General features: G+C 39.7%; 51 protein-coding genes and 1 other RNA gene (1 of these 52 running past the window's edge). 29 read left to right on the forward strand and 23 right to left on the reverse strand.

Features of this window, described 5'->3' with window-relative positions:
- From AC1M89_RS12680 to rimI, 3 genes are all read left to right on the forward strand, one after another.
- The coding region (locus AC1M89_RS12680; protein WP_019509660.1) for an EF-Tu C-terminal domain-related protein at positions 1 to 91 on the forward strand (91 nt) is incomplete at its 5' end.
- A 208-nt stretch (positions 92 to 299) separates the two neighbouring features.
- Complete coding sequence (locus tag AC1M89_RS12685) at positions 300 to 1,181, forward strand: metal-dependent hydrolase (RefSeq protein ID WP_035267371.1); 882 nt, start codon at positions 300 to 302, stop codon at positions 1,179 to 1,181.
- Positions 1,182 to 1,285: 104 nt separating this feature from the next.
- Positions 1,286 to 1,744 (forward strand): ribosomal protein S18-alanine N-acetyltransferase, encoded by a 459-nt coding sequence (gene rimI, locus AC1M89_RS12690; protein WP_481591951.1) that lies wholly within the window; start codon positions 1,286 to 1,288, stop codon positions 1,742 to 1,744.
- A 14-nt stretch (positions 1,745 to 1,758) separates the two neighbouring features.
- Here rimI and AC1M89_RS12695 read toward each other — a convergent pair whose 3' ends face one another.
- The 3 genes from AC1M89_RS12695 to trxB form a co-directional block, all read right to left on the reverse strand.
- Positions 1,759 to 2,574, reverse strand: coding sequence for an arginyltransferase (locus AC1M89_RS12695; protein ID WP_481614282.1), 816 nt, complete (start codon positions 2,572 to 2,574; stop codon positions 1,759 to 1,761).
- A 17-nt stretch (positions 2,575 to 2,591) separates the two neighbouring features.
- Positions 2,592 to 3,323 carry a leucyl/phenylalanyl-tRNA--protein transferase gene (aat, locus tag AC1M89_RS12700; RefSeq protein ID WP_481587889.1) on the reverse strand — a complete coding sequence of 244 codons (732 nt, stop codon included), beginning with the start codon at positions 3,321 to 3,323 and terminating at the stop codon, positions 2,592 to 2,594.
- Positions 3,324 to 3,438: 115 nt separating this feature from the next.
- Positions 3,439 to 4,386 carry a thioredoxin-disulfide reductase gene (trxB, locus tag AC1M89_RS12705; protein WP_035267378.1) on the reverse strand — a complete coding sequence of 316 codons (948 nt, stop codon included), beginning with the start codon at positions 4,384 to 4,386 and terminating at the stop codon, positions 3,439 to 3,441.
- A gap of 261 nt (positions 4,387 to 4,647) precedes the next feature.
- Between trxB and AC1M89_RS12710 the strand changes: the two genes are divergently transcribed.
- Positions 4,648 to 7,800 (forward strand): DNA translocase FtsK 4TM domain-containing protein, encoded by a 3,153-nt coding sequence (locus AC1M89_RS12710; RefSeq protein WP_481614283.1) that lies wholly within the window; start codon positions 4,648 to 4,650, stop codon positions 7,798 to 7,800.
- A 45-nt stretch (positions 7,801 to 7,845) separates the two neighbouring features.
- On the opposite strand, the gene AC1M89_RS12715 is transcribed toward AC1M89_RS12710, so the two are convergent.
- Positions 7,846 to 8,943 (reverse strand): helix-turn-helix transcriptional regulator, encoded by a 1,098-nt coding sequence (locus AC1M89_RS12715; protein ID WP_481587885.1) that lies wholly within the window; start codon positions 8,941 to 8,943, stop codon positions 7,846 to 7,848.
- A gap of 239 nt (positions 8,944 to 9,182) precedes the next feature.
- On the opposite strand from AC1M89_RS12715, the gene AC1M89_RS12720 reads away from it, so the two are divergent.
- Positions 9,183 to 11,630, forward strand: coding sequence for a YadA-like family protein (locus tag AC1M89_RS12720; protein WP_481614284.1), 2,448 nt, complete (start codon positions 9,183 to 9,185; stop codon positions 11,628 to 11,630).
- Positions 11,631 to 11,741: 111 nt separating this feature from the next.
- On the opposite strand, the gene AC1M89_RS12725 is transcribed toward AC1M89_RS12720, so the two are convergent.
- The 6 genes from AC1M89_RS12725 to AC1M89_RS12750 all read right to left on the reverse strand — a co-directional run bounded on the left by AC1M89_RS12725 (position 11,742) and on the right by AC1M89_RS12750 (position 16,199).
- Complete coding sequence (locus tag AC1M89_RS12725) at positions 11,742 to 12,029, reverse strand: PA4642 family protein (RefSeq protein WP_481614285.1); 288 nt, start codon at positions 12,027 to 12,029, stop codon at positions 11,742 to 11,744.
- Between the two features lie 188 nt (positions 12,030 to 12,217).
- Entirely contained in the window at positions 12,218 to 12,490 is a 273-nt protein-coding gene (gene minE / locus AC1M89_RS12730) for a cell division topological specificity factor MinE (RefSeq protein WP_035267388.1), read from the reverse strand.
- 2 nt (positions 12,491 to 12,492) lie between these two features.
- Positions 12,493 to 13,305, reverse strand: a complete 813-nt coding sequence (minD, locus tag AC1M89_RS12735) for a septum site-determining protein MinD (protein WP_035267390.1) — start codon at positions 13,303 to 13,305, stop codon at positions 12,493 to 12,495.
- 61 nt (positions 13,306 to 13,366) lie between these two features.
- Positions 13,367 to 14,080 (reverse strand): septum site-determining protein MinC, encoded by a 714-nt coding sequence (gene minC / locus AC1M89_RS12740; protein ID WP_481587882.1) that lies wholly within the window; start codon positions 14,078 to 14,080, stop codon positions 13,367 to 13,369.
- A gap of 116 nt (positions 14,081 to 14,196) precedes the next feature.
- The gene (locus AC1M89_RS12745) at positions 14,197 to 15,234 is read right to left on the reverse strand and encodes a preprotein translocase subunit SecA (RefSeq protein WP_481614286.1); all 1,038 of its coding nucleotides are present in this window, start codon (positions 15,232 to 15,234) and stop codon (positions 14,197 to 14,199) included.
- Between the two features lie 35 nt (positions 15,235 to 15,269).
- Positions 15,270 to 16,199, reverse strand: coding sequence for an acyltransferase (locus AC1M89_RS12750; RefSeq protein WP_481591899.1), 930 nt, complete (start codon positions 16,197 to 16,199; stop codon positions 15,270 to 15,272).
- Positions 16,200 to 16,443: 244 nt separating this feature from the next.
- Here AC1M89_RS12750 and AC1M89_RS12755 point away from each other — a divergent pair, with 244 nt between their 5' ends.
- The 8 genes from AC1M89_RS12755 (at position 16,444) to AC1M89_RS12790 (ending at position 24,834) form a co-directional block, all read left to right on the forward strand.
- Complete coding sequence (locus AC1M89_RS12755; protein WP_092768184.1) at positions 16,444 to 17,097, forward strand: YiaD family glycine zipper/OmpA-like lipoprotein; 654 nt, start codon at positions 16,444 to 16,446, stop codon at positions 17,095 to 17,097.
- A 139-nt stretch (positions 17,098 to 17,236) separates the two neighbouring features.
- Positions 17,237 to 19,276: a UvrD-helicase domain-containing protein gene (locus AC1M89_RS12760; protein WP_035267404.1), complete on the forward strand. Its 2,040-nt coding sequence runs from the start codon at positions 17,237 to 17,239 to the stop codon at positions 19,274 to 19,276.
- A gap of 24 nt (positions 19,277 to 19,300) precedes the next feature.
- Positions 19,301 to 19,753 (forward strand): dUTP diphosphatase, encoded by a 453-nt coding sequence (gene dut / locus AC1M89_RS12765; RefSeq protein ID WP_035267418.1) that lies wholly within the window; start codon positions 19,301 to 19,303, stop codon positions 19,751 to 19,753.
- 195 nt (positions 19,754 to 19,948) lie between these two features.
- Positions 19,949 to 21,373: a phosphomannomutase/phosphoglucomutase gene (locus tag AC1M89_RS12770; protein ID WP_481612159.1), complete on the forward strand. Its 1,425-nt coding sequence runs from the start codon at positions 19,949 to 19,951 to the stop codon at positions 21,371 to 21,373.
- A gap of 22 nt (positions 21,374 to 21,395) precedes the next feature.
- On the forward strand, positions 21,396 to 22,301 hold the full coding sequence (gene argB / locus AC1M89_RS12775) for an acetylglutamate kinase (protein WP_481587878.1): 906 nt from the start codon (positions 21,396 to 21,398) through the stop codon (positions 22,299 to 22,301).
- 172 nt (positions 22,302 to 22,473) lie between these two features.
- Positions 22,474 to 23,322, forward strand: coding sequence for a class II glutamine amidotransferase (locus tag AC1M89_RS12780; RefSeq protein WP_481614287.1), 849 nt, complete (start codon positions 22,474 to 22,476; stop codon positions 23,320 to 23,322).
- 109 nt (positions 23,323 to 23,431) lie between these two features.
- The gene (locus AC1M89_RS12785; RefSeq protein WP_481596562.1) at positions 23,432 to 24,514 is read left to right on the forward strand and encodes a hypothetical protein; all 1,083 of its coding nucleotides are present in this window, start codon (positions 23,432 to 23,434) and stop codon (positions 24,512 to 24,514) included.
- Complete coding sequence (locus AC1M89_RS12790; protein WP_092768198.1) at positions 24,511 to 24,834, forward strand: RnfH family protein; 324 nt, start codon at positions 24,511 to 24,513, stop codon at positions 24,832 to 24,834. Before AC1M89_RS12785 ends, AC1M89_RS12790 begins: the two co-directional genes overlap by 4 nt.
- Before the next feature lie 45 nt (positions 24,835 to 24,879).
- Here the strand turns inward: AC1M89_RS12790 and AC1M89_RS12795 are convergent, their stop codons facing one another.
- Positions 24,880 to 25,278 carry an outer membrane protein assembly factor BamE gene (locus tag AC1M89_RS12795; protein WP_092768200.1) on the reverse strand — a complete coding sequence of 133 codons (399 nt, stop codon included), beginning with the start codon at positions 25,276 to 25,278 and terminating at the stop codon, positions 24,880 to 24,882.
- Between the two features lie 112 nt (positions 25,279 to 25,390).
- Between AC1M89_RS12795 and fur the strand changes: the two genes are divergently transcribed.
- Complete coding sequence (gene fur, locus AC1M89_RS12800; protein ID WP_035267453.1) at positions 25,391 to 25,828, forward strand: ferric iron uptake transcriptional regulator; 438 nt, start codon at positions 25,391 to 25,393, stop codon at positions 25,826 to 25,828.
- A gap of 55 nt (positions 25,829 to 25,883) precedes the next feature.
- Here the strand turns inward: fur and AC1M89_RS12805 are convergent, their stop codons facing one another.
- Together AC1M89_RS12805 and AC1M89_RS12810 are read right to left on the reverse strand one after the other, a co-directional pair.
- Positions 25,884 to 27,008: a PilT/PilU family type 4a pilus ATPase gene (locus AC1M89_RS12805; protein WP_481614288.1), complete on the reverse strand. Its 1,125-nt coding sequence runs from the start codon at positions 27,006 to 27,008 to the stop codon at positions 25,884 to 25,886.
- 34 nt (positions 27,009 to 27,042) lie between these two features.
- On the reverse strand, positions 27,043 to 28,080 hold the full coding sequence (locus AC1M89_RS12810) for a type IV pilus twitching motility protein PilT (protein WP_092768204.1): 1,038 nt from the start codon (positions 28,078 to 28,080) through the stop codon (positions 27,043 to 27,045).
- A gap of 122 nt (positions 28,081 to 28,202) precedes the next feature.
- Between AC1M89_RS12810 and AC1M89_RS12815 the strand changes: the two genes are divergently transcribed.
- On the forward strand, positions 28,203 to 28,889 hold the full coding sequence (locus tag AC1M89_RS12815; protein ID WP_035267462.1) for a YggS family pyridoxal phosphate-dependent enzyme: 687 nt from the start codon (positions 28,203 to 28,205) through the stop codon (positions 28,887 to 28,889).
- Positions 28,890 to 29,005: 116 nt separating this feature from the next.
- Positions 29,006 to 29,803 (forward strand): thioesterase family protein, encoded by a 798-nt coding sequence (locus tag AC1M89_RS12820; protein WP_180028750.1) that lies wholly within the window; start codon positions 29,006 to 29,008, stop codon positions 29,801 to 29,803.
- A gap of 44 nt (positions 29,804 to 29,847) precedes the next feature.
- Here the strand turns inward: AC1M89_RS12820 and AC1M89_RS12825 are convergent, their stop codons facing one another.
- From AC1M89_RS12825 to AC1M89_RS12835, 3 genes are all read right to left on the reverse strand, one after another.
- Positions 29,848 to 33,447 carry an AAA family ATPase gene (locus AC1M89_RS12825; RefSeq protein ID WP_481614289.1) on the reverse strand — a complete coding sequence of 1,200 codons (3,600 nt, stop codon included), beginning with the start codon at positions 33,445 to 33,447 and terminating at the stop codon, positions 29,848 to 29,850.
- A 9-nt stretch (positions 33,448 to 33,456) separates the two neighbouring features.
- Positions 33,457 to 34,704, reverse strand: a complete 1,248-nt coding sequence (locus AC1M89_RS12830) for an exonuclease SbcCD subunit D (RefSeq protein WP_481614290.1) — start codon at positions 34,702 to 34,704, stop codon at positions 33,457 to 33,459.
- A gap of 95 nt (positions 34,705 to 34,799) precedes the next feature.
- Positions 34,800 to 35,933, reverse strand: coding sequence for a hypothetical protein (locus AC1M89_RS12835; RefSeq protein WP_481609234.1), 1,134 nt, complete (start codon positions 35,931 to 35,933; stop codon positions 34,800 to 34,802).
- A gap of 365 nt (positions 35,934 to 36,298) precedes the next feature.
- Between AC1M89_RS12835 and AC1M89_RS12840 the strand changes: the two genes are divergently transcribed.
- Both AC1M89_RS12840 and AC1M89_RS12845 read left to right on the forward strand, forming a co-directional pair.
- Positions 36,299 to 36,751, forward strand: coding sequence for an ABZJ_00895 family protein (locus AC1M89_RS12840; RefSeq protein ID WP_035266293.1), 453 nt, complete (start codon positions 36,299 to 36,301; stop codon positions 36,749 to 36,751).
- A gap of 64 nt (positions 36,752 to 36,815) precedes the next feature.
- Entirely contained in the window at positions 36,816 to 37,727 is a 912-nt protein-coding gene (locus tag AC1M89_RS12845; protein ID WP_481614291.1) for a TIGR01777 family oxidoreductase, read from the forward strand.
- On the opposite strand, the gene thiO is transcribed toward AC1M89_RS12845, so the two are convergent.
- Entirely contained in the window at positions 37,724 to 38,830 is a 1,107-nt protein-coding gene (gene thiO / locus AC1M89_RS12850; RefSeq protein WP_481609236.1) for a glycine oxidase ThiO, read from the reverse strand. The two genes, AC1M89_RS12845 and thiO, sit on opposite strands and share 4 nt — an antisense overlap.
- A gap of 200 nt (positions 38,831 to 39,030) precedes the next feature.
- Positions 39,031 to 40,041: a porphobilinogen synthase gene (gene hemB, locus AC1M89_RS12855; protein WP_092768220.1), complete on the reverse strand. Its 1,011-nt coding sequence runs from the start codon at positions 40,039 to 40,041 to the stop codon at positions 39,031 to 39,033.
- A 108-nt stretch (positions 40,042 to 40,149) separates the two neighbouring features.
- On the opposite strand from hemB, the gene AC1M89_RS12860 reads away from it, so the two are divergent.
- Positions 40,150 to 40,647: a thioesterase family protein gene (locus AC1M89_RS12860; protein WP_180028745.1), complete on the forward strand. Its 498-nt coding sequence runs from the start codon at positions 40,150 to 40,152 to the stop codon at positions 40,645 to 40,647.
- Between the two features lie 52 nt (positions 40,648 to 40,699).
- Here the strand turns inward: AC1M89_RS12860 and glpK are convergent, their stop codons facing one another.
- Complete coding sequence (gene glpK / locus AC1M89_RS12865) at positions 40,700 to 42,184, reverse strand: glycerol kinase GlpK (protein WP_481614292.1); 1,485 nt, start codon at positions 42,182 to 42,184, stop codon at positions 40,700 to 40,702.
- Between the two features lie 132 nt (positions 42,185 to 42,316).
- Here glpK and ssrA point away from each other — a divergent pair.
- From ssrA to AC1M89_RS12905, 8 genes are all read left to right on the forward strand, one after another.
- Positions 42,317 to 42,677, forward strand: a transfer-messenger RNA (tmRNA) gene (gene ssrA, locus AC1M89_RS12870).
- A 116-nt stretch (positions 42,678 to 42,793) separates the two neighbouring features.
- On the forward strand, positions 42,794 to 43,726 hold the full coding sequence (locus tag AC1M89_RS12875; protein WP_481596554.1) for a LysR family transcriptional regulator: 933 nt from the start codon (positions 42,794 to 42,796) through the stop codon (positions 43,724 to 43,726).
- 99 nt (positions 43,727 to 43,825) lie between these two features.
- Positions 43,826 to 45,220 (forward strand): FAD-dependent tricarballylate dehydrogenase TcuA, encoded by a 1,395-nt coding sequence (gene tcuA / locus AC1M89_RS12880; RefSeq protein ID WP_481614293.1) that lies wholly within the window; start codon positions 43,826 to 43,828, stop codon positions 45,218 to 45,220.
- A gap of 2 nt (positions 45,221 to 45,222) precedes the next feature.
- The gene (gene tcuB / locus AC1M89_RS12885) at positions 45,223 to 46,368 is read left to right on the forward strand and encodes a tricarballylate utilization 4Fe-4S protein TcuB (RefSeq protein ID WP_481609239.1); all 1,146 of its coding nucleotides are present in this window, start codon (positions 45,223 to 45,225) and stop codon (positions 46,366 to 46,368) included.
- 93 nt (positions 46,369 to 46,461) lie between these two features.
- Positions 46,462 to 47,454, forward strand: coding sequence for a Bug family tripartite tricarboxylate transporter substrate binding protein (locus AC1M89_RS12890; RefSeq protein WP_481609240.1), 993 nt, complete (start codon positions 46,462 to 46,464; stop codon positions 47,452 to 47,454).
- A gap of 53 nt (positions 47,455 to 47,507) precedes the next feature.
- Positions 47,508 to 47,954 (forward strand): tripartite tricarboxylate transporter TctB family protein, encoded by a 447-nt coding sequence (locus AC1M89_RS12895; RefSeq protein WP_481609253.1) that lies wholly within the window; start codon positions 47,508 to 47,510, stop codon positions 47,952 to 47,954.
- 13 nt (positions 47,955 to 47,967) lie between these two features.
- Entirely contained in the window at positions 47,968 to 49,470 is a 1,503-nt protein-coding gene (locus tag AC1M89_RS12900; protein WP_481609241.1) for a tripartite tricarboxylate transporter permease, read from the forward strand.
- Positions 49,471 to 49,516: 46 nt separating this feature from the next.
- Entirely contained in the window at positions 49,517 to 50,548 is a 1,032-nt protein-coding gene (locus AC1M89_RS12905) for an AbrB family transcriptional regulator (RefSeq protein ID WP_481609242.1), read from the forward strand.
- A 609-nt stretch (positions 50,549 to 51,157) separates the two neighbouring features.
- Here AC1M89_RS12905 and AC1M89_RS12910 read toward each other — a convergent pair.
- From AC1M89_RS12910 to AC1M89_RS12925, 4 genes are all read right to left on the reverse strand, one after another.
- A complete protein-coding gene (locus AC1M89_RS12910) occupies positions 51,158 to 51,877 on the reverse strand; it encodes a PqiC family protein (RefSeq protein WP_481609243.1) in 720 nt (239 codons plus the stop codon).
- The gene (locus tag AC1M89_RS12915) at positions 51,864 to 53,513 is read right to left on the reverse strand and encodes a PqiB family protein (RefSeq protein ID WP_481609244.1); all 1,650 of its coding nucleotides are present in this window, start codon (positions 53,511 to 53,513) and stop codon (positions 51,864 to 51,866) included. Before AC1M89_RS12915 ends, AC1M89_RS12910 begins: the two co-directional genes overlap by 14 nt.
- Positions 53,514 to 53,606: 93 nt before the next feature.
- On the reverse strand, positions 53,607 to 54,341 hold the full coding sequence (locus AC1M89_RS12920; RefSeq protein WP_180000502.1) for a paraquat-inducible protein A: 735 nt from the start codon (positions 54,339 to 54,341) through the stop codon (positions 53,607 to 53,609).
- A gap of 35 nt (positions 54,342 to 54,376) precedes the next feature.
- Entirely contained in the window at positions 54,377 to 55,009 is a 633-nt protein-coding gene (locus tag AC1M89_RS12925; protein WP_228143131.1) for a paraquat-inducible protein A, read from the reverse strand.
- Positions 55,010 to 55,432: 423 nt separating this feature from the next.
- Between AC1M89_RS12925 and AC1M89_RS12930 the strand changes: the two genes are divergently transcribed.
- Positions 55,433 to 56,407 (forward strand): acyl-CoA desaturase, encoded by a 975-nt coding sequence (locus AC1M89_RS12930; protein ID WP_481609245.1) that lies wholly within the window; start codon positions 55,433 to 55,435, stop codon positions 56,405 to 56,407.
- Positions 56,404 to 57,671: the 5' portion of an NAD(P)/FAD-dependent oxidoreductase gene (locus AC1M89_RS12935; protein WP_481609246.1), read on the forward strand. It continues 19 nt past the right edge of the window; the window shows 1,268 of its 1,287 coding nt (coding positions 1-1,268); it begins with the start codon at positions 56,404 to 56,406; the stop codon falls past the right edge of the window. Before AC1M89_RS12930 ends, AC1M89_RS12935 begins: the two co-directional genes overlap by 4 nt.

Below are 57,671 nucleotides of genomic sequence, written 5' to 3' on the forward strand. Positions count from 1 at the left end.
CCCAATCGCAATGGACCCAGGTCTACGTTTTGCGATCCGTGAAGGTGGTCGTACAGTTGGTGCTGGTGTTGTTGCTAAAGTAACTGCATAAGTATTGATTGTGTGAAAGAAACGCCCCTTTGGGGCGTTTTTTTTTTGGAATCTATAAAATTGTTAGACAATAAGAGTTGTAAGCTGTCCTTAACTGATAATGATGTGACCTATAAGGCATTTATCATAAAAATAATAAATCACTAAGATGAAGTAATGAAAAGAATCATAAAACTAGATTTGGATAGATCCCGAATAGGAGTCCAGCAATGAATGCTAAAGTAAATATTACAAATCGTGCCGGTGCATCATTTCCAGTACGTCGTATGCAATTTGATTTTGATCACGTACCAGAATATTGGATGAATGGTTCAGCAGGATTAACTCATTTCATGACAGCGTTATCTGCATTATTTCCTGCAGGTGAAAAATTCTTTATCGATTCAGTGCGTGCAGTTCGCCAACATCCAGCCATTAAAGATAATGAAGATCTCCAAAAAGAGATTTCAGCATTTATTGGTCAGGAAGCAATGCATACACATGAGCATGCTGGCTTTAATGCATCAGCACAAAAATTTGGTCATGATGTTGCTGCACTTGAAAAAGCCACAGATACGGTCATTCAAACTTTTCGTAAGTCAGCTAGCACCGTTATGAAACCATTTGGTATTTCACAAGAAATGATCGATCTGATGGGAACGACTGCGCTAGAACATTTTACAGCAACCATTGCCTCAGAATTATTGCGTAACGAACATATTCAAGCATTAATGACTGATGAAACAATGGCGACGATGTGGGCTTGGCATGCCATTGAAGAAAATGAGCATAAGGCTGTCGCATATGATGTATTTGAAGGTGTGTTCGGTAAAGGAATCAAATCTTATCTTGCTCGAACATCTTCTTTAGTGGCAGCAATGGTTGTGCTATTCATGGTGCAGACTTATTTTGTAGCGCGTTTATTGAAAGACGATAAACAGTTAAATATTGCATCTTTGAAAGATATCTATACCTATGGATATAGTCCATCTAAAGGCATTATTTCTGGTATGGGTAAGGAAATGTTGGCTTATTTTAAACCAGGCTTCCATCCGAATGATTTGGATACCGTGGGTTTATTGGCAACATGGAAAGCAAAACTCGGTTTTTAAGTATTTACTTTTGTGCATTCGGGCAGCGTAAGCTGCCTTTTTTTATTTCATTTATTTTCGAACTTTCTATAATGTACTAACTTAAAAAATGCAATGTAATGATTATGATTCGACCGATGCTGACATCAGATGTTGAGGTGGTATATGAAATTGAAAGTTTGGGGCAGACGCATCCTTGGACAAAAAAACAATTTTCAGAAGCGGTTGATTCATATCAATCCACAGTGATTGAATACCAGAATCGTGTTGTTGGTTTCTGTATTTTACAGCCTGTATTGGATGAAGCAAATTTGCTGTTGATGGCAGTTCATCCGAAAATGCGTGGAAAAGGGTTGGGATATCAATTGCTTGAAGCTTCAATGGCTCAACTCAATAATGATCCCGTACAAATCTTTTTAGAGGTCCGAGAAAGTAATAAGGCTGCGATTGCACTATATGAGAAATCCGGATTTCATCAAATTGATATGCGTAAAAACTATTATCCAACATTAGATGGTGGAAAAGAGCATGCCATCATTATGGTAAAGGCATGCAGTGATAATTTTGCAGATTTATTCAAGTGACAAAATTCAATACCCTACTTTACAATAAAGTTATTCCATTCAGAGGGAAGTGTCGTCATCAGCATATGACCTAATTGATCGATTTCTTCGTTGCTGAGCATTTTATTAACACGTCGCCATTGACCATCCAGTAATAATTCAAAAGGCGCATATTGGGACTTATAGTTCATTTTGAATGAATGGGGTACCCAATATCCTAAATATACAAACTCTTGATTGTGCTGCTTTACATATTCAATTTGCTTAAGGACTGCAAAAACACCTAAAGAACGTTTGGATTCATCTGGATCAAAAAATGTATAGACGGCGGATACTCCATCATCTAATACATCGCAGGTTGAGACACAAATGAGTCGATTATCTTTCCAAAGTTCTATAAAGAAACTATTGCTACAACTGTGAATCAAAAACTTCTCGAATTGATCATAGCTAGGGGGGAACATATCTCCATCTGAATGACGCTCATTGATGTAACGTTCATAGAGTTGATAGTGTATATCAGTAGCATCTTGAGTTTGGGTTATTCTAACTTCTAAGTCTTGATTACGTTTCCAAGCTTTCTTTTGTTGACTGTTCATTTTAAAAGCATCAACAGGTACACGACATGAAAGGCATTGTCGACACAAATGACATTCAGGTCGATAGACAAAATCTCCGCTTCTTCGAAATCCTACACGAGACAATTCTGATAAAGTTACAACGTCGATTTTATGAGCAGGATCTAAAAAGACCATCCGTGCTGATTTCTCGGGAAGATAACTGCAGTCATGCGGTGGTGTAATGTAATACTGCAATTCATTTAATAGGGACTGGGGTTGATAAGAATTCATATTGTCCCTCCTATTTCTCAATCCATGAGTCGTTGATCAAATGCTATTGTTTTACTTGAAAATACACCGTCTTTATACTTTTGCCAATCAATCTGAGGCTGTTTTATCACATCTTGTAACGAATTAAGGTAGTCTTGGCGAGAAATTGTGCAAGCACCTAAGCTCATGAGATGATCATTCACCAATTGACAGTCAACCCAGGGTGCCTGGTTTTCAAGGCTGATCAACATGAGGGTATAAAAAGCCATTTTTGAAACATCAGTCTCTCGACTAAACATGGATTCACCAAAAATACCCTGACCTATAGAGACACCATACAGCCCGCCGACAATCGAATTTTCTCTGCGTACTTCGACACTATATGCATAGCCTGACTCAAATAATGAACAGTAACCCTGAATGATATCTTCATTAATCCATGTTTCATTGGCATAACTTCGTGGTAATGAGCAAGAACGTATCACATGTTCAAAATCACGGTTAATGGTAATCGTATAATCATGTTTTTTCATGTTACGAATGAGTGATTTACTTGGATGGTATGACGAAGGGTAGATAATGCAGCGAGGTTCTGGACTCCACCAGCAGATCGGCTCACCTTCGGAAAACCAAGGAAATAAACCATGTGTATAAGCTTCAAATAATGTAGAAGGGGAGAGGTCAGCACCTATACAGATTAGTCCTTGCCCTTCGGGATCGGATTCAATTGGATTAGGGAAAATAAATTCAGAAGGAGGGAGCATAGGGATTAAGTTCTAAAAATAATAATGAAAAACCGAAGATAAAAATGTTTAAAATGATTATGCCAAGTTGAAAGAATAAAAAAACCACCCGAAGGTGGTTTTTTGGGTTTTTAAATAAATATTAGTTGTCTAAATATTTCTCAGCGTCTAAAGCAGCCATACAACCTGAACCTGCTGATGTAATTGCTTGGCGGTAGATATTGTCTGCAACATCACCTGCAGCAAATACGCCTTCAACAGAAGTCGCAGTTGCATTACCACGTGTACCACTTTGAACTTGGATATAACCATCACGTAGTTCAAGCTGACCTTCAAACATTGCAGTATTAGGTTTGTGGCCTATAGCGACGAACAATCCAGTCACTTCAACGTTTTGAGTTGTAGTATCAGTTGTAGATTTCAAACGAACACTAGTAACGCCATCTTGAGGGTTACCAAGTACTTCTTCAACTTCATGGTTCCAGATGATGCTGATTTTCCCTTCTTTCTCTTTTGCAAAAAGATGATCTTGAAGGATTTTTTCAGAACGTAATTTATCGCGACGATGTACAAGTGTTACATGTGAAGCAATGTTTGATAAATAAAGCGCTTCTTCAACCGCAGTGTTACCACCACCGACAACCATGACTTTTTGATTTTTATAGAAGAAACCATCACAAGTTGCACATGCACTCACACCTTGACCCATATAAGCAGCTTCGGATTCTAATCCTAAGTATTGAGCCGTAGCGCCTGTTGCAATGATCAAAGCATCACACGTGTATTCTTCCATATCACCTTTTAAAACGAATGGACGTACATTTAAGTCAACTTCGTTAATGTGATCGTAAACCAATTCAGTACCAAAACGTTCTGCGTGAGCTTGCATACGCTCCATTAAAGCAGGACCTGTTAAGCCTTCAGGATCACCTGGCCAGTTATCAACTTCTGTAGTTGTGGTGAGCTGACCACCCAATTGCATACCTGCGATTAAAGTTGGTTTTAAATTTGCTCGTGCAGCATATACAGCTGCGCTATAACCCGCAGGACCAGAACCTAAAATAATCAATCTTGAGTGACGAGCGCTCATGTATAAGCATCCTTTTAATTTGATATATCGACTTGCTGAAAATTATACGTGAAACTTCACCACAGTTGTGTGGAATGAATGTGGATTATATTGATCAACTAAATCGAATTGAGCTATATAGTTAAAAGTGTTAACAAGGAAACCTTAGAAAGCTGCACCTTTTTTTAATGAACAGGTGCATAATAGTAAGTTTTCTATAATGAAGAAATTGTTCCATTTCAACATTAGAACATTAATGAATAATCGTTTACAGGACAGTATATGACTGCGGTGTCGAGTGTATATGCACAGCGCTTAGTTTTAACATTCTTCTTAATATCATTTGGTATTTATCTGTTTTTAGCAACAGTGACTTATACGCCATTTGATCCGGGTTGGATGCATATTTCGAGTGATACTCAACAAGTTTCAAATGCAAGTGGTGTCGCAGGTGCTTGGATTGCAGATCTCTTATTTGGATTTCTGGGCTGGGCAAGTTTACTGATCCCAATTTATTTATTCATTGAAGCGATTCAAGTGTGGTGGCCAAGAAGTTTTTTGAGTCGTCCATTTCGTTTTGCTGCTCAATTTTTCATTCTACTTACCGTCGCGAGTTTGTTTTATTTACTTTGGTCAGTGCCTGCAGATACGCTTGCTAACGCTTCAGGTGGAATCATTGGTTACGAATTGGGTGAGAGTTTAAAACAGCTTTTGACGATTTATGGCGCCGTTTTTTTTCTGATCGTACTCAGCATCGTTCTAATCACACTGGCTTTTGGTATTCAGTGGAACAAGACATGGTCTACTTTGAAGGCGACACCCGCTTATTTGCAAGATTTATTCTATAAAAATGTACCTGAGACTGAATCAGCTTATGATTTGACGACTCAGCCAAAAGCGAAAAAAGAAATTGAACCTCCTGTAAAAGATTCAGCTCCAGTCCCTCATCAAGCTGAGCTCAATGATGTCAGTCATTTAGAAGAAAAAGATCAATTACAAGCGCGTCATGAACGTACTGCTGAAAAACTATTTGAAGATATGCGTTTCCAAGAGTCTCAACAAAATCATCGTTTTGATGAAGATGATGAGGCTGAGCTCGAGCGTACCATCGCGAAAGCGCATGAGTTAGAGCGTGAGAGTCAACGTATTGTTCCAACGGGTGAAGTTTGGAAAGCCTTGCATAGCGATGAAGATCATAAAAGAGAAATTGATGAGCTTTTGCGCGCAGCAGAGGAGGATCAGCTTGATCAACGTACTTCAGAAATTAATGAATTAAGTAAAAACGTTCGAGTAGAGCAGCGCTCAACTGTTCAAGATACTGCTTTGGACTGGAATGATGATCAAATCTTTGATGAATTACTTGAAGTTGTTCCACAAGGACAGCACGCCAAAGATATTCATACTCCTTTTCATCATCAAACAAATCCTTCAGGTCAATCTGCTGATGATCAAAATACAGCATCCCTAATCCAAAATACCTCAGCTATTGGTGCAAGTGCTGTATACGCAAGTCAATCGAGCGCAGCGGCGGAAGCGATCACTAAAGCAGATCTGTTAGCTTCTGAGCTTGATGGTCTTGCATCACTTGCGGATGAAGCAGAAGCTTTGTCTAATCCAGAGGTCAAGCGTCCAAATTTGGTGACGCCAAATATTAAATTTATGACTTCACCTAAGTCAGATACAGTCGCAGAATATGAATCAGAGCAAGACACTATTGCCCCATCACCACAAAACATTGTTGAGCAAGAGGGATCATCAATTCCTGTTACTAAAGTGAGTGATGAGGAAAAACAACGTATATCTTCAGATAAAGATGCTTTTAGAGAAGCTTGGCAAGAAACGGTAGGTAAGCCTGAAGTTGAAGAGGATGAGTTTGATTTCGATGCGCCATTAACAGATGCTGCTGGTCGTCCAATGTCTCGTGCAATGCAAGTTGCTGAGCGCCGTAAAGATTTATCACCACTTCCTGGTTTGGATTTACTTGATGAAGTAGACCCAAACAAAAAAGTAAACTTCACTGCAGAACAATTATCAAGATTATCAGAACTGTTAGAAATTAAATTACAAGAATTTAATGTCAAAGCGAAAGTGATTGAAGCTCAACCGGGTCCAGTCGTGACCAGATTTGAACTGGATCTTGCGCCTGGTGTGAAAGCCTCGAAAGTAACTAATATTTCTCGTGACTTAGCACGATCAATGTCGATGGCATCAGTACGTGTTGTTGAGGTGATCCCTGGAAAACCTTACATTGGCATTGAAGTTCCGAATAGTACACGTGAGATGGTGCGCCTGATTGAATTGGTACAAATTCCAAAATTTAAGGATCCAGATGGAATCTTATCCATGGCCATGGGTAAAGATATTTCTGGCAACCCAGTCATTACTGAGTTGGGCAAGGCACCACATATGTTGGTTGCGGGTACCACAGGTTCAGGTAAATCTGTTGCTGTAAACTCGATGATTCTATCGATGCTTTTAAAATATACGCCAGATCAATTGCGCCTTATTTTGATTGATCCTAAACAACTTGAATTGGCGAACTATAACGATATTCCGCATTTACTCACGCCTGTTGTGACTGACATGAAAGATGCAGTCAGTGCTTTAAATTGGTGTGTGAATGAGATGGAGCGTCGTTATAAGCTGATGTCGTTCTTAAAAATACGTAAATTGAGTGACTATAACCGTAAAGTTGAAGAAGCAATTGCCAATGGTGAAGATCTATTTGATCCAACTTGGAAAGCCAGTGAGTCAGTTGCTGGAGAACGTGCACCTAGACTTACACCATTGCCTTCGATTGTGATTGTTGCAGATGAATTCGCAGATATGATCATGCAGGTGGGTAAGAAAGCGGAAGAGATGATCACTCGTCTAGCTCAAAAATCACGTGCTGCAGGCATTCATTTATTACTTGCGACACAGCGTCCATCCGTCGATGTAATTACTGGCTTAATTAAGGCGAATATACCGACGCGTGTTGCACTTCGTGTAAACTCTAAAATTGACTCGCGTACGATTTTGGATGCGGGTGGTGCAGAAGATTTGCTTGGACATGGTGATATGCTGTTCTTAGGACCAGGTAAAATTGAGCCTGAGCGTGTGCATGGTGCATTTATTGCCGATGACGAGGTGAACCGTATTTGTGATGCATGGCGTGAGCGTGGTGCACCAAACTACGTGGATGAAATTCTCACCCCATTTGATGAAGAACCAGCATCACGTGGCTTTGAAGATGGGGATGGTGCTTCAGACCGTGACGCACTTTATGATCAATGTGTTGCTTTTGTTTTGGAAACCCGTAAAGCATCCACATCATCTTTACAGCGTAAGTTTAGTCTTGGTTATAATCGTGCCGCACGTATTATTGACCAAATGGAAGAAAACGGTATCGTGAGTGCAATGGGCGCAAATGGTAAACGTGAAATTTTAGTATAACGAAGACTGACTCAGAAAAAGCAACCATAGGTTGCTTTTTTTTATTTAACTCAAAAAAGTGTTGTTTTTGGGGGTAGTCCATTGGCTGGCAAATGTGATCAGTTCACTCACAGAGTGAACATTCAAGCTTTGATAAACTGACTTGACACAATCTTTAAATACCGCAGGGCTAATGGATAATTTTTGTAAAATTTCACTTTTATTCATGCCTGTAATTAACGAAAAAGCCACTTGGCATTCTCGGGGGGATAAATCAAGTGCTTCTAGTTTTTTTAAAATAATGAGGGAGCGTGGTAATGAGCGCTTTAAGTATAAGGCGATATTTGTATCGGTTGTATTTTGACTACTTAACCATTCAGCACGAAGGGTTAATATTCCATTAGGAATGGTCAAACTAAGCTTGGGGATTTGTTGCCCATATTTAAGCTCATTGATGACTTGATAGCATGATTTTGGCAACGCTTTATATGGTTCCCAAAATTCATAATGTATCGGGAATAGATTCAGTAAATCCTTTGCAGCATCAGTCATCATGACTAAATCATTTTGAGAATTCACGATTAACAACGCTTGATCTGATTCAATTACATCGTCGCCATCCTCCATTTGATTGTTAAGCGCATATTCGATATAGACACCAGCTTGTTCTAATAAATGATGATCTTGTAATTGGAAGGGGTGTGACATACGCCTATAGAGGGTAATACCTCCTGCAGGAATATGATTGCGTTCTAATCTTAGATCTAGTGTATGGTGAAGACCGCTTTGGCGCACAATCATCTGGTAGGTTAAGCTATGAAAATACGGATCATCTGGGCGTAAAAGATTTCCGACTTTGGGTAACATAGGGCAGTTGAGCCAGCGGATATGGCTTTCGGTTTTTAAGTTTAAGAATAATTCAGTATTTTCTTGGACATACCTCATCGACTGAGGGTTAAGATTTTTGTAATACAGTATATAAGGTTCACCATTTGGATAGGTCAGTGCCATACCGTAGGCATCATGTGGAATCAAAAAATTCAAATAGTCAAAAATACTGGGCGCAATGGTAAGGAGCGGAAGTTGAGTACAGCAAAGATTTCTCAGGCGATGGAGGGTGCCGAGCCTTGTTCGATCACTTTTACGAAAACTTATTGAATTCATCTTCGATTGAACTGTTTTGATTATAACAAATTCAAATTATAGATTTTTTTAAAAAAATTGAGATAAAAAAGTAAATATTAATCATTTTTTCACAAAAATATTTTTTTCATCCCCCCTTAAAGGGGGGCTTCTAGATTATCAGCTTTATGGTTTGATTTTCCTCATTATAAAAGGTCTTTCTTGCAAACTATGGAAAACCTGCAAGTGACATGACCATGTCAAAAACTAAGGGGAATTACATGAACCATATATACCGAGTTATCCGTAATCGTAATGGAAAATTAGTCGTAACAGGGGAACTTGGACGTACACGTTTTACACAATCTTTAAAAAATATTGGAATGACGACAGGTTATCTGATTTTAATTGGGGCATTAACCGCAATGACGAGTCAGGTGCAAGCTGATGAATGTGAGGGTTCAACAGGCACAGCGACGAATTCAGACACTACATCTTTCATCTGTGGTGAAAATAACTCAGTGGTTGCACCGAACAGTGTGGTTATGGGACAAAGCAATAACGTCAATATTGGGATGAATCATACTGTTTTTGGTTTGAATAATACGGTGACACCAAACGCTGTAACGACAACGCAAAATAATGTGGTCATTGGAAATCAAAACACTACGCATCATACAAGTAATATTGCCATTGGTAATAATCAAGTGGTTAAGGGGGAAGGGAGTATTGCGATCGGTAGTTCAAATACTGCTGAAGGGGGTATCTCTATAGGTATTTCAAATTTAAACTCGTCTGTAAAATCTGTTGTTGTTGGTATGAATAATATTCACGACGTCAACACTAATGGCTCGATGATTTTTGGTGGATTTAATGAGGTTGGTGCGACGAGTTCTCATATATTTGCCTCCAACAGTAATGTGCAAGGTCACACTAATGTGGCTGTCGGTGGTTCTATTATTATTCGACCAGGACCAAATTATACATCCGTAAGAGAGTCAGTCGCGATTGGTGAGCTGAGTCAGGTTTATGCGAGCAACTCTGTTGCTTTAGGTAGTGCATCGGTTGCAGATCGAGAGAATGTTATTTCAGTCGGTAGTGATCAATTAAAACGCCGAATCATGAACTTAGCATGGGGATTAGATACTCATGATGCTATTAATGTTGATCAATTGACAGCCAGTTTACAAAGAATTCTGGGTACTGGGGTGACTATGTTTCAGGGGAGTGTGATGCCCCTTTCATTTGAAATGCAAGGCTCTACATACCAAAACGTAAATCAAACAATTAGAGGGATTGATATTGAATTTACAGCGTTAAAAGACCGAGTGTCTGCACTCGAAAATAATGGTGTTGGTGGTGAAACAGGTACAGGTACCACTGGACCAGCTGGACCAAGTGCGTACGAGGTTGCTGTGAGTAATGGATTTGAGGGCTCTGAAACAGATTGGCTTACATCATTAAAAGGTGAAAAAGGCGATAAGGGAGATAAAGGTGATCAAGGTCCACAAGGGTTGAAAGGTGACAAAGGGGATCAAGGTATACCAGGTGCAAGCGGTGGACCTGGTGGCGGTGTAGGACCACAAGGTGATAGTGCTTACCAAGTGGCGGTGAATAATGGATTTGTAGGAACAGAGCAAGATTGGCTGACGTCACTCAAAGGAGATAAAGGTAACCAAGGTCCTCAAGGATTGAAAGGTGATAAGGGAGATCAAGGTGATCAAGGACTTCAAGGCTTAAAAGGCGACAAGGGCGATAAAGGTGATCAAGGACTTCAAGGCTTAAAAGGTGACAAAGGTGACAAAGGTGACAAAGGTGATCAAGGACTTCAAGGCTTAAAAGGTGACAAAGGTGATCAAGGTTTTAGTGCTTTTGAGATTGCTGTACAAAATGGCTTTAATGGCACCGAACAACAGTGGCTAACGTCTTTGGCTAGTGGTGGAACTGTCGCAATATCTGTTGGAACAAATCCTAGTGAAAATGCAATATTACCAAATGCAACAGGTGAAGATGCTCTTGCAATCGGAAGTTCATCAGTAGCATCGGGTCGTGAGAGTATTGTAATTGGGGCTGAATCACAAGTCGCTGGTGAACATGCAACAGCTTTAGGAAATCACAATACGGTTACGGGTGAAAATACGCATTCAGTTGGTAATTTCAACAATATTTCAGGAAATAGTACTGTAGCTCTTGGGAATAATATAACGTCTGACGCAAATAATGCTGTTCTTTTAGGAAATGCTTCGTCTACCGATCGGGACAATACGGTTTCAGTGGGTACCTCTACGCAACAGCGCCAAATTGTTAATGTGGCAGCAGGTACAGCGGATACAGACGCAGTCAATGTAAAACAAATGCGTCAAGCAGATCAGCAAGTTTTGAGCGATGCACAGGAATATACGAATATACGAACCAATGAAATATTGAATCAGGCCAATGAGTATACTAGTCGACGTGTAAATGCTTTAGAACAGAGTTTTGCCGATGAACGACGTGACACTCGAGCAGCTATTGCAGCGTCTTTGGCTGTCGCTTCATTACCCCAGCCAACTTATGCTGGTGCAAGTATGTTCAGTGCAGCTGCTGGTACATGGGATGGTGAGCAAGGTATTGCCATTGGATTTAGTGGGGTTTCTGAAACGAATCGCTTTGTCTATAAAGCATCTGGAACCGCAAGTTCACAAGGTGATGTTGGTGGTGCTATTGCATTGGGTTGGCAATGGAAATAATCTAAGTTTCACCCAAACGTATAAGTAACCTTAATACGAAACTATTTTTTAACAGGTATAAGATAGATTTAAATCAAAAAAGCCTGCTCAAGCAGGCTTTTTTATCTGTTTTTAGGCAAATTTTGCTAAAACAGCAAGGAATTCTGCACTTTGGCGTGGGAATTCTGCGATCACATCATGAATACGTTTGCCTTCAGGATTTTGAGCGTTAAGATCTCGACCATCTGCTATAAATTTAGTGAGTAAACGCTCATAGTCATTAGCACGCATATGTTTAAAAGCATGATAGAGAACATGAAAATCAGAGTTTACACCTTCAGGAGGTAACTGATTTAAATAGGCAAAAACACGCTCGTCTGACCATTCTTCATTGAACGTGGCTGGCTGTGATAATGCCATCACAATCTCCTTGGTATTTTTAATCAATAAAAAAGGGCAAAATATGAGACTAGATGAGCGAAGCACTGCTTTGTCTAGTCGCAAGACTTGAAGCTCTGCTTCAAGTGGGCGGAATATAGCTAATAGCCTATTTCTGCCACTCTCATATTTTGCCCTGATTCAATTTGCTTGACTAATCAAAAATCAGATTAACGTTCTTCAGGCAAATTGATATTCATTTCTAGCATTTCGATATTTGCTTCTGAGCGAACCGACATTTGTATATGCTGTTCATCTACACCACGCACATAACGATTCACAACTTGCATGATTTCTTTTTTCATTAAATCAATTTTATCTTGGCTTAAACGCTTACCTAGACCATTTTCAGATGCCACGATAACTTTTAAGCGATCTTTAGCTGTTTGTGCACTTGATGGTTTGTCATCACTACTAAAAAGTTTACTCCAGAATCCTGCCATCTTTATGCTCCAAATAAACGTGCTAACCAGCCTTTCGGCTTCACAGAGATGTGACGATATGGACGTTCTTCACCAAGGAAGCGTGCAACAAGATCGTCATAAGCTTGTCCAGCTGCTTCTTCAGTATAAAGAATAACAGGCTTACCTTCATTCGAAGCTTGTAACACGCTTTTACATTCAGGAATTACACCGAGCGTTGGCACGCGAAGGATATCTTTAGAAATATCATCGACTGTTAACATTTCTTGCTTATCAGCACGTTCAGGGTTGAAGCGTGTGATACAAAGATGCTTACGAATACGACCTTCGTTATTTTCTACTTTCTTCGTTTTACTGTCCAACATACCAATAATACGGTCGGAATCTCGGACAGATGAAATTTCAGGGTTCGTTACAATGATTGCTTCATCAGCATGGTACATTGCTAAAATCGCACCACGTTCAATACCTGCAGGAGAGTCACAAATGATGTAGTCAAACTCTTGAGAAAGTTCGTCCATAACACGTGCAACACCTTCATCGGTTAACGCATCTTTATCACGGGTTTGTGATGCAGGTAAAATATATAGATTTTCGATTTCTTTATCGCGAATAAGTGCTTGTTGTAATCTCGCTTCGTTATTTAATACATTCACAAAATCATAAACAACACGACGCTCACAACCCATGATAAGGTCGAGGTTACGTAAACCTACGTCAAAATCGATTACAACAGTTTTGTGGCCACGAAGGGCTAAACCTGTTGCAAAAGATGCACTGGTAGTTGTTTTACCTACGCCACCTTTACCTGATGTTACGACAACAATTTTCGCCACCGAATCCACTCCTGTTATGTTTATCCCCAATACTATAGGGGTTCTCATGTTTAGTTATACATTAAAATTCGAGTGCTTCAAAGACAAGCTCTTGAGCATCATTTAAATAGATATGTACTGACTTTTTTAGCATATGTGGTGGAATATCATCTGCAACACAATATGTTCCTGCGATAGATACTAATTCAGCTTCTAAAACATGACAGAAAATTCGTGCTGCTGTATTGCCACCGGCGCCGGCGATGACTCTACCACGAGCAGAGCCATAAATATGTATATTTCCTGAAGCGATGATTTCAGAGCCACTATTAATTCCAGCAGTTAAAATAATATCGCCGTGATCTTGTACCAGACATTGTCCTGTTCTAAGCACTTCATTGTGATACGAAGTTTTATGTGTGGTTGCAGGAGCTATGTGTGTTGGAGCCTTCTCAGCTTCAGGGGTATTTGCTGGAGCTTCTACCACTTGTTCTTTTGTTGCTTTGATGCGCTGCAAAGGACGATCAGCCGCAAGAACTGGGAATTGGATCGCACGTGCTTCATCACCCATTAAACCATCAACGACAGCCATTGGCTGTAACCCTAAACTGATGACCAATTGAATGAGTCCAATGAGTTCTTGTTCAACGGTTGTGTCTAGAATGACAAGCGCACCTTCATAAGAGGTTTCACTCATCATGGCACTTAATTGTTGGCGGATAACATTATGATCATTGGTGTCAAAGGTAATTCGGGTAAAATTCACCATTCTACCGGTAATCCGAATATCTGCCATATTCATTCCTTGCTTGCTTCGCGCTTTATAATCGAAGTAAAAATTGTTAATTGTGCAAATGCTAGTTCAATTCTCAAGAATTCTCTAGCGGATATATTAAATTAATAGAGAAATGATCATTCCTTGACTTGATTGTTTTTTGATAACTCTATTTGCCATTGTTTTACTGCCACCTGTTTTCTTAAAGACTCAAGACTTTCATAAACGACAGATTCAACGAGTTGTTCTAATGCATGATTATCAATATTGAGCTGGCTAATTTTTTCAGCAATGAGTTGATAATGCGCATTCGGTTTATCAATGGTTCCAGAAATAAAAGGTTCAACTAAACCGTCGGTAATATTTTCACCTAATCGTTGACCAATGTTGTGGATTTGCTGTTCTATACGACCACCCACCAATGGAATCAGCTTTAAGAGCTGTGTTAGCTCTGGTGTGTCTTCAATTGCTTTAATGACAATGTGACCAACGCCTTGCGAGATATTATCTTTTTGAAGTTTTAATTCGGTTGCTAAAGATTCTTGTAAGACTTGCGCTAATGTCGTGGCAAACATGTCTCGATGGTGATTCACCAGATCATGAATGATTTTTTTATGGGTTGAGCTAGTGTCTAACTCTTTTTTTACACTATCAATGACAGTAATCACCACACGATCAGAGAGCTCTTCCATGATCACGTTATAGTAAAAATTAAGACGTCTGAACCATTTATTAGGTATGACTTTATAGCCTAGCTCATACAGTCTATAGGCAATCACTCCGACGCGAATTAAACGTAAAAAGCGAAGGTAAGGGATAATAGCTAATATTTCATACCAATGAATGAAGGGAAAGAAAAACCAACGCTGATGATGTTTATTGACGATTGCAATCAGCCATCTTACAGCGAGTTCAACAATTAAAAATGTGATAAACCAACTTTCAGTAATGATGACCCATGGGTGAAGCTCGGATTTATAAAACTCCAGAATTTGAGGTAATTGAACCGTGTCAAATACCCATGAGCCAAAATTACTCATTAAAAATGCATTGGCACATAGACAAAACAAATTGACTAAAATAATGAGCATCATAAAGATGTCATAAATCAGGAACATCTTCCAAAATAACGTATCGTGACGCTGTGGACGGAAAGTTTTTCGAGAATTAGTCATGCGTTCTGTCATATGCAATACATTCTGAGGACAGCTTAATTTACAGATTCAGTTTGAAGCTGTTGTTTTAACTGTGTAATTAACTGATCTTTTTCTGTCCAAAGCTCATCAACCCATTTTTGGAAACGAGCGCGATAGTCGGCATCATCCTCATAATTGCCGCCATGCACCCAAGCAGGAATTTCAATTTTTCTTAAATTCACGGCGATTTGAGAAACTTCTCCTAACCAAAAATCTCCATAACCTGGCACACCATCTGGATAGACAATGGTCATATCGACTAGCGCATCAATTTCACTTCCTAGAATATTTAGGGCAAGTGCTAAACCACCTGCTTTGGGCCTAAGTAAATTTTTATACGGAGATTTTTGTTGGGCGTGTTTTTCAGGGGTATAGCGTGTACCTTCTAAATAATTTAATAATGTAAAAGGTTGGCTGAGCAGTTGTTCACACGATTTACGCGCTTCTTCCATATCACGATATTTCAGCGCAGGATTTTTTTCGATTTGCGCTTTGGTATGACGTTTCATCATAGGAAAACCAAGGATCTTGAATGCTTGCCCAACAAAAGGAATAAAAATGAGTTCCCATTTCGTAAAAAAACGTGTGAGCGGCATACGTTTAAGACCAAAATATTGAGTAACAGTTGTATCCACCCAGCTTTGGTGATTACAGGTCATGATGTAACGACCTTGTAGATTGAGATCTAGATCTTCATCAATCGTGATGTGCCATTTAAGCTCAGGGAGAACTTTTTCAATGAGCCAGTTATTCGTACCAATCCAACCATTGGCGATATTGATATTGGTTTCATCGATTTTTGATGATTTTTTTACGAGTTTAGTCAAACCTAATGCAAGAATAGGTGGGCCACGAAAAAATGTACTTCCTGTGATCACAGAACCTACGGTTAAACCCTTAGAAATTTTTTTTAAAATAGGTTGTTTCTGCTTCTCTGCTGCCATTGCACAGTCCTAAAAAGTGATTGCATGTGATTGAAATTTTTAAAACACTATAAATCGAGTCGCTCAAATCACAAAGCCCGTTTTCTTAACTATGTATAAAATATGATGAAGCATTAACGAAAGATGCTACAAAAGATTACATATTGTTAATAAACTGTTTATTATTAACAAAATAGTAATGGTTAAATTGTTTCTAACAAATCATTATTCATCACATACAAAAACATATAAAAGGAGTCATCCCATGCGTGCATTAGCTATTTCAGCTGCAGTGGTTGGGGCAATGGTACTTTCTGGTTGTCAAACAACTGGTAACAATATTGGTGGCGTCGAGTATGACAAAACTGCATTGGGTGCTTTAATTGGTGCAGCAGCTGGTTACGGTGTTTCTAAAGGTAATGCGAACACTAGCCGTCAAAATAACCGTGCAGCAGCGATTGGTGCTGTATTAGGTGGTGCTGCAGGCGTATATCTCGACAATAAAGAGAAAAAATTACGCCAAGCAACTGCTGGTACAGGTATTGATGTAAACCGTAATCCAGATGGCTCTATTAACTTAGTAATGCCAGGTGCTATCACGTTTGATACAAATAAATCAAATATCAAGCCAAACTTCTATGACACTTTAAACCGTGTTGCACAAGTTTTAACTGAAGACAACAAGAGCGGTATCCTTGTAACTGGTTATACTGATAGTTCAGGTAATGATGCGATTAACATCCCATTGTCACAAGCACGTGCTCAATCTGTCGCTAGCTATTTAGCATCTAAGGGTGTTTCTACAGCACGTATTAATGCTCAAGGTTTAGGTTCTTCAAACCCAATTGCTGATAACACAACTGCAGCAGGTAAAGAACAAAACCGTCGTGTAGAGATTGCTGTTTACGCAGTTCAATAATACATGATCTGAAAAAAGCCACCTTCGGGTGGTTTTTTTATGTCTGAAATTTATTCAAATATACCTTCATTAAATTTAACGTTAGTCATATTCGAAGCAGATGACTATAATCGAGCGCTGAAGGAAAAGAGGAAAGAATATGTCATCAGCCAGTCATTTGAACGACAAGCAACTTGAAGCCATGAAATACACTCAAGGACCCTTGTTAGTACTTGCTGGGGCAGGCTCAGGTAAGACCTCTGTAATCACACAGAAAATTGCATATTTAGTCAAAAAATGCGGTATACCAGCACATCGTATTACTGCGATGACTTTTACCAACAAAGCTGCACGAGAGATGAAAGAGCGTGTCGGTAAATTGCTTGGTAAAGAGGATGGAAAGGGTTTATCTGTTTCTACCTTTCACACCTTTGGTTTGAATTTATTAAGACTAGAATTAAAACATACGCCACTTAAAGCAAACTTTTCCATTTTAGATGCTGATGACTGTAAGCGTATTTTAATGGATTTAATGCACCGAGATAATTTGTCTGGTGCAGAAAGTAAAGAGCTGATCGCAAAAGCGATGAAGATGATCTCAGATTGGAAAAACGATCTAATTTTGCCTGAGCAAGCACATACGACTTGTGAAACGGCTGAAGATGTTCAATTTGCGCATCTCTATCAACTTTATGAGCGTAATTTACGTGCCTATAATGCGGTCGATTTTGACGATTTAATCGTAATGCCGACACGCCTTCTTCAAGAAAATGCTGAAGTCCGTGATAAATGGCAAAACCGTGTACGTTATTTATTGGTTGATGAATATCAAGATACCAATACCGCCCAATATATCTTGGTCAAACTGCTTGTTGGTGTCATGGGACAATTTACGGCTGTAGGGGATGATGACCAATCAATTTATGCTTGGCGGGGGGCAAAGCCAGAAAATATGGCCTTATTGAAGGAAGATTTCCCCAATTTAAAAGTCATTAAGCTTGAGCAAAACTATCGTTCAACCAGTCGTATTTTAAAAGCTGCAAACCATGTGATTGAGAATAACCCACATATTTTTGATAAAAAATTGTGGAGTGATAAAGGTCATGGTGAGGTGATCCGCATTATTACTTGTCGTAATGATGATGATGAAGCGGAACGCGTTGTTAAAGATTTGCTGACTCATAAATTGATGAATGGTAAAAATTGGAAAGATTACGCCGTGTTATACCGTGGAAACTTCCAAGCACGTGTTTTAGAAACACAACTTCGTCAGATGCAGATTCCCTACAAACTTTCTGGTGGTCAGTCGTTCTTTGGTCGTGCTGAAATCAAGGATATTATGAGCTATCTACGTCTCATTATTAACCCTGAAGATGACAGTGCTTTCTTACGGATTATCAACACACCTAAACGCGCCATAGGACCTGTGACTTTAGAAAAACTAGGTTTATTTGCGCAAGAGAATAATCTTTCTCTACTAGGTGCCGCGAATGATCAGCGCCTAAGTATGGTATTACCGAAGAAGGCGACATCTCAATTGGCTGAGTTTGCTGATTTTATCGAAGGTTTTACGCGTGAACTGTTAGATGATGATGAACCTGTGCCTAAAGTCCGCCAAATGATGGTTGAGGCAGGATATATCGACTACATCAAAGAAACGGCAGCGACGCCAGCACAAGAAAAAACTAAAATTGACAATATTGAAGTGCTTTATAGCAGTATTCAAAGTTTGATCAATCGTGCTGAAGATGTCGATGAAAAAAATATCGAAAGTGTCATTCGTAAGATGGTGTTGCTGGATATGTTGGAGCAACAGCAAGAAGATGAAGATATCGATAAAGTAAACTTACTGACTTTGCATGCTTCTAAAGGCCTGGAATTCCCATTTGTTTATATTATGGGGCTTGAGGAAGAGTTGCTTCCGCACAAGAATTCAATTGTGGCTGATACCATCGAAGAAGAACGTCGACTGATGTACGTTGGTATTACCCGTGCCAAACAAGGTCTGACTTTGACGCTTGCAGAACAGCGTAAAAATGGCGGTCAGATGAAACAAATGACACCAAGTCGCTTCTTGGATGAATTGCCACAAGATGAAGTCGATTGGCTAGGTCGAAAAAAGAAATTGGCTGAAAATATCGATCCAAAATTACAGGCACAGCATTATCTGCAAAATCTGAAAGCTTTACTCAAACGTTAATTACATTTTAAAACAGGATTGAATATGAAAGTTCAAGTGAAAGTACTCGACCAACGACTTGGTCAAGAATGGCCATTACCTACTTATGCAACAACAGGATCGGCAGGTTTGGATTTACGTGCATGTGTAGATGAAGCGATCACTATTGAGCCTGGTCAGACTGTTTTAGTTAAAACAGGTATGGCAATTTATATCGAAGACCCAAGTTATGCGGGTTTGATTTTGCCTCGTTCTGGCTTAGGTCATAAACACGGGATTGTATTAGGAAATCTCGTCGGTCTAATTGATTCAGATTATCAAGGTGAATTAATGGTTTCAGTTTGGAACCGCAGTCAAAATGCATTTACATTAGAGCCGGGTGAGCGATTGGCTCAATACGTATTGGTTCCTGTTTTACAAGCTGAATTTGATTTAGTTGACGAATTCAAGGCAAGTGAGCGAGGAGCTGGTGGATTCGGACACACTGGGAAACAATAGTATTTTGGATAAAAGCCTGTAAAATCAGGCTTTTATTTATATGTTGCAAAATATTAACAAAGATTATATAAATTGAAATTGGTACACGTTATATAAAGAATAACGATATTTTCTATTACTCAATATATTCAAAATTTATTTGGATCAACTCTCATCACGCTGTTCTGACTCAGCAGTCAACGGTGTTAATTAAGAATGAATACCCAACCACTTATTTTTCCAAGACAAATTTTCCGCGCTTATGATATTCGCGGAAAAGTCAGTCAATTGGATACAAGAACAATTTATGCGATTGCGCATGGGCTCGCTGCTCAGTATCAATCACGTGGCCAGAAAAGTATTGTGCTAGGTTACGATGCTCGATTGACTGGGCCTACTTTTGCTTGGATTATTGAATCAGTCTTCAAAAACCAAGGGATGAATGTCGAAAACATTGGATGTTGTTCAACCCCACAAATGTATTTTGCTGCTCGACATAAAAATGGCAATGGCATCATGGTGACCGCGAGTCATAACCCTAAACATGATAATGGGATTAAATGGATTATTGAATACGAACCACCTTGTCCAGACATGATTCAAAATGTTGGGGAGTATGCAGAAGGTTTCTATTTTCAACATGATCACTTTCCAACGCCACCTCAACTTACACATCAGATTAAATCAGAGTATTGCTTGGCTTATCAGCATGCTTTGCTCAAGGATATTCAATTAAAGCGTCCACTCAAGGTTGTATTAGATGGTATGCATGGTGCCGCTGGGCGTTGTGCTGATTTAGTACTACAAAAAATGGGATGTGAAGTCATTTCAATACGTTGTCGTGAAAATGGAGAGTTTCCTGATCATCCTCCAGACCCTTCACAAGCGAAGCATTTGACGCAGCTAAAAGAAAAAATTTTGTTGCATCAGGCGGATTTGGGGATTGCTCTTGATGGTGATGGTGATCGTGCCGTCATTTTGGATGAGAATGCTCACATTGTGTCTGCTGATCGCTTGTTAGCATTATTCGCATCATTGTGTTTAACTCAGCATCCGCATCATGAAATTGTTTATGACGTAAAATGTTCAACGATGGTGTCAAAAACCATTGAACAATTACAAGGCATCGCAAAAATGATTCGTACTGGCAGCAGTTTCATGCGCCGTTATATTTCCCAATCCAAAGGTCGAGCTGTTTTTGGGGGAGAATATGCGGGTCATTATGTCTTCAATGATGGTCGTGGTTTTGGTTACGATGATGGTATCTATGCAGCATTACGGGTCATGGAGGCATTGAGTCAACTTAATATCACGCTATCTGAATATCTCGCTCAATTCCCAGATCGCTTTGGTACTGAAGATACCTATATTGAAACGCAAGATGCAAATCCGCAAGACGTCCTAGCCTTGATAGAGCAGAATTGTAAAAGTACTGGGGCTAAAATGAGTAAAATCGATGGTATTCGCCTTGATTTTGACTACGGATTTGGCATTATGCGAGCATCAAATACTGGTGAATACTTCACGGTACGGTTTGATGCAGATAGCCCATCGAAACTTTATGAAATTCGCCAGCATTTTGTAAAAATTTTAAATGAAAAATATCCTGTGCTTGCTCAAAGTATTTTGAATGCACACTAATGTAGGAATGAAGGAGAGGCGAATGCCACACCAACAAACTGGCATCGACAAAGCTCAAATTTTGACAGAAGCTTTGCCATACATCCAAAGATTTACAGGTAAAACACTTGTAGTGAAATATGGCGGCAATGCAATGACTGATCCTGCATTAGAAAGTTCGTTTGCCCGTGATATCGTGCTTCTGAAAACAGTTGGTCTTAATCCGGTTGTGGTTCATGGTGGTGGTCCTCAAGTCGATTCATTTTTGAAACAACTTGGGCGTGAATCAGACCGTATTGATGGAATGCGTGTAACTGATCCTGCAACTATGGAAGTTGTAGAAATGGTGTTGGGCGGAAGTGTAAATAAGTCTATTGTGAATTTGATCAATCAACATGGTGGTCGTGCAATTGGATTAACGGGTAAAGACGGTAACTTAATTCGTGCTCAAAAGTTGTTGATGGAAAAAACCCAAGAGGATGGATCTGTTCAACAAATTGATCTTGGGTTAGTGGGTGAAGTGGTCGGTGTAAAAACTGACGTTCTGGAAATGTTCACTCAAAGTGATTTTATTCCAGTGATTGCGCCACTTGGTGTTGATGAGGAAGGCAATACTTACAATATCAATGCAGATTTAGTTGCTGGTAAAGTTGCTGAAGCTTTGGGTGCAGAAAAGTTAATTCTTCTTACGAATATCAGTGGTGTATTGGATGAGAATAAAAACCTACTCACTGGACTAACAACACAAGAAGTCGATCGCTTGATAGATACAGGTGTGATCTACGGCGGTATGATTCCGAAAGTGGGATGTGCGCTTGATGCGGTGAAAGGGGGTGTAGTGAGCGCGCATATTGTGGATGGTCGTGTTCCACATGCGACTTTGTTGGAAATTTTTACGGATCACGGTGTTGGAACATTGATTACCAATCGTTCTAAGTCGGCGCACTAATTCATAATCACATAATAAAAAGTCACTTCGGTGGCTTTTTTTGTTTGATAAGAATAATCGTTTTATGTCCCATATATCCAGCATAAAACATATTCAATTGCTATATTCATATTTGCAAGATCTATAAGGCTGATGCACAATAAAACTGATAATTAAAGCAAAATGAAAGATTATGTGCCAACTACTTGGAATGAATTGTGCCACCCCTACGGATATTACGTTTTCTTTTCGTGGTTTTTCTCAGCGCGCTGGAATAACGTCAGATCACTCAGATGGTTTTGGCATCGCTTTCTTTGAGGATAAGGCATGTCGCTTATTTGTTGATAACCAATCTGCAGTCGAGTCTCCAATTGCAGAATTCGTTCGTAATTACCCGATTAAATCGCGTAATGTCATTGCCCATATTCGTAAAGCAACACAGGGAAAAATTACTTTAGAAAATTCTCATCCATTTATTCGTGAATTGTGGGGGAGACAATGGATTTTCGCGCATAATGGTGATCTGCATAATTTTCATCCAAGGTTGTCGGGACAGTTCACACCAGTAGGTAATACAGATAGTGAGCTTGCATTTTGCTATTTATTAGAACATCTCGTACAAAAGTTTGGTTATGTAGAGCCAAGTGTCCACGATGTATTTCGTGCATTAGAAGAAATTTCACCAACAATAGCAGAGCATGGGACATTCAATTTTTGTTTATCAAATGGACAGGCTTTGTATAGTTATGCGACCACAAAATTACACTGGATTGTTCGCGAATATCCATTTCAACCTGCACGATTAATTGATATTGATGTTGAAGTCGATTTTAGTCAGGTCACGACACCTGAAGATCGTGTGGCTGTAATTACGACAGAACCATTAACAGATAATGAAGCTTGGTTTGCATATACGCCCGGCGAAATGATTTTATTTCAGGATGGTAAGCCAACATTACGTACAATAACTCACGTTGAGCGATTGGTCAGAGAAGCCCGTGACCCAAGCTTGAAGCGTGTTACTCGCGCGGATCAATATTAAAAATTTAATTTGAAGTGGCTAAGATCTACACTTACTTTTTTAACGCCAGACTTTGATTTTAATGATTGAGCTAGGCAAAATAGCGTAAAACTTTTTAATGGAATACCTCATGCAGGACACCGCTATGTCACGATGGTTATCGCCGCTGATGGCATTTTGTTTGTCATTTATCATTATTGTGGGTCTAGCACCAAGCTTAGGCTTGCAAATTGATCGACAACTCGATTTTTGGTTACTTTGGTTTGCAACGATGTTGTTTTTAGCGTTGCCAATTATTTATTTAGAAATTGGATTGGCGAAACGAGCTCAAACTTCAGCGCTGAACGCATTATCAAAATTGACCCGTGAAGCCGATGCAAACCAACGTTGGAGAGTAGTGGGCTGGCTTGCTGTTATTTTTATTCCATTCTTAGCAGGCGGTATATTACTTAATACTTCTAATGCTGTAGCACAACAAAATGATTTTGGTATTGGTTCAAATATTTTGATGGGTATCGCAGCATTCATTGCATTTGGTTTATCATTTCTTCAACGTTCTGTATTGGTTGTACTTACTGCGATTGCAACGATTGCAAGTTTAATCGCGGCTCAGGTTTTTGGTGTCCAAGTCAATGATTGGCAGCTGACTCCTGTTGAGTTTAAAGAGTGGGGTAATGCAACTATTCTCGCTTTAGTAGCTTCAGGTCTCGGGCTTGGATTATATTGGCAGACAAATCTCAATCAAGAGAAACAAGATGCTGCAACGCCAAAAACTTTACCGATTTGGCTAGCGCAACTGGTGGCTGTGGCTGGATTTGGATATTTTGCAATTAGTGCTGCAATTCCAGCATATATCGTTTTAATCGCGACAATATTTGCAGTAGCTTTACTCCTGCAACTTGGGAAGGAACAACTCGCACATCGTGGATTAGCACAAGCGGTGCAATATTTTTTATTGCTTGCACCACTTTTAATTTGGGTATTCCCTGCAGCCGATCTATTTTTAACTCCGATTTTAATGCTTTGGGGATTAAGCATTTGTTTAATCTATGCAATTTTCGTGGGTTGGATCATGAAAATTAGTCATTTACGTAAAGCGCTGAATTTTAGTAATGAAGCTTTTTATAATATCTGGCGTGTGGCTGTACGTATTGTGACACCTTTAGCAATTGTGGCTGCAATGATTTCTTACTTAGGTCAATTGTTACCATGATCCAAAATGCAAAAGTTTGGGTTGCTTATGCTGCTGTAGACCAGCAGTTTCACATTGAACTTGAATTTGTGGAAGGCATGTCTGTTGCGGATGCTATTACACAAAGTGGTATCGCGTCGTGTACGCAGTTGCCAGACGAGTATGCTGTTGGAATTTTTGGGACGAAAGTACAAGATCAATCGCATGTTTTGCAAGCAGGTGATCGGGTGGAAATCTATCGGGCATTAACGATTAATCCAAAAGATATACGCCGTAAGCGAGCGGCAGCGAATCCAGTTGGGCGCTATTGTCGTGGCAATCGCTTTAAACAATTGAAATGATATGAAAAACCCCTCTTTGAGGGGTTTTCTTTTATGTCTAATTCTTTATAGTGGTGGCGCGTTCAAAATCGCATCTTTCGAACCTGGTAAACCAGGTTGAGTTTCTGGGATAGTTTCTAAACCTTCGATTTTATTCACGACGCCAGAACCATCGAAATATACTTTTAGATGCTGACCTTGAGTTGCAGGAATATTTGCTTTTTTAGCATATGTACCTGGGGTATAATTGTAGATGTAATCCCAACGTAAAGGATTCAAAGGATCTGAAATGGTTGGGCTACCAAGTAAAAAACGAACTTGTTGGTAAGTCATCCCGACTTGAATTTTTGAAGCTTGCGCTTGGGTTAATGGTGTTCCTTGAGGAATATCAACTTTGTATACACCAAAGACAGAACAACCACCCAGTAAAGAAGCGACGAATAACGTCAGCATGATTTTTTGCATTTTGCTACACTATCCCAAATTAATTATGATGCAATTGATCCAAGGATAGATCATACTGCATCTCAACTCTGTTGCATATTCCAACTTAAAATTTGTTGAGAGACCTTTTTATATGCCTATTTCAAATCAAGATTTACGCAAAGCTGGACTTAAAGTTACCCTTCCACGAATCAAGATTTTGGAATTATTAGAAAATTCAAGACAGCATCATTTGAGCGCGGAAGATATCTATAAGACCTTACTTGAGCAAGGCGAAGATGTCGGTCTAGCAACTGTATATCGTGTGTTAACTCAGTTTGAAGCTGCTGGTATTATCCAACGTCATCATTTCGAGAATAATCACTCTGTATTCGAAATCATGCAAGATGATCACCACGATCATATGGTCTGCCAGAACTGCAACAAAGTTGTTGAATTCCACAATGATTTGATTGAACAAGAACAACATAATGTTGCTGAACAACTTGGTTTTGTTTTAACAGGTCACTCTTTGAATTTATATGGTTATTGCGATGCGCCTGAATGCCAAGAAGCATACCGTAAAAAATAAATCTTGATTAAAGTAAAAAAGGAGCAATGATTGCTCCTTTTTTATTCACTATTGATTAATCATCTTGACCATCAAAAGTGAGGCGGGGGCCAGAATTCAACAGATAGTGTGGATCTTCTTCAGAGAGTTTGATTTGTAAGCGTAAATCGTTGGCAGAGTCGGCATGACGCAATGCTTCGTCATAAGTGATTTTCTCAGCTTTATATAAGTCAAATAGCGCTTGATCAAACGTCTGCATTCCAATTTCACGGGAACGCTTCATGACTTCCTTAATTTCATGAACTTCGCCTTTACGCACCAAGTCTGAAATCAGTGGAGAATTGATTAAGATTTCAATTGCGGGATGACGTGATTTTTTATCAGGAGTCGCAATTAACTGTTGTGCAATGATTGCCTTCAAATTCAGTGAGAGGTCCATAAACAGTTGGCTGTGACGATCTGTCTCAAAGAAATGAATAATACGATCTAAGGCTTGGTTAGCATTATTGGCATGTAAGGTCGCAAATACTAAATGTCCTGTTTCAGCGAAACTAATCGCATAGTTCATGGTTTCACGTGAGCGGATCTCACCAATAAGAATAACATCAGGTGCTTGACGGAGTGTGTTTTTCAGTGCAATTTCAAAGGAGTCTGTATCAATGCCAACTTCACGTTGAGTAATGATACAGCCTTGATGTTGATGAATAAATTCGATTGGGTCTTCAATGGTAATGATATGACCTTTAGAATTTTGATTACGATGACCGATCATTGCTGCAAGCGAAGTCGATTTACCTGTACCAGTAGCACCTACAAATAAGATGATCCCGCGCTTAGTCATTGCTAAATCTTTAAGTACGGGCGGTAGTTTCAGCTCATCAATACTTGGAATGACAGTTTCAATCCGACGTAAGACCATGCCAGGTTGATCACGTTGCTGAAAAGCACTGACACGAAAACGTGCAGTTTTATCACGATTGGCAATAGCAAAATTACATTCGTGTGTTGCAGCAAATTCAATTCGTTGTCTTTCACTCATAATCGAGTGAATCAATTGACCTATGATTTCACCAGTGAGTTTTGTTTTAACTACAGGCACAATTTCACCATTAATTTTCATTGATGGTTCAATATCTGCACTGATAAATAAATCTGAAGCCTTGCGCGCAATCATCATGTCGAGCAGGTCATTAAAATCCATTTTGATTCCCCTAAATCAAATGACGTTCACTTTTTTATAAAAATGATTCTGGTTGTTTAGCCGCAGTACGTGCAACTTGCGGGGTAATAATGCCTTTCGCGACAAGATTTTTGAGACTTTGATCGAGAGTGGTCATGCCATAATTTGCACCGGTTTGTATTGCAGAATACATTTGTGCAACTTTGTTCTCACGGATGAGATTTCGAATCGCTGGAATTCCAATCATAATTTCGTGAGCAGCTACCCGACCGCCACCTGTTTTCTTCAAAAGTGTTTGAGAGATGACGGCTTGAAGCGATTCAGAAAGCATGGCACGAACCATGTCTTTCTCATCGGCAGGAAACACGTCGATAATACGGTCAATTGTTTTTGCGGCAGATGTGGTATGCAGTGTTCCAAACACCAAGTGACCAGTTTCCGCAGCAGTGAGTGCAAGTCGAATGGTTTCGAGGTCACGCATTTCACCGACGAGAATAATATCTGGATCTTCACGCAGTGCAGAGCGTAGCGCTTCATTAAAACCATGTGTGTCACGATGCACTTCTCGCTGGTTAATCAAACACTTTTTGGATTGGTGCACAAATTCAATTGGATCTTCGACGGTTAAAATATGGTCGTAACGGTTGTCGTTAATGTAATCCATCATCGCCGCAAGCGTAGTCGATTTACCTGAACCCGTTGGTCCTGTGACCAAAACAATTCCTCGTGGATAGGCGCAAATGTCTTTGAAAATTTGCCCCATGCCCAAGTCTTCCATAGAAATCACTTGAGAAGGAATGGTACGGAATACCGCGCCAGCGCCACGATTTTGGTTGAATGCGTTGACACGGAAGCGTGCTACACCAGGTACTTCAAATGAGAAATCGGTTTCTAATTTTTCTTCATAATCGCGACGTTGTTTATCATTCATGATGTCGTAGATTAAGCGGTGTACTTCTTTGTGTTCTAAGGCTGGTAAGTTAATACGACGAACTTCACCATCAACACGAATCATCGGTGGCATTCCCGCAGAAAGGTGCAAGTCAGACGCCCCGTTTTTCACTGAAAATGCCAGTAATTCTGTAATATCCATAAATTCCCCGAACGCATTAAAATCGTAATTATTTTGATAGAATAATAAGGCTTTCCTACAGCTTAACCAACAGTTAGCGTGCAAGAAAGTAAAAAAAGATGAATTAACTGAGATAGCTATACATGATGAGTCTAGAGCAAGCGAGAAATAGTGTCATTCAACAAATTGAACAAGCCTGTGAAGTTGCTCAACGACAATCTAACGAGGTTAAACTCCTTGCTGTTTCCAAAACGCATCCAGCGGATATTTTGAGAGAAATGTATCAGACTGGTCAACGAGCATTTGGTGAGAATTACCTGCAAGAAGCATTAGATAAAATCAAAGCGCTGAATGATTTAGACATCGAATGGCATTTTATTGGTCATGTACAACGCAATAAAACCAAACAGTTGGCTGAACAATTTGCATGGGTGCATGGGGTTGATCGCTTTATTATCGCAGAGCGACTCTCTAATCAACGCACAATCGAACAGGAGCCTATCAATATTTGTCTTCAAGTGAATATTGATGCTCAAGAAAGCAAAGATGGTTGTGCAGTTTCAGAGGTCGAAGATCTGGTTGCTCAAATGAGCATATTACCTCGACTTCGATTACGAGGATTAATGGTCATTCCAGCACCTGGCAATGTAGATGCACTCTATGATGCCAAGACACTTTTTGATCAGATGAAAGAGCATCATGCACATCCTTCTGATTGGGATACCTTGAGTATGGGAATGTCGGGTGATTTACAAGATGCGATTAGCGCTGGATCGACTATGGTTCGCATAGGGACGGCCTTATTTGGGGCGCGAGATTACTCAAAATGATTGGATTCAGTCTGCACTGAACTTTCGGGTTCAGTCGCTGTCATTGTAAATACAACTTTTTATGTATAAAAATAAACCAATATATTTCACATAATCATAAAACAGGGAAGAATTGGATGAGTTCGTATTATCAGCTTTTAGAACGAAAAGTGTGTGATGATGGATCAGTACTGGCTAAGTATAAGTCGACTATACATGCTCAAGGTGCATGGAATGCGCACGAACAGCATATGGCGCCCGCAACAGGGATTATTTGTGCAGAGTTGGATCACTTTTCTGCTCGGTCTGACCTACGGATTGGACGTATAAGTTTAGATATTTTGGGCCTGATACCCGCTGGGGAGTTTCAAATTGAAACTCGAATTATTCGACCTGGAAAAACCATTGAATTGATCGAGTCGACCATGTCTGCACATGGTAAAAGCTGTATTCAGGCACGTACTTGGCGAATGATGATGAGTGATACTCAGGCAGTCGCAGGATTAGAAGATCAAAAAGTTGCTGATCCTGACGAGGGGATCTTATGGGAAGAAATTAGAAACTGGCCTGGAGGCTATATTCAATCACTTGAGGCACGCCGTTTAGATCGACGGGCAGGCAAGGGCATTGTATGGCTAACCAATCCTTATGACATGGTTGAAGGACAAATACATTCAGACTTTGTGAAGTTGATGGGAATGGTCGATACAGCGAATGGAATTGTCACACGACAAGGTTGGCCGTTTAACTATACTTTTCCAAATTTAGATTTACAGATACATCTCTATCGTATGCCAATAGGTAAGTGGCTAGGTCTGGAAACAGTGCAACAATATGGTGATGACGGTATCGGGTTAACTTCATCTATTCTTCATGATCTGAACGGACCTTTTGGACGAGCTGAGCAAATTTTAACTTTAAGAAAACTGGCTTAGATTAAAGCCGTCATTTGACGGCTTCAACTTTTTATCATTAATCATTAACCGACAATATTAATGGTACTGGCACCTGCACCTACAGGTTTGACCTGAATCTGTACTGGAATGCGTTCATGCATTTCCTGTACATGCGAGATCAACACCACTTTACGTCCCTGACTTTGTAAATGATCTAAGGCATTCATCACCATATGTAGTGATGCAGGATCGAGCGTGCCAAAGCCTTCATCAATAAACAGTGATTCAAGTTTCATTGAACCTGATGCCATGTTAGCAATCGCTAAAGCAAGGGCTAAAGACACTAAGAAAGTTTCACCACCTGATAAGGACAACACAGGTCGAACTTCGCTGTTCATATCTAGGTCAATAATGGCCAAACTTAAACTGTCAGGAATACGATGCAACTGATAACGTGGCGCAAGCGGCTGTAATTGCTGATTGGCATATTCCACCAAAATATCTAAATGATGCTCTTGAGCAATCTTTTTAAACTTGGTGCCTTCCTTATGCCCAATCAAATCGTAGATACGTCCCCAACGATATTCTTCCGCCTTGATTTGTTCTATTTGGCTTTGATACTTAGCATAGTTGGCTTGATTGGCAGCATTCATACGTAATTGAGTTTCTGTATCAGTGAGTGCTTCTTGTTGAGCGAGCTTTTCCGTTTGCAAGTTCTCAAGTTGCTGCTCGAGCATGCTGAGATCATGTTCAGGCTGATGTTTTAAATGGGCTTGATAACGTTCTTCTAAAACTTGCCAAGCGGTTTTGGCATTCTCTAAAAGTTGTCGCTGCGTATTTAACTCATGGCGTATTTGTTGATGTTGGGCTAAATTAATACTTAACCATGTCGTGATTTGATCTGTGGTCACGGTCGGATGGCTCAGTTGCCATTGCTGAATAGCCTGTTGTACTTGCTGTAATGCCTGTTCAATATGATGTAAATCACTGAGCAACTGCTGCTGTTGTAAATTGGCTGCATTCAGCTGTTGTTCAGCATGTGCAGTTTTACTGCGTTGTGCATGAACCTCATTGGCATGGGCGATAGCAGTTTGCTCTAAATGTTTTTGCCAATCCGCAGCATAACGGTAGCTTTGACCGGCATAGTCTTGGGTCAGTTCCGCAAGTTTCGAGCGTAACATTTTGCCTTGCTCAATCAGTTGTTCAATCTGGTGAGTCAGGTGTTGTTCGTGCTTTTGCGCTGCTTCAAAGCGCAGCGTCATTTTTTCAAGTTCCTGCTGTGCTTGCAGCAGTGATGTCTCTACCTGTTTTTGCATGGTGAGCAATGCAACACGTTGCTGTAGCTGCTGTTGTAATTCAGCAACCCAATGTATTGGCATGTCTTGCTGATAGCGAGCAGGCAGTAACTGCACAATGGGTTGAATACCTTGATCAAGTTGCACACGACGTTGAATATTCAATTGTAATTGCTGTTGTTGCTGTTGCTCCTTACGCCATTGCTCAAGCAATTGACCAAGTTGTTGTTCTTGTGCCTGTTGTTGTTCGATATGCGATTGCAGTGTTTCGATCTGCTGCATTATGCGCTGCTGTAACTGAATCGGGTCTGCCGTGTCGAGATCTAAACCCAGTTGTTGTAATGCTGCTTGAATATGCACGATCTGTTGCTGAGTCGACTGCGTCAGCTGTTGCACACGTTGTTGTTGTTGTTCAAGTAAGGTCTGTACTTTGGATTGCTCAATCTGGGCTTGCTGTACCTCACGATTGAACTGTTCCAGTTGTTGACGAGCCTCCTGTAATTGCTGCTCGTGTAGTTGCAATAAACCTTGTTCTAAGCGTTGCTGACTTTGTAAAAACGGATGTTCATGGCTCCCACAGACCATACATGGTTGATTGGCTTTGAGCTGTTCACGTAAATGCTGCACGTTTTCGCTATGCAATAGACGCTGTGCCTCCAAGATGCTTTGTAGCTGGGTATAGGCGGCTTCTTGTGTGGCTTTTTCGCTCAAGCGTTTTTCAAGAGTCTGTTGAATAATCTGCAGTTGCTTTTGTTGTTCAGCGATTGAGCCTGTCAGGTCGTGTGTTTCGCTGATATGGGTAATGACTTGATCAAGCTGCTGCTGTTGATGTTGCAGTCGTAATACCGTACTTTGCTGATGTTCACGCTGTTGTTGGATGTTTTTTTGCGATTGTGTCAAAGCGTCAAGACTTTCATGTTGAGCCACATAGCTTTGCAGACGTTGTACAATGGTTTGCTGTTGCTGTTCTAAAGTTGCAAAGGATTGTTGTAATAGTTCTGGCTCTTGTTGATGAAGCAACTGATATTGCTCGACATAATGTTGTAGCGCCTGCAAAGTACTTTGTGGTTCTTGGTCAAAGCATTGTAAAAATTGGCTTTGGGTTAACTCAAAGTTGATTTGTTGCTGTTTATTTTGCCAAGCCAATACGCTGGTCTGTTGTTGTTCAACAGCATGTTTTGACGGTTCTAATTCATTGAGAACAAGCTGATCTTTATCTGCACTGAGTTTTTTATACTGTTCAGAAATACTGTGAATGTCATGATCCAACTTTAAGCCTTGTTCAAGATGAGGCTTAATATCCAAACGTTGCTGCTCAAATTGCGCTTGGGCATGTTCATAGGCTTTTAAGCGCTGTTGTTCAGTAGTAGCTTGTTGTTGTAAAGAGACAAACTCAGCTTGAAAGGCCAGTTGTTTTTGTTGCACCTCAAGTTTTTGTGGTTCTAAACGTGCACGCTGTACATATTGTTCACGAATGGCTTGAAATGCATCAAGCTGTTGTAGCAATTGTTGTTGTGCTGCGGATTTATTTACGGCATCAAGCTGAACTTCATAAATTTCTTTTTTGCCATGGACTTCAGCATACAATTGATCACGCTCAAGATACCATTTACGTTCATTTTCAAGCAGCTTTTCTGATTGTGCCAAATGTACGAGTTGTTGTTTTAACTGCTGATGTCGTTGATTTAAGGCTGCAAGTTGTTCTTCACTCAGAATATCAATATGACCGAGTTGCTTTTCTAAATCAGTACGTTGCTGTTTAATTTCACTAAATTTATCAGCGGCTTTTTTACTGACTTCACTAAAAATTTGCGAATTGGTTAAATATTCGAGTAAGTCTGCACGTTCATGGTCTTTGGCTTTTAAAAATGCACCGACTTCAGACTGTGCTAACAGGACTGCACGGGTAAATTGCTCAAAACTGAGACCAATCAGCTTTTCAATCAGTGGCGTCACTTCCGAGATTTTTTGCGTTAAGGTCGCGCCATCATCTAAACATTGAACAAAGCGCTCGACTTTTAAATTGCCATCAACTTTTTTACGCGCACGGCTAATGTCCCACCGCGCCAAATAGCGTTTACCATCAAGGGCAAGAAATTCAAGTTCAGCAAAACCAGCGGTGGTACCACGACGCAGAATATTCTTCGAATCTTTAATTGAAATGTCTTTACCGCCTACATCTTTCATGCTGCCAGCTGCGCCACGTAAACGTGGGATTTCATCGTACAAAGCTAAACACATGGCATCGAGCAGCGTCGATTTTCCTGCACCTGTTTTACCAGTAATGGCAATCAGACCTGCCTGAGCCAATGGCGCTTGTTCAAAATGGATATGTTGTTCACCGGCTAAAGAGGCCAAGTTGTTTAAACTGAGTCGAATAATTTTCATGACCTGTCCTTAGTGCGCTTTTTGATCCAAATCGTGTTGTGCCGCTTCAAGCAAAGTTAAGAAATCACGCTTCACCGATTCATCCTGCTCATAGCCCATTTTTTCCCACAAGCTTAAAAATAATTTTTCAGGGGTGGGGGGCGCTAAATCGACTTTGTGACTTTCATCGTTTTGCTCCGTTGCTTTTTGATAAATTCGAGCTATACGCAGTAAACGATAACGATTTGGTGGCAGTGCCAGTTCAATCTGCTGACGTAAGTCTACAGGCGGTGGGGCATCTGTCGTATATTCAATCTCTAGAAAATGTCGTGCATTGAGATTGTCAATTTCGCCTTTTGGCAGGGCATGTACCGTAGTGATTAATTCAGACAAGGGTTCACGAATTCGAATCAAATCCACGGTACGTGGAATAACGTGCGCTTGATATTGAAAATGATTTTGTTCATCAGCTTCGGGGTCAATGGTGACTTCAACCACTTGATGTTTATAGTTGCGTTCACTAAAAGACAGTGGAATAGGTGAGCCACTGTAGCGAATATGTTCCTGTCCAACTTTTTGCGGTTTATGCAAATGACCGAGTGCCACATAATCAATCACATCATCAAATAATGCAGTGGATAAAGCCTCTTCGTTACCAATCACAATTGGACGTTCGGAATCTGAGGTTTCACCGCCTTGCATATGGGCATGTGACATCAAAATTAAGGCTTGATTGGGTTGTTTACGCGCTTTAGCTTCCGCAATAAGTTGTTGGTGTAAATAGGCAATCGCATTTTGGCTGTTGGTGGTATTTTCATTTAAGCCTGTAATTTCGGCACTGCGTAAATAAGGCAGGGTTAAGCACCAAGCAACGATATTTTTATCAGCATCATAAATAGGTACCAACAAACGATCGAGATCAAATTCACCATCCTGTTTGCCAATAATACCGACCGCTTTGGCATTGAATTTCGCTAGAAAAGGTTCAACCTGTTCAATGCGGTAACCGGAATCATGATTACCTGCGATCATTAAGGTTTGCATATGCGGGGCAATGGCATGGGCATCGGTAAGAAACTGGTATAACTGTTTTTGAGCAGATGATGCAGGATTGACTACATCAAAAATATCACCGGCAATCAGCAGGGCATTCGGTTGTTTTTGTTGAATTTGCGCAAGTAGCCAGTTTAAAAATTGTGTGTGTTCATAGTCACGATCATGATTGTGAAAAAATTGCCCCAAATGCCAATCTGAAGTATGAAAAAAACGCACTGCCATTACCGAACCCCAAAACATCTCAATTGTCATCTTATCCAATATCGGACTTTAAAACATCGAAATTTTTAACATCTCTATAAGACAGCTTTTAATCGCTATTTTTTATTCGATTTACTCTTTTTTCGTCTTTTTCTCTTGTTTCTATTTTTGATTCTCGAGTTGATCGAGATTTGCTTATGAGAAGAGGATGCATGCAGTTTAGCTGCTGTTAACGATTGATCTATTTTATGATGAAAAAAAGACTGGATGACTAAGGGTACCAATAGAATGCTTAGCCAAATACTCATATTGATGGGAATTATTTGATAGATATAATTTAAAGAATAGACTGAAACCGTAAAAATGAGTGCAAACCGAGCTTCTGTTTTAGAAATTTGATCTTCTGAAAAACGTTTGATATGGATCAGCGTATTTTGTTTGACATCTGAAAAATAAGAACGCGTGTATTTATTGGGAAAATAGCTGAGAAGCAGCATTAAGTTTTGAAAAAGATATAAAGACGATAAACCGAGTAAAAAATATCGAAATAATAAAATTAAACGCTCAACCCAACGATGCTCAGATGTAATATCGCCCTGTGAATAAAGTTCTATAATTTGATCAATAGACAAAATTAAAATTGAACAACAAGTAAAGAAACTCAGTAGAAAACGGCTTAAATGATGATGCTTAATTTCAAAAAAGGCATGTACAATCGAATAGAGTAAAAATATTAACAAGATTATTGTGATGAATGTCGATAATACTGTATCAACACCAAGCATCTGTTTTTCGAAAAACCAATAGCAAATTCCAAGTGCGAATAAAAAACTAAGCCCTTCACCAAAAGGTGTGGTTAAACTCTGATGATGCTCTACAGAAAAAATCATTAAGTAAGCACCAAGATAGAAATAGACCCAAATTATTAATGGATTCGAGCTAGAACTCTGTATAGAAATAAATGAAAGTGCACTCAGAAATAGACTTAAAATTGAATAAATTAAGATTTTTTCTTTATTTTTAATGATTTGATAACTTTGATAAAAAACACCACAGAGTAAACTGATGATTGTAAGCGGTATGTGAAATTGATGATTAAGAAAAGCTTTAAGAAAAACAGTGCAATAGCAAATTAATACGATACCGATAAGAAAGCGAGTGAAGGGATAATTCAATACATCCCAAAAGTCTGATTTAAAATTTAGACGTTTTTTTAGACTAATTTTATGTTTAATTTTTTCTTTATACATTGCGACTAGGATTTATTCTGATTGTTATCTCATCTTTATGGATAAAAGTATATTTAGAAAATTTATTAAGTTCAAAAATAAAGCCGACGATTCGAGTGATGTGAAATCGTCGGCCAAAATACTTCAGTCATTCAAATTTAGGCTGCTAAACTAAATTTTTCTGCAAGAAGCATGATTTATAGGTCTCATTGGGGTATAAGGTCACCGTGTATCATTGCGGATGCCGGTGCAATGACTACGCGGTTGCTACTGACCTTGTACCTTATATAACGCATAAGGTTGTGATTCGGTTGACAAGAAAATTAAAAATATTTGATTTATTTTCGGTTATGCTTTGTGACAGGAATTTATTGCGTCTGAGAGTTATGGTTTCTTTAAGAAAATATTTTTTATGGTTCTTTTTACTTTGCTTAGGATTAACGCTGGTTGCAGGTATATTGGCAGCGTTATTGCCTTCGGCAATTGCAGGAATAGTCACTGCACTTCCATATTTAATAGCGATGATTGTTGTTTTATATAAATTTATTCATCAACAACAACGTGCACCTTCGGATCAAGAACGTAAAAAATTCACATTAGGCTTTACATTGATTTTTTGGGGCTATAACTTTCTTGGTGTTTTTTTAAGTATTTTATTTTTCTCGAGAAAAGACCCTGAAATTTGGCAGAACTTTTTACTCTATGTCCAAAATTCCAGTTTCTTAAGTCTCAGTGCAATTATGATTTTGATGCTGGCGATCCCATTATATTTAATTACCTTTTGGTTTTATGGTCCACAAGCGAAGCGCATGGCGAATAAATTGGTGGTAAATAAGTAATCATGAATTGAGCTCAAAGGCATCTTTCACCATGATAGAGGGATCAGATCATAAGAGTATTTCTATGTATCATCCTTGCGTTTTGGTTACTGGTGCAACAGGTTTTATTGGATCTTATTTGGTTGCATATTTGCTAGATCAAGATTATCAAGTGATTGGTTTAAGCCGACAGTCCAATCCAAAAATGAAGCATCCACGTTTGACATGGGTTCAATCTTTCGATGATATCCAACACGCTCAAATTGACTATGTTATTAACTTAGCGGGTGAAAGTATTGGTGATGGTCGCTGGACGCAAAGGCGAAAACAAAAACTCATCGACAGCCGAGTGAATACGACCGATGCATTATTACATTATCTGCTGACCCATCAGCAACATCCCAAGCGAATTATTTCTGGTTCTGCTGTAGGATATTATGGTATTGATCCTGATCAAGAATGGTCAGAAAAAAACAATGAGCAGGGATCATCTCAACCGATCTTTATGTCCGAACTTTGCCAAGAGTGGGAGAGGTCGGCGCTCCAACACAAAAATCAGTTTGATATTAAGGTCATTCGTTTAGGCGTGGTGTTTGGGCATGGCGGAGGAATTTTACAACAATTACTCTTACCGATTCGATTTAATCTGGTAGGTAAAATTGGTTCAGGTCAGCAGCCCTTAGCATGGATTCATATTCAGGACGTGATTCAGGCGATTGAATTTCTGATGTTGAATGACACTCCAAACGAAGTTTTTAATTTCGTTGCTCCTGAAGAAACGAATCAGGTGTATTTTGTTCGCACCGCAGCAAAAATTTTAAACAAGAAACCGCTTTTAAGTCTGCCTGATTCATTGTTTAAAATCATGTTAGGTGAGCAGTCTCAATTGGTTTTAAATGGACAATACGTTATACCAGAAGCACTTATTCAAGCAGGTTATACATTTAAGTATCCAGAACTCAAAATGGCGTTGGAGCAACTACTTCCATCACATTAAACTTGAAACTTCAAAGATGGGTCATAGGGTCTAGGATCAACGAGGGTGGTCTGATTCAGCATGAGTTGTCGTAGTAACTGCGCTGCAGCTGGCCCCATGCATAAACCATTTCTAAAATGACCAAAATTCGCCCATAAGTTTTTCATTTCAGGCATTAAACCGATATATGGAATTCCATCAGGTGAGCTAGGTCTCAAGCCTGCCCATTGTTGCACAATCGGGAAATTTTTAAGTTCAGGTATGAGTTGAATGCATGCTTGGTAAATGGATTGTTGTGTTTTCAAATTTGGGCGATGTTCAAAACCTAATTCCGCCATACTGGAACCACAGACGATATGGCCATCTCGACGTGGAATCATATACATGACATTGTACATACACATCGTGGGTAGCCAGTTTTCAGGGGTTTTGAATAGGATCATCTGCCCCTGAACAGGTTGAACAGGGATATTGAAATCGAGTTGTGATGCCCAATGTGCCGACCAAGCTCCAGTAGCGATAACATACTGATCAGCTTTAATTTGATGTCGATCATGCAGAACAATGGATTGAACTTGCTGATTTTGAATCAGTAATTTTTCTACCCACTTATGCTCGATAATCTTTACTTTTGAATGTGATTTAAGATAAGTCAGAATAGACTTTAAAAGACGAGGATTACGAACATTAGACAATTGTGGAAAATGCAAAGCCTGCTTGAAAGTATTAGAAACTCGTGGATTCAGATTTCTTAATTGAGTCTCGTCGAGTAAATCGCAATGCTGCATCGGCTCGTTATACTGCGCTTTATAACTGAGGCCAATCTCAAAATCATCTTCATCAAAAATTAACATGCCTGAATCGTGAATTTCGAAATCAATGCCACTCAATGGTTGAATTTTTTGATTCCAAGATTGATATAACGATTTACCATGTTGTGCCAATTGATTGACTGCTTTGGGATAACGCCAAGGATACATAGGTGACAAAATACCACCACCTGCCCAAGATGCAGCTTTAGCTGCTTGTTTTTGATCAATGAGGGTAATTTCACAACCTTGTTCGAGTAATTCAAGCGCTGTTAGTAAGCCGCTAATTCCACATCCAATGATGGCAACGTGCATTTTTATCCACCTTCAAAATGACGGTGTGTATTAGACCATATTCAAGCTCTAATCGTGCAAATAATCTCAATGATGTAAAGAGATCGATGAGATGTAAGATGTTAAATGAGTAAGTTAAAAGTTGGGTCTTGAATACAATGATGATGATTTTAGTAGAAAAAAAGCGCTTTATGGAAAAGCGCTTTTGATTCAATAGTGTATTATATATCTTTAAGCATTTTTGCAGCATCTTCAGCAAAATAGGTCCAAATTCCATCTGCACCAGCACGACGACAGCTCATCAGTGATTCTAAAATTACACTTTCAGAAAGCCAGCCGTTTTGGATTGCTGCTGCCAACATGGCATATTCACCACTCACTTGATAAACAAATGTTGGAATGCCAAATGTGTCTTTAACTTCACGTACAATATCTAGATATGGCATCCCTGGTTTTACGATCACCATGTCTGCACCTTCTTGAATATCTAGTGCAATTTCGTGAAGAGCTTCAGCTCGGTTTCCTACATCCATTTGGTAGTTATACTTATTACCACCTTTTAAATTAGATGCTGAACCCACGGCATCACGGAAAGGACCATAGAAGCTTGATGCATATTTGGCAGAGTAAGCCATGATATTGGTATAAATATGACCATTTGCTTCAAATGCTTGACGAATCGCAGCAATACGACCATCCATCATATCACTCGGTGCGAAAACATCGGCTCCTGCTTCTGCATGGCTTAAACCTTGTTTAATCAGACACTCAACAGTTTCATCATTCAGGACATAACCTGTTTCATCTATGATGCCATCCTGACCGTGTGTTGTATAAGGGTCTAAAGCGCCATCAGTGATGAGTACCATTTCTGGTAATTCTTTTTTTAGAAGACGGACAGTGCTTTGAACTAAACCATCATCTCTCCATGCTGCTTCAGCAGTTAAACTTTTGTCTTCTTGTGGGGTAACTGGGAATAAAGCTAATTTAGATACACCTAATTCTAAAAGTTTTTCAGCTTTGTTTAACAACAAATCAGCTGAAAGACGGTGAATATTTGGCATACTAGGTATTTCTTGGGTTTGATTTTGACCTGGTAGAACAAATACCGGATAAATGAGATGTTCAGCAGAAAGATGTGTTTCTCTCACCATCGCTCTGAGTTTGTCATTTTTTCGAATACGGCGCATGCGTGTTGCAGGAAAAGCAGGGCGATTAAACGTATAAGTCATCACAATCTCGATGTTTGGTATTTTACTTGGGTCTAATTGTAGCCCCCTTAAGGCGGTTTTTGGGAAAATGCTGATGGTTTTTTCTCATGATGTTAATTTGAGTTTTGTATGAACGATTCCCAAAAAAAATGGATGGGTAACCTCCATTTAGGTGCTAAACCAGATCTTGAAGTGGTATTAAATCAACTCACTCAAGTATTTAATACCTCTCCTTATTTCGCTTACAACGAAATGAAAATGCGTGTCGTAGAAGGTGAAATCCAAGGTTATATTGAGATGAAACCTAATCTCATTGGTAATATTTCTTTCCAAATTTTGCATGGCGGTGTAGCGGCAACATTACTCGATAGTATTGGCGGGATTGTTGCAATGGGCGAGCTTTACAAGCGTGCAGAGCCTGATATGCTGCCTGAAACTTTAAAGAAAGTTTCACGTTTAGCAACAGTGGATATGCGAGTGGATTATTTATCACCAGGGCGCGGAAAGTATTTTATTGCCACTGCTGAAGTCCTACGCATGGGTCGCAAAGGTTGTACGATGCGCATGAATATGGTTAATGATGAAGGTAAAGCAATTGCAACAGGTATTGCTTCATACGCATATTGAAAAATCTATGTATCTCTTATAAAAAAACCGCCCTTGTAGGCGGTTTTTTATACTAAACATCTGATCTTGAACGTTTTAACGCACTATTCCATTGATGTAAATGAAATTGACGTTGATCTTCAGACATTGTTGGCTCAAAGGCTTTTTCCAATTTCCATGATGCCGCAATATCAGACGGATTTTTAAATACACCTGCAGTTAAACCTGCCATTGCCGCAGCTCCCCAAGCCGTTGACTCCAAAAGTTGCGGTCTTAACACAGGAACATTCAGTAAGTCGGCTTGAAATTGCATTAGCATATCATTTTGACTCGCACCACCATCTACACGTAATTCTTTTAAAGGGTTTCGAATATCAGATTGCATGGCATTCAAAACGTCAGCGACTTGAAATGCGATTGATTCGAGAGCTGCTCGCGCAATATGTGCTTTATTTGTCCCTCTAGACATACCACATAATAATGCGCGGGCATCCGTATCCCAATGAGGTGCTCCTAAGCCTGTAAAGGCAGGAACAAGTACGACACCATCGGTACTGTTAACTTGACATGCCAATTGTTCAATTTCTTGGCTACTTTGAATAATTCCAAGTCCATCACGTAACCATTGCACAATTGCACCAGCCATAAAAACACTACCTTCAAGCGCATACGAGGTGTGTTCTTTACATTGCCAAGCTAAAGTGGAGAGGAGTTGATTTTGACTCAGTTGAATTTGATCACCTGTATTGAATAACATAAAGCAGCCAGTACCATAGGTGTTTTTTGCTGAGCCTACGTCAAAACATGATTGACCAAATAACGCTGATTGTTGATCACCTAGAATCCCTGTAATCGGAATTTCTGCACCTAAGAGTCCTTTGGCTGTATTGGCAATATGGCAATCAGAAGCCACGATTTTGGGTAGTATTGCTTTTGGGATATTAAATAGTGCGAGTAATTCGTCATCCCATTGCTGGGTATGCAGATTCATTAACATGGTTCTTGAAGCATTCGAGACTTCAATCACGTGTTCAGCACCTTGAGTGAGATTCCAGACTAACCAGCTATCAATGGTTCCAAAAGCCACTTCGCCTTGTTCCGCACGAGCTCTTAAACCATCAATATTTTCAAGTAACCACACTAATTTTCCAGCACTGAAATAAGGATCAATGCGGAGTCCTGTGGTGAAATTTATCTTGGTTTGTAAGTCTTGTTGAATGAGGGAATTACACCAATCACTTGCTCTGCGATCTTGCCAAATAATCGCAGGGGCTAGAGGTTCACCAGTTTTTTTATCCCAAATCACTGTCGTTTCGCGTTGATTGGTTAGGCCTAAAGCTTTGATATCTTTAGGCAGTAATCGTGCATCAGCAATTGCTTGCTGTACCACTGCGATTTGTGAGCTCCAAATCTCTTGTGCATTTTGCTCTACCCAGCCTGACTTTGGGGTTCGTATTTTAGTTTCTCTTTGAGCTGTTGCATGAACGTTTCCATGTTCATCAAAAATGATCGCACGACTTGACGTCGTCCCTTGATCTAGTGCAAGTAAATAACTCATAAAATATGCAATTTTGAACTTGAAAAAAGAGATTTTATCTCAATTATTGGAATAAGCGCATGTGTATGTTTAATTGTTGTGAAATTAGAGGTCGTATTTTCAAACTTTTATGCTATGATTGCGTTGTACTTTGGGGATGTTCCTGGCTTCGACGCTGGTGATGAAACTCATAGATGCATGCCGAGAGCGCATTTTCTCTCGTAAATAAAATTTGCATTTTAAATAGTCGCAAACGACGAATCTTACGCTCTAGCTGCCTAAGGGCAGCTTGTCCGCATCTCTGAATACTTGTGGTTAGAGATCCCGACTGAAGCGCACGCACACAAGTCCGTATAACATCAAGCCTTGGGGTGTTGTACTAAACTTAAAGGATCGCTCTCTTAACCCTGTTCGTCGGGTCTTTGAGGGTTAAAATAATAGACGATATCTAAGCATGTAGTAATCTCGAGTGTAGTGCTTGCGGACGCGGGTTCGACTCCCGCCATCTCCACCAAAATTCTTGTTATAAAAAAGCCACTTATATTAAGTGGCTTTTTTATTGCTAATTAAAACTGATAAAACGAAAAAGTACGATGCTTATTTAATATTCGTATGGGTAGGGGGAGGCATATGGAACTGAAGCAACTTAGATACTTTATTACGATTGTTGAGTCAGGAAGTTTAGGTAAAGCTGCGCAGAAGTTAGATGTGGGCACATCAGCACTTAGCCAGCAAATTGCAAAGTTAGAAGATGAGCTGTGTACAAGGTTATTGCAACGTAACTCTACAGGTGTGACTCCAACGCCTGCAGGTTTAGCTTTTTTCAAACAGGCACAACTTTCACTTCGTCATGCGCAATATGCAATAGAAGCGGCGCATTCATCACGCTTGACAGGTCATGTGAGTGTGGGATTTTCACCCAGTATTGCATCAGTACTCGGCATTCCCTTCATGCAACTAATGTCGGAGCGTTATCCCGATATAAAAATTCATTTAGTCGAGAGCCTATCTGGTAATCTCACCAATTTAGTCAATGCAAGGCAACTAGATATTGCGATCATTTTTACTAAAGATGTCGATAGTAACTGGGCTGTTCAACCTTTATTGAAAGAGCAAATGTTCATGATGGCCAATTGTGCTTTGTTAAAAGAGCAGGGTTATGAACAATGTATTTTAGAAGGAAAAATTGATTTAGAAAAAGTGAATCGCTTACCACTTGTATTGCCAAGTCAGAGACATGGTTTGCGTAAATTTCTTGATCAAAAAGTTGAATTATTAGATGTTGACTATGAAGTAGATGGTCTACATCTTCTGATGAATTGTGTTAGCAATTTAAACATGGCAACCATTCAACCTGTCAGTGCACATTTTGATTATCTAAAGTCGGATATTTGTTTATTAAAAGTGGTTGAACCAGAACTTGATCGAATTAATTATTTAATTAGTTTGGCTGAAGAAGAGCTTTCACCCGCGAGCTTAGCAACTAAAGTGGCGATTAAAAGCACAGTTAAAAGCTTGATTCAGAAAGGACTATGGCCAAGTGCTGAGTTATTAGACTTTTAACCTATTTAATTTTATTAAACACCTATTTAAATTCTGCCTATCACGTTAATTCGCACTTTTAGTCTTAAATTACATCAAATTCGAGAGGGAAGACATCGAATGCATGATGTAATTGTGATTGGCGGTGGGAATGCCGCATTGTGTGCTGCACTGACAGCAAGGGAACAAGGCGCATCTGTCTTATTATTGGAAGCTGCACCCAAAGAGTGGCGTGGGGGGAACTCTCAGCACACTCGTAATTTACGTTGTATGCATGACGCACCACAAGATGTTTTGGTGGACGCTTATCCTGAGGAAGAGTACTGGCAGGATTTGTTAAAAGTTACCGCGGGCAAGACCAATGAACATTTGGCACGCTTGGTGATTCGAAGTACAGCAACTTGTCGAGATTGGATGCGTAAGCATGGGGTGAATTTCCAACCACCGCTGTCAGGGGCACTGCATGTCGCACGTACTAATGCATTTTTTATGGGTGGTGGAAAAGCTTTAGTTAATGCCTATTTTAGAAGCGCACAAGATTTAGGTGTTGAGGTTCGCTATAGCACCAAAATTGTTGACTTGGACTTAGAAGACAATACTTTCAAAGCTGCTATTGCTGAAGATGGTACACGTTTTGAAGGAGCGGCTTGTGTTCTTGCTGCAGGTGGTTTTGAATCGAACATCGCATGGCTTAAAGAAGCTTGGGGACAAAACGAAAATGGTGAGTGGCCAGCGGATAATTTTATTATTCGTGGTACACGTTTCAACCAAGGCAACTTACTCAAATTTATGATGGATCAAGGAGCCGATATCATTGGCGATCCATCTCAATCGCATTGTGTCGCTGTCGATGCACGTGCTCCTTTATATGATGGTGGAATTTGTACCCGTATTGACTGTGTATCTTTAGGGATTGTCGTCAACAAAAATGCAGAACGTTTTTATGATGAAGGTGAAGACTTCTGGCCAAAACGTTATGCGATTTGGGGGCGTTTAGTTGCCAAGCAGCCGAATCAAATTGCCTATTCAATAATTGATTCAAAATCTGTTGGACGTTTCATGCCACCCGTATTTGAAGGCACGAAAGCAGATAGCATTGAAGAGTTAGCAGCAAAGCTCAATTTAGATGTGGCGACCCTCTCGAAAACGGTGAATGAGTTTAACCAAGCCTGTGTCGTTGGTGAGTTTAATCATACTGTGCTTGATAATTGTCATACTGAAAATTTAAGCCCTGCGAAAACCCATTGGGCTGTTCCGCTGAATCACCCCCCTTTTTATGCATACGCACTGCGTCCGGGGATCACTTTTACTTATCTCGGTTTAAAAGTGGAGGATGATGCGGCCGTTCGTTTCAATAATCGGCCAAGCCCAAATTTATTCGTTGCAGGTGAAATGATGGCTGGCAATGTGTTAGGTCAGGGTTATACCGCAGGTGTGGGGATGTCAATTGGAACGACATTTGGTCGTATTGCAGGAAAAAATGCGGCGAATGCTGCACTGATGTTGGGAGTTTAATTATGAATGCCAATGCAAAAAATTTAATTCCTATCGTGCAGTTGAGTCAGAACGAAGATCAAGTCAAACAAGCCTTACAGATTTGTAATGCTTGTCGATACTGTGAAACATTTTGTGCGGTTTTCCCTGCCATGACCAAACGTCTTGAGTTTACGCAGGCGGATATCCACTATATGGCTAATCTTTGTCATAATTGTGGTGCGTGTTTACATGCTTGCCAATATGCGCCACCGCATGAATTTGGCGTCAATATTCCGCAAGCCATGGCACAAGTTCGATTAGAGACTTATCAAGAATTTGCAGTCCCTGCTGTATTTGGATCAATCTATCAAAAAACAGGCATTCCACTGGTTTCTGCAATGTCAGTACTATTTTTCTTACTGATGTTGGCAGGTGTTTGGATGAATGGCACTGATCTATTTGGTCGCTACCAAGGTGATTTCTACACCATTTTTCCTCACAATTTCTTAGCAGTGCTGTTTGGTTCAGTGTTTATTTTAGCGTTTGTGTTATTGGGTTTAGGCATTGCAAAATTCTGGAAGCAAACCTCTAAAATTATTCCTGAAGGCGTGGCGCAGCCAGATATTCTACAAGCTTCTAAAAATGTTCTCACGCTCAAATATTTAGATGGTGGGCATGGTAAAGGTTGTAATGAAGAAGATGATCGATATACACAAATCCGTCGTGTTTATCATCACTTCACAATGTATGGCTTTTTACTCTGTTTTGCAGCAACAAGCGTTGCAACGTTCTATCACTATTTTCTTGGTCTTCAAGCACCATATGCCTACAGCAGTTTACCCGTAATTTTAGGTACGTTGGGTGGGATTGGCTTAATCATTGGCCCAGTAGGATTGTTATATCTCAATATTAAACGTCATCCTTTACATGGTGATGTGAAGCAAAAGCCAATGGACCGTGGATTTATTTTCTTGCTTCTGCTGATCAGTGTCACCGGTTTATTGCTCTTGGCATTTCGTGATACCTCGGCAATGGCATTACTCCTGATAATTCATCTCGCAACAGTTATGACTTTCTTCTTAACAATTCCCTTTGGTAAGTTCGCTCACGGTTTCTATCGCAGTGCAGCTTTATTAAAGTTCGCTGTGGAAGAGCGAATTGCAAAACAACGAGCTAAAACGAAGTAAACACCCAAACCAATCTAGGCCAGAGGTTAGATTGGAAATAGGTAAAACATGGACATACATCAATTAATAATTCAGCAATAAGGATAGTTTGCTATGAAAAAAATGAAATGGTTAGCATTGGCATGTACTGGTGCTGTATTGGTAGGTTGTGGTACAGGAAATGCAGCAAAAGAACCAGGGCAACCTAAACGTGCAGAATGTATTGCACCCGCTAAGCCGGGGGGGGGATTTGATATGACCTGTAAGCTGATGCAATCCGGCTTTAAAGAGACAGAGGTGTTAGCAGAACCTATTCGTGTAACGTATATGCCGGGTGGTGTAGGGGCAGTGGCATATAACAAAATCGTTAACAATGACCCAGCGAACGATAATGCTGTGATTGCATTTTCCACAGGCTCACTATTGAACTTGGCCCAGGGCAAATTTGGTAATTTCACAGAAAAAGATGTGAAGTGGCTTTCAGGTGTTGCCGTTGATTATGGGCTTGTAGCAGTTCACAAAGATTCACCACTGAAAAACCTTGATGATTTGATGAAGGCATTACGTGAAAATCCGAAGAAACTCAGCTTTGGTGGTGCAGGTAGTGTTGGTGGTCAGGATTGGATGCAAACAGCAATTTTAGCGAAAAAAGCAGGCGTGAATCCTGCCGATATGAGCTTCGTTGCATTAGAAGGAGGTGGCGAAGTTTTAACCTCACTCTTGGGGCAGCATATACAAGTGGGTGTAGGTAATGTCAGTGAAGTTGGTTCACATTTAGACAGCGGCTCAATTCGTATTTTAGCGGTGTTTTCCAAAGATAGATTGGAAGGTAAATTTTCAAATCTACCTACCGCAATTGAGCAAGGCTATGACCTTGAGTGGCCTGTCATTCGTGGTTTCTATGTGGGACCAAAAGTCAGTGATGATGCTTATCAGTGGTGGAAAAAAGCCTTTGAAAAAATGATGGCAGATCAGAGATTTGATGCAGTACGTGACAATCAAGATTTACTACCATTTGAAATGACTGGCGACGAACTAGCAGCGTATGTCTATAAGCAAACCAATGAAATGCGTCAGTTATCGGAAGAATACAAATTATCAAAATAATCAACAGACTGAGTTAGGACGGTTGTTCTAACTCAGTTTTGTTTAGAGGGAAGCTGATGAAATCTGAACGCATGCTTACAGCCATCATTACTGTTATTGGATTGGGCTTATTGATCTACGCATTGAACTTTCAAGCCCCCATTTCTTACGACCCAGTCGGACCAAAAGCCTTTCCGGTGCTCCTCATGAGCTTGATCACTTTCAGTGCTTTTTACTTAACGGTTCGGCCAGCCATTATGTTTGAGGTAGTTGAGCTAGGGTGGACAAAGCACTTGGTTGGTAAATTGGTCCTGTGTGTAGTGGCTTTGACAATCTATGCTGCTGTCTTTGAGTTTCTTGGATTTATGGGGGCTACTTTGTTACTCACAATCGCACTTGGACGTTTGTTTAACGGCAAAATGATCCCGATTGTAATCACCAGTATTGTCTTAAGTCTGAGTACTTATTATCTGTTTGACCGTGTGTTAGACGTGCCTTTACCGCTTGGGCTCTTTGGTTAAGGATAACAACCATATGGAAATATTAAATTTTTTAATGATGGGTTTTGAGGTTGCCTTACAACCGAAAAACTTATTAATTGCCTTTATTGGGGCTTTTATTGGAACTGTCGTCGGTTTATTGCCCGGTTTAGGTCCAATCAATGGTGTTGCGATTCTTTTACCATTTGCTTATGCCTTAGGTTTACCCGTCGATAGCGCACTGATTTTATTGGCTGCTGTATATTTGGGCTGCGAATATGGTGGCCGTATCTCCGCAATTCTTCTAAATGTGCCTGGCGATGCGGGCGCTGTGATGACCACCTTGGATGGTTATCCTCTTGCACAACAAGGTAAAGCAGGGATTGCGCTGTCATTATCTTCAGTCAGTTCCTTTATTGGCAGTACGATTGCATTTATTGGGATTGTGTTATTTGCACCGCTTTTAGCAAAGTGGGCAATTGCATTTGGTCCTGCTGAATACTTTGTATTGATGGTTTTTGCGATCGTTTGTTTAACGGGATTGGTGAGTACCCAACCTGTTAAAACCTTTCTTATGGCATTAATGGGGCTGGCTCTTTCGACTGTTGGAATGGATGCAATTACCGGTGTTTACCGTTTTACTTTTGATAGTGTCGGTTTAAGTGATGGGATCGCCTTTACTACACTCGTGATTGGTCTATTTAGTATCAGCGAGATCTTACTGTTACTTGAACGTACTACCATTGGTAAAGTCGTATTACAACAAGGTAAACGCTCTTTATTTAATGTCAAAGAATTCTTTAGTTCATTGGCAACCATCATTCGTGGCTCATTAATTGGTTTCTTCTCAGGGATTTTACCCGGTGCAGGTGCGACTGTAGCTAGTGCCATGGCCTATACCACTGAACGTAAAATGGCGAAGGACAACAGTCAGTTTGGTAAAGGTGATTTGCGTGGACTTGCTGCACCTGAAAGTGCCAACAATGCTGCGGCCTGTGGTTCATTTGTTCCCATGTTAACCCTTGGCGTGCCAGGTTCAGGGACTACAGCGGTCATGATGGGTGCATTATTAATGTATAACATTGCACCTGGGCCACAACTGTTTACTGAGCAACCAACTTTGGTATGGGCACTGATTGCTTCATTAATGATAGGGAACATTATTTTGCTTGTACTGAACCTTCCATTGGTTGGTTTCTTCGCAAAAATGTTGAGCGTACCTAGCTATATCTTGATTCCAATTATCGCAACCGTGAGTTTTATTGGGGTTTATGCGATTCATAGCAATATCTTTGATCTGTTGCTATGCCTTGGTTTGGGTGTGTTTGGCTATATCTTACGTAAATTTGACTTCCCACTTGCACCGCTCATTTTAGGTTTCGTATTAGGTGAGTTGATGGAATCGAATTTACGCCGTGCGTTGTCCATCTCTCAAGGTGAACTTAGCATTTTATGGAGTAGTCCAATCAGTATTGGTCTTTGGGTGATGTCCGCACTGTTACTGATCCTACCGATTGTACGCAAATACCTATTTGTAAAAAAACAAAAATCAATCTAACCCAAGCTGATGGTCAACATGATGTTGACCATCATTGGTGAGGAATATGGAAAACATCAAATCGAATGCCAAAGGATTGGCAATTGCCTTCATTGGTGCATGGCTTGGTATTCTTGTTGGTCTACCACTACCTTGGTTATTAGGTCCACTTCTGATCACGCTTATCATTGGCAGTTTTGGGATATCTAATCCATGTCACGTCCGCTGGCGTCAGACAGGGCAAGTGATTATTGGTATGGTTTTGGGGCTGTATTTCACACCGGCGCTTGTGAAAGCATTATCGATTTATTGGATCTTTATCTTGATGGGTATTTTATGGTCCATCGTGCTGAATTTGATTTTAGCGACTCTTCAATATTTTTTTAATCGCCTAGATTGGTCAACGGCGTGGTTTGCATCAGCGATTGGTAGTGCTAGTGAAATGGTTAATATAGCTGAAAAATATCAGGCACAGGTCGATAAAGTTGCAGCCATACATAGCCTAAGAATTGTGATTCTAGTTGTGTTATTACCCATTTTTATGAGCCTTTATTTGGAAGTTGATTGGCATACAACAGTGATGACCGTGCAGCATTTTGATGTTAGCTCCACCATTTTGATTTTTTTATTAGCTTTAGGCATCGCAAAATTATTTGAGCATCTCAATGTGCTGAATGCTTGGATTTTAGGTCCGATTATAATTATTGGTTTGCTGTCTTACATCGGTATGCTTCAGCATAGTTTGCCTAGTTGGTTGATTGCATTTGGACAACTCTGTATCGGTTGGTCATTGGGCAGTAAATTTCCATTTGGCTTTCTAAAAGACAGTAAACGTTTTTTATTGCTCACGATTCTTTTTAATTTATTGGCATTGATGCTCTCAATTATATTTGTTTTTGGACTCATTCAATGGGCTTCAGTGGATGAAAAAGTTCTATTACTTGGACTGTCTCCGGGGGGGATTGCTGAAATGTCCTTAATGGCAAAAGTATTAGGTCTATCGGTGCCAATTATTGTGGCATTTCAGTTGTCGCGCTTAATTTTTGTGATTCTTACCACAAAATATTTTTATCAAATTACTCACAAAATGTTTTTTTAAATATTGTTTGGATTCTAAATTAGAGCACGCATGAATAGCAGTGTTTATGATCTAATTTCTTATGCAGACAGTTTGTATAGAGTCAAAAGAGATGGATGATTTTTAAAACTCATTCAAAACCAAGATGGGGAAATATGTCTTTATACTATCAAAAATAAACCTCCAGCTTTAAAATAAGCACAATATCAAAATGAAGCCATGTGTTTAATGACAGTTTCAAATTGTGGCGACCTACTCAAATATTTACATCAGCGCACTACCCTCATTTGTTTGGAAGCTTTAAAGATGAAGGCTTAGCGATTTAGTATATGGATCAGACGAGTGCTGAAATTTTGAGATCCGCAATGAAAAAGAAATCATACGTGATTCAGTACTTAACAAAACATTCTCCCATCATTTATTAGGAGGTGATACGATTCAATCCTAAGGTGGGGAGATATCTTCAAAATCATGATGCCCATTTTTGGGAACACTTAGTTGAACCAAATATATAAGTCATTCACTATTTAAAGGATCCATCTCAATAAGTCATAGATCTTGCTTAATCTTTTAGATCTAAAAAGACATGATTTTTTTAAAATAAAAAATCAGTTTGTGATCGATATATGCTTAACCACATACCGAACCAGTAAGAGGTTGATTCCTATTTTCTAAGTGCTTGACTGAACTTGCAATACTGATTGAAAGTTGATCAATGGCTTTTTGCGAAACAGTGACTAAAGTATTTAAGTCTTTAGATTTTTGTGGAGTTTCTTCATAAAAACTCATCCGACAACTGAGTTGATGACGTTGAGGTAATGTTTGAGCGTTTTTGGGTGTGAATAAGGGGCGATTGGGATCATCATATCGTAAAGTCCAAGTCGCATTCATGAGCATAAAGCGTTGCTGATTTGATTTTTCGATGAAATCGAAGTTAGAAAAATCTAAGGCAATTCGATAAGCTGCTTGTCCACCAGTCATACCACTATTATAACGATCCACTGCACCTAATGTTTGCTGTAAACGCGCAGAAACAGCATCTCTCAATTCAGCCGATAAAGTAGATGTCCAACGATCATCGAACAATACTTTAGCCTGCCCATTTTCTTGTTGAATTACCAATGGAATTCGGTTTAAACGATCGGATAATCCAACAGGAAGCACCTCAATCATCCTCACTTTTTGATTTGACGAAGATGATGTTAGCGTTTGAGTGCTCAATGAATAGAACTTAGGCGTAGGGGATGAAGAGCACCCACTGACGATGAGTGCAAACAAACCAACACTCAAGCTTGAAAGGACTTTTAGGTAGCAGCGTTGCTGAGATTTCAATAATTTATTCTCTGTCATCTTTCTTCGGCTCCGCTGTTTTTCCACGAATCAATGACTCAGGATTTTGTTCTATTTGATCTGCCATTAACTGCAATGAAGCTGCGGCACGGGTAATTTGTTGTAAAGCACGACGTAGATCTTGTTGTAATGGTGCATCACTTGCCAAGATGGTTTCAGAAGACTGAACTGTTTTACGAACATCATCCAAAGTGGCTTGTAAATTAGGCGCAACTTTGCCATCCAGTTGATCGACCAAACTTTTTGAAGATTGTATAGTTTTATCTAAGTTTGCCAAGGTATGACGAACGTCCTGACCAATTTCAACCAATGGAAATTTAGATACATTATCGGCGATTTGGGACACTTGTGCTTGAAGGCCTTTTAATTCTGTAGGAGTTGTTGGAACTTCAACTACACCATCATTTCGACGGATTGCAGTGGCATATTTAGCTTTAGGGAAAAGATCAAAGCTAATGTAGTTTTGACCTGTAAGTAAATTGCCAGTCCGCATTTGAGCTCGCCAACCACGCTCAACAAATTGCTTGAATACTGTACCTTGCGGGTCCAACTCATGACCTCCAGCAATACGTGAAGGATAAACTTCAGCATCAACACGCATTCGAATTTGCGAGTGATTATTGTAGAACTCAGTGTTGATTTTTTTTACAGTACCGACTTCGACACCCATGAAATCAATTGGAGCTCCTACTGATAAACCTCGCAATGACTCATTGAAATACATTACGATCCGTCTTGGATTAAGATCAGGCTCTTTAAGCGCAAGCTTTTCAGAGTCAAATAATTCAAATTTCATTTTATTCGGAGCAGGAGCTGCATCAGAATTTTCAGGATAACCGAATGCGATCCCTCCCGAAATGATGCTTGCCAAAGATTGTGTGTTTAAACTAAAGCCCGAAGCATTCAAATTGACATCTACACCACTGGCTTGCCAGAAACGCGCATCTGTGGTGACAAATTTGTCATAAGGTGACTTAATGAAAGTTTGAAGTTCAACGCTTTTTCCATCATCAGCCAGTTGGTATGAGGTTACTTGTCCAACGTTGATTCTTCGATAATAAATAGGTGAACCGAAATCGAGCGAACCTAAATCTTGTGCCTTTAAGAAAAAGATTTTTCCAGGAACATCGGAAGTCACGACGGGTGGAGTTTCTAGCCCTTTAAATGAAGTGGTTTTGACATCTGATTTACCGCCATCTACTTCAATATATGCGCCAGAAAGTAAAGTATCGATACCTGAAACCCCACTTGCACCAATACGTGGTCTCACTACCCAAAAACGTGAATCTTCCGTAGCAAAATTACTGGCATCTTTCCGAAGTTCAATTTTAGCAATGATATGAGACCGATCTTCCGAAAGGTCAATTTCGCGTACTAGACCCACATTGACTTGACGATAACGAACTGTAGTTTTGCCAGCTTCAATGCCTTCTGCAGTCCTAAAAGAAACCTCAATAACAGGACCAGTATTCAAATACGCCTTGAGAGCTAATGAAAATGCAATGAGTAATGCCACAATTGGAATAATCCAAATGAGAGAAGGTTTCCATTTGCTACGTTTCTTATCAGGTATACCGACCTGACTCAGAACTTGTTCATCATGAGGATGACCATTACTCGATTGGTTTTCTGACATAGTTATTGATCTTATTAAATCGTAATGTGTTTGTTGTTTGTACGCTTCATCATATGAATATCAAGCAAGAAGTGAAAGGGTTTTATGTAAATCTCAATGTTCTGTAGCGTCATTTTTTTTTTCATGCTGACTCAGGATTGAAACGTAATAGTTGTCCCAAATGATTCTAGGATCAAAACTCAGTGAGGCTAACATGGTCAAAACCACAACTGCACCAAAAGCAACTGCACCTGTGCCTGCTAAAATAGTTGCCAATGATTGAATTTGGATAAGTGCTGCGAGCATGGCGACAACGAAAACATCAATCATTGACCAACGGCCAATAAACTCCACGACTCTATACATGATCGAGCAATGCTTCGGTGAGAGGTGAATTTTTTTTGAGGCTTGTAAATGTACAGCACTGAGCAGGAGAGCAAGGATGACCAATTTCAGTAGTGGAATAAATATACTGGCAATAAAAATAACGGACGAAACGAAATAGTCACCACTTTTCCAGAAATAGATGACTCCACTCATAATAGTGTCTTGTTGACGACCAAGAATAGATTCTGTAATCGTCATCGGTAAAACATTGGCTGGTATATAAAGGATACTTGCTGCAATTAAATAAGCTAAAGTTCGTTCTAAACTTCGGGTTTTACGGGTATGTAATGGGCTATCACAACGGGTACAGCGGGATTTTCGTGCTTGTTCCATGGCAGACAAGGACGTCATGCGGTTGAGTGTTCCACAGCAATGACAAAGTGTGAGCTCAAGATCAATTGCACGCGGTGCAAGCGTTTCTAATGAGACAGGTTTCTGCACAGGGTGTGGCGAATGCTTCATCTGATCGGGTTGATTCGTATGAGTGGAAGTAATGGTCATGAGATTTGATTTCCATCAATTACATTCCATAGATCCTTGATTTTGATTGATACTAAATAGACCAACAAAACACTTAAAATGGCAAATGCCCATAAGGCAATTCCAGGAATCACAACCACCATCCCCACTAATTTCACCAAGGTGACCAAAACGCCAATCAGAAATACTTCAACCATTCCCCAAGCTCTCAGTTGAAAGAGTGACCGTAATGCGAGTTTAAGTGATGCATACTGTTGGGTTGCAATAACATTTTTATTAAACATTGCCATCAAAAGAATATATCCCATCAGAAGTAAGTAGGCTAAAGGGACAACAAAAGTGGTCATCAGAATAAGAAAGCCTACAAAAGCACGATCAGCCTCGAACATTGCCCAAGCCGCACCCAATAATGTGGTTTCTGAATAAATGCCTTGGAGTTCAACTTTGACAATTGAAAAACTATTGGCAATCGCAAAGATAATTAACGCAGTACAGACTAAGGCCAACAGTGTGTTAAATGTTGGAATTTTACGATAGAGCTCGGAACCGCAAGCCGAACAATAGGCACGTTCATTCTTATATAAATCGGATTTACGAAAGAGCGTATCGCACTCTTCACAAGCAACATAATTTTGATTGATTTGCACCATTCTTAAATCAGGGTCGCGTTTAGAATCCGATACAGTTTCTACATTCGTTTCAGACATCGTTGTCTCAACTTTTTCATCAATATTCTTGGTTTTTTATTTCTCCCTATAGTTTATATCGAGATTCAATAGGTTTGCCTATGATTATTTTGTTGAATCGAGATACATACCTTCTCGGTTTGGTTTATCAGTGTGCAGTCATGTAACTCAACGAGGGTATAAAAGGGGTTGAAGTGCTCATTGATCAGCATTTGTGTAGTCAAAATGAGGGTGAGTTAAGTTTATATGATGAAATTAAATTAATATTAAATTCAATGATTCAGCGTGAAATCCAAGATACAGCGTGTGCTTCACATAAACTTCATATATCAAGAACTACACTTTATTTAAATCATAAAGATCGATTGCTTATTTTGGGATGACTGTATGTTAAAAAGCCTCATGCAATGGCTGGATAGTTGGTCCGTAAGCGTACCACATGAAGCATTGACCTCTGAGAGTAAACAGATTCAATGGCTCAGAATAATTCCTTTTATCCTACTGCATCTTGCTTGTCTGGCAGTGTTTTGGGTCGGGTTTTCTTGGTTTGCTTTTGCATTTATGTTGTTTTTTTATTTTATTCGCATGTTCGCAATCACGGCTTTTTTTCATCGTTATTTGTCACACAAAACTTTTCAAACTTCGAGATGGCTGCAATTTATCTTTATTTTAATTGGCACAATGAGTGCGCAGCGTGGACCATTATGGTGGGCAGCACATCATCGATATCATCATCGTTATACAGATACTCCTCAAGACCCACATTCATCAACGCATGGATTTTGGTATAGCCATGTTGGTTGGTTTTTAAATGAATATAATTTTTCAACGCGTAAAAGTGTCATTAAAGATTGGCTGAAGTTTCCGGAACTGATTTGGTTAGATCGTTTTAGTTTGATGATCGTCTTAATAACGGCTATCGGGATTTATGGTCTTGGGGAATGGGTTGCTTGGATGTGGCCGCATTGGGGAACCAGTGGTGTACAGTTATTGGTATGGGGAGGCGCAATTTCTACTGTTCTGCTTATTCATGCCACATTGTGCATTAACTCACTGGCTCACCATTATGGAAGCCGAGATTTTGAGACGAATGACCATAGTCGCAACAACTTATTTTTATCTCTGATTACACTTGGTGAAGGCTGGCACAACAATCATCATTTTTATGCAGGAAGTACGCGCCAAGGGTTCTATTGGTGGCAGATCGATGTGACCTATTACATCTTAAAATTTATGTCATGGTTTGGCTTGGTTTGGGGAATGAAACCCATACCAGCTCGAGTTTATGAAGCAAGTAAAATTACGCGTTCGAAAAAGGCAAAACTCCAACATTCTCAAGTTCAGTCAAAGGAATCAAGATGAAAATTGCAATTATTGGATCGGGTATTTCAGGACTTTATGCAGCTTGGAAGTTGAGTAAGTTGCATGAGGTGACCGTATTTGAAAAGAATAATTATTTTGGGGGACATACTGATACTCATCAATTAAAGATCGATGGTGAGCAAGTTGCAGTGGATAGCGGATTCATTGTTTTTAATGAACACAACTATCCTTTATTTTGTGAGATGTTGAAGGAGCTTGGTGTACAAGCTCAAAGCAGCGATATGGGGTTTTCAGTTAATAATCAGGTCACAGGACTGCAATATAACCCTTCCAAGAAATTCTCATTATTGTTCAAACCACAGAATTTTTTAAAGACCCGCTTTAGAGCGATGTTGTCAGATCTATTCAGATTTTATGCAGCAAATAAAGATCTAGATGTTGAAGAGACCGACCCGCATTACACTATTGAGCAATATTTCAACGAGCATGGATACTCGGAAGCGTTTAGGCAAGAGCATCTCTATCCGATGTGTGGTGCATTATGGTCATGCCCAGTAGAGCAAGCAGGTCAAATTCCATATAAATTTGTAGTCAGTTTTTTTCAACATCATCGTATGTTGCAACTCAAAGATCGACCACAATGGTTAACCGTAAAAGGCGGGTCTTCTAAATATATCCGTGCAATTCAAACTCAATCAAAGCATATTCAGTTTAAAAAAATAGAAGTGAAGTCAGTTAAGCGCTCAGCAAATGACGTGAGTATTGAAACGGGACAGGGGATTGAACGGTTTGATTGGGTGGTATTTGCAAGTCATGCAGATGACACATTGAAGTTGCTCGCTGAACCAACGGTTAAAGAATCAGAAATATTAGAAAAGTTTCAGTATCAAGACAATCATATGGTGTTGCATTCAGATACCAGCATTATGCCAAAATCAAGACGTCAGTGGGCAAGTTGGCATGTGCATGTCACACCGAATAGAGCGGGTCAAGTCACTCCATTTCAGCAAAATAGTGTCCATTATGGATTTAGTTATTGGATGAATCAGCTACAAAATCTGAAATGTGAAACTCAGATTTTTGCGACATTAAATCCTAATTTTGATTTAGATCCAAACAAAGTCTGGGTTCAGCGTCACTATCGTCATCCTGTATTTAATGCGGAAGCTATTGCAGCTCAGTCAAGATGGTCTGAAATAAACGGTTTAAATCGGACCTATTTTTGTGGTGCTTATTGGGGATGGGGCTTTCATGAAGATGGTGCAAGAAGTGCGTCATGGGTGGTTGAAGCCTTATTAAATTC

This window comes from Acinetobacter sp. ANC_7635, assembly GCF_056779945.1.

Coding starts and splice junctions, on each gene's coding strand:
- AC1M89_RS12685 (WP_035267371.1), top strand. CDS start 300: ATGAATGCTAAAGTAAATATTACAAATCGTGCCGGTGCATCATTTCCA.
- rimI (WP_481591951.1), top strand. CDS start 1,286: ATGATTCGACCGATGCTGACATCAGATGTTGAGGTGGTATATGAAATT.
- AC1M89_RS12695 (WP_481614282.1), bottom strand. CDS start 2,574: ATGAATTCTTATCAACCCCAGTCCCTATTAAATGAATTGCAGTATTAC.
- trxB (WP_035267378.1), bottom strand. CDS start 4,386: ATGAGCGCTCGTCACTCAAGATTGATTATTTTAGGTTCTGGTCCTGCG.
- AC1M89_RS12710 (WP_481614283.1), top strand. CDS start 4,648: ATGACTGCGGTGTCGAGTGTATATGCACAGCGCTTAGTTTTAACATTC.
- AC1M89_RS12715 (WP_481587885.1), bottom strand. CDS start 8,943: ATGAATTCAATAAGTTTTCGTAAAAGTGATCGAACAAGGCTCGGCACC.
- AC1M89_RS12720 (WP_481614284.1), top strand. CDS start 9,183: ATGAACCATATATACCGAGTTATCCGTAATCGTAATGGAAAATTAGTC.
- AC1M89_RS12725 (WP_481614285.1), bottom strand. CDS start 12,029: ATGGCATTATCACAGCCAGCCACGTTCAATGAAGAATGGTCAGACGAG.
- minE (WP_035267388.1), bottom strand. CDS start 12,490: ATGGCAGGATTCTGGAGTAAACTTTTTAGTAGTGATGACAAACCATCA.
- minC (WP_481587882.1), bottom strand. CDS start 14,080: ATGGCAGATATTCGGATTACCGGTAGAATGGTGAATTTTACCCGAATT.
- AC1M89_RS12745 (WP_481614286.1), bottom strand. CDS start 15,234: ATGACTAATTCTCGAAAAACTTTCCGTCCACAGCGTCACGATACGTTA.
- AC1M89_RS12750 (WP_481591899.1), bottom strand. CDS start 16,199: ATGGCAGCAGAGAAGCAGAAACAACCTATTTTAAAAAAAATTTCTAAG.
- AC1M89_RS12755 (WP_092768184.1), top strand. CDS start 16,444: ATGCGTGCATTAGCTATTTCAGCTGCAGTGGTTGGGGCAATGGTACTT.
- AC1M89_RS12760 (WP_035267404.1), top strand. CDS start 17,237: ATGTCATCAGCCAGTCATTTGAACGACAAGCAACTTGAAGCCATGAAA.
- dut (WP_035267418.1), top strand. CDS start 19,301: ATGAAAGTTCAAGTGAAAGTACTCGACCAACGACTTGGTCAAGAATGG.
- AC1M89_RS12770 (WP_481612159.1), top strand. CDS start 19,949: ATGAATACCCAACCACTTATTTTTCCAAGACAAATTTTCCGCGCTTAT.
- argB (WP_481587878.1), top strand. CDS start 21,396: ATGCCACACCAACAAACTGGCATCGACAAAGCTCAAATTTTGACAGAA.
- AC1M89_RS12780 (WP_481614287.1), top strand. CDS start 22,474: ATGTGCCAACTACTTGGAATGAATTGTGCCACCCCTACGGATATTACG.
- AC1M89_RS12785 (WP_481596562.1), top strand. CDS start 23,432: ATGCAGGACACCGCTATGTCACGATGGTTATCGCCGCTGATGGCATTT.
- AC1M89_RS12790 (WP_092768198.1), top strand. CDS start 24,511: ATGATCCAAAATGCAAAAGTTTGGGTTGCTTATGCTGCTGTAGACCAG.
- AC1M89_RS12795 (WP_092768200.1), bottom strand. CDS start 25,278: ATGCAAAAAATCATGCTGACGTTATTCGTCGCTTCTTTACTGGGTGGT.
- fur (WP_035267453.1), top strand. CDS start 25,391: ATGCCTATTTCAAATCAAGATTTACGCAAAGCTGGACTTAAAGTTACC.
- AC1M89_RS12805 (WP_481614288.1), bottom strand. CDS start 27,008: ATGGATTTTAATGACCTGCTCGACATGATGATTGCGCGCAAGGCTTCA.
- AC1M89_RS12810 (WP_092768204.1), bottom strand. CDS start 28,080: ATGGATATTACAGAATTACTGGCATTTTCAGTGAAAAACGGGGCGTCT.
- AC1M89_RS12815 (WP_035267462.1), top strand. CDS start 28,203: ATGATGAGTCTAGAGCAAGCGAGAAATAGTGTCATTCAACAAATTGAA.
- AC1M89_RS12820 (WP_180028750.1), top strand. CDS start 29,006: ATGAGTTCGTATTATCAGCTTTTAGAACGAAAAGTGTGTGATGATGGA.
- AC1M89_RS12825 (WP_481614289.1), bottom strand. CDS start 33,447: ATGAAAATTATTCGACTCAGTTTAAACAACTTGGCCTCTTTAGCCGGT.
- AC1M89_RS12830 (WP_481614290.1), bottom strand. CDS start 34,704: ATGGCAGTGCGTTTTTTTCATACTTCAGATTGGCATTTGGGGCAATTT.
- AC1M89_RS12835 (WP_481609234.1), bottom strand. CDS start 35,933: ATGTATAAAGAAAAAATTAAACATAAAATTAGTCTAAAAAAACGTCTA.
- AC1M89_RS12840 (WP_035266293.1), top strand. CDS start 36,299: ATGGTTTCTTTAAGAAAATATTTTTTATGGTTCTTTTTACTTTGCTTA.
- AC1M89_RS12845 (WP_481614291.1), top strand. CDS start 36,816: ATGTATCATCCTTGCGTTTTGGTTACTGGTGCAACAGGTTTTATTGGA.
- thiO (WP_481609236.1), bottom strand. CDS start 38,830: ATGCACGTTGCCATCATTGGATGTGGAATTAGCGGCTTACTAACAGCG.
- hemB (WP_092768220.1), bottom strand. CDS start 40,041: ATGACTTATACGTTTAATCGCCCTGCTTTTCCTGCAACACGCATGCGC.
- AC1M89_RS12860 (WP_180028745.1), top strand. CDS start 40,150: ATGAACGATTCCCAAAAAAAATGGATGGGTAACCTCCATTTAGGTGCT.
- glpK (WP_481614292.1), bottom strand. CDS start 42,184: ATGAGTTATTTACTTGCACTAGATCAAGGGACGACGTCAAGTCGTGCG.
- AC1M89_RS12875 (WP_481596554.1), top strand. CDS start 42,794: ATGGAACTGAAGCAACTTAGATACTTTATTACGATTGTTGAGTCAGGA.
- tcuA (WP_481614293.1), top strand. CDS start 43,826: ATGCATGATGTAATTGTGATTGGCGGTGGGAATGCCGCATTGTGTGCT.
- tcuB (WP_481609239.1), top strand. CDS start 45,223: ATGAATGCCAATGCAAAAAATTTAATTCCTATCGTGCAGTTGAGTCAG.
- AC1M89_RS12890 (WP_481609240.1), top strand. CDS start 46,462: ATGAAAAAAATGAAATGGTTAGCATTGGCATGTACTGGTGCTGTATTG.
- AC1M89_RS12900 (WP_481609241.1), top strand. CDS start 47,968: ATGGAAATATTAAATTTTTTAATGATGGGTTTTGAGGTTGCCTTACAA.
- AC1M89_RS12905 (WP_481609242.1), top strand. CDS start 49,517: ATGGAAAACATCAAATCGAATGCCAAAGGATTGGCAATTGCCTTCATT.
- AC1M89_RS12910 (WP_481609243.1), bottom strand. CDS start 51,877: ATGACAGAGAATAAATTATTGAAATCTCAGCAACGCTGCTACCTAAAA.
- AC1M89_RS12915 (WP_481609244.1), bottom strand. CDS start 53,513: ATGTCAGAAAACCAATCGAGTAATGGTCATCCTCATGATGAACAAGTT.
- AC1M89_RS12920 (WP_180000502.1), bottom strand. CDS start 54,341: ATGAAGCATTCGCCACACCCTGTGCAGAAACCTGTCTCATTAGAAACG.
- AC1M89_RS12925 (WP_228143131.1), bottom strand. CDS start 55,009: ATGGTGCAAATCAATCAAAATTATGTTGCTTGTGAAGAGTGCGATACG.
- AC1M89_RS12930 (WP_481609245.1), top strand. CDS start 55,433: ATGTTAAAAAGCCTCATGCAATGGCTGGATAGTTGGTCCGTAAGCGTA.